At 68.7% G+C, this 46,459-nt stretch carries 39 protein-coding genes and 2 tRNA genes; 18 read left to right on the forward strand and 23 right to left on the reverse strand.

Annotation, left to right across the window (positions count from 1 at the left end; genetic code table 11):
• The first annotated feature begins 73 nt into the window (after positions 1–73).
• Entirely contained in the window at positions 74–1,582 is a 1,509-nt protein-coding gene (locus tag IAE41_RS10300) for a hypothetical protein (protein ID WP_200733052.1), read from the forward strand.
• A 44-nt stretch (positions 1,583–1,626) separates the two neighbouring features.
• Here the strand turns inward: IAE41_RS10300 and IAE41_RS10305 are convergent, their stop codons facing one another.
• The 5 genes from IAE41_RS10305 to efp all read right to left on the reverse strand — a co-directional run bounded on the left by IAE41_RS10305 (position 1,627) and on the right by efp (position 5,795).
• Positions 1,627–2,331: a phytoene/squalene synthase family protein gene (locus tag IAE41_RS10305; protein WP_079222531.1), complete on the reverse strand. Its 705-nt coding sequence runs from the start codon at positions 2,329–2,331 to the stop codon at positions 1,627–1,629.
• A gap of 11 nt (positions 2,332–2,342) precedes the next feature.
• The gene (locus IAE41_RS10310) at positions 2,343–3,038 is read right to left on the reverse strand and encodes a phosphoglycolate phosphatase (RefSeq protein ID WP_200733053.1); all 696 of its coding nucleotides are present in this window, start codon (positions 3,036–3,038) and stop codon (positions 2,343–2,345) included.
• Positions 3,035–3,751 (reverse strand): bifunctional 2-polyprenyl-6-hydroxyphenol methylase/3-demethylubiquinol 3-O-methyltransferase UbiG, encoded by a 717-nt coding sequence (gene ubiG / locus IAE41_RS10315; RefSeq protein WP_088026601.1) that lies wholly within the window; start codon positions 3,749–3,751, stop codon positions 3,035–3,037. Before ubiG ends, IAE41_RS10310 begins: the two co-directional genes overlap by 4 nt.
• A 25-nt stretch (positions 3,752–3,776) precedes the next feature.
• On the reverse strand, positions 3,777–5,120 hold the full coding sequence (locus tag IAE41_RS10320) for a TRZ/ATZ family hydrolase (protein WP_200733054.1): 1,344 nt from the start codon (positions 5,118–5,120) through the stop codon (positions 3,777–3,779).
• Positions 5,121–5,228: 108 nt separating this feature from the next.
• Positions 5,229–5,795, reverse strand: a complete 567-nt coding sequence (gene efp, locus IAE41_RS10325) for an elongation factor P (RefSeq protein WP_079222535.1) — start codon at positions 5,793–5,795, stop codon at positions 5,229–5,231.
• Positions 5,796–5,891: 96 nt separating this feature from the next.
• Here efp and epmB point away from each other — a divergent pair, with 96 nt between their 5' ends.
• The gene (gene epmB, locus IAE41_RS10330) at positions 5,892–6,932 is read left to right on the forward strand and encodes an EF-P beta-lysylation protein EpmB (RefSeq protein ID WP_200733055.1); all 1,041 of its coding nucleotides are present in this window, start codon (positions 5,892–5,894) and stop codon (positions 6,930–6,932) included.
• A 388-nt stretch (positions 6,933–7,320) separates the two neighbouring features.
• Here epmB and IAE41_RS10335 read toward each other — a convergent pair whose 3' ends face one another.
• Together IAE41_RS10335 and IAE41_RS10340 are read right to left on the reverse strand one after the other, a co-directional pair.
• Positions 7,321–9,447: an EAL domain-containing protein gene (locus tag IAE41_RS10335; RefSeq protein WP_108758193.1), complete on the reverse strand. Its 2,127-nt coding sequence runs from the start codon at positions 9,445–9,447 to the stop codon at positions 7,321–7,323.
• A gap of 285 nt (positions 9,448–9,732) precedes the next feature.
• Positions 9,733–10,503: an RNA methyltransferase gene (locus IAE41_RS10340; RefSeq protein ID WP_108760614.1), complete on the reverse strand. Its 771-nt coding sequence runs from the start codon at positions 10,501–10,503 to the stop codon at positions 9,733–9,735.
• Between the two features lie 120 nt (positions 10,504–10,623).
• Between IAE41_RS10340 and IAE41_RS10345 the strand changes: the two genes are divergently transcribed.
• Positions 10,624–11,451 (forward strand): inositol monophosphatase family protein, encoded by an 828-nt coding sequence (locus IAE41_RS10345; RefSeq protein WP_079222538.1) that lies wholly within the window; start codon positions 10,624–10,626, stop codon positions 11,449–11,451.
• A 105-nt stretch (positions 11,452–11,556) separates the two neighbouring features.
• Here the strand turns inward: IAE41_RS10345 and IAE41_RS10350 are convergent, their stop codons facing one another.
• A complete protein-coding gene (locus IAE41_RS10350) occupies positions 11,557–11,934 on the reverse strand; it encodes a hypothetical protein (protein WP_200733056.1) in 378 nt (125 codons plus the stop codon).
• A 129-nt stretch (positions 11,935–12,063) separates the two neighbouring features.
• Positions 12,064–12,930, reverse strand: a complete 867-nt coding sequence (gene htpX / locus IAE41_RS10355; RefSeq protein ID WP_200733057.1) for a protease HtpX — start codon at positions 12,928–12,930, stop codon at positions 12,064–12,066.
• A 93-nt stretch (positions 12,931–13,023) separates the two neighbouring features.
• On the opposite strand from htpX, the gene gluQRS reads away from it, so the two are divergent.
• From gluQRS to phaR, 3 genes are all read left to right on the forward strand, one after another.
• Entirely contained in the window at positions 13,024–13,944 is a 921-nt protein-coding gene (gluQRS, locus tag IAE41_RS10360) for a tRNA glutamyl-Q(34) synthetase GluQRS (protein ID WP_200733076.1), read from the forward strand.
• A 17-nt stretch (positions 13,945–13,961) separates the two neighbouring features.
• Positions 13,962–14,702: an acetoacetyl-CoA reductase gene (phbB, locus tag IAE41_RS10365; RefSeq protein ID WP_079222542.1), complete on the forward strand. Its 741-nt coding sequence runs from the start codon at positions 13,962–13,964 to the stop codon at positions 14,700–14,702.
• A gap of 184 nt (positions 14,703–14,886) precedes the next feature.
• On the forward strand, positions 14,887–15,420 hold the full coding sequence (gene phaR / locus IAE41_RS10370) for a polyhydroxyalkanoate synthesis repressor PhaR (RefSeq protein ID WP_079222543.1): 534 nt from the start codon (positions 14,887–14,889) through the stop codon (positions 15,418–15,420).
• A gap of 165 nt (positions 15,421–15,585) precedes the next feature.
• Here phaR and IAE41_RS10375 read toward each other — a convergent pair whose 3' ends face one another.
• The 6 genes from IAE41_RS10375 to IAE41_RS10400 all read right to left on the reverse strand — a co-directional run bounded on the left by IAE41_RS10375 (position 15,586) and on the right by IAE41_RS10400 (position 23,078).
• Positions 15,586–16,530 carry a TraB/GumN family protein gene (locus IAE41_RS10375; protein ID WP_200733058.1) on the reverse strand — a complete coding sequence of 315 codons (945 nt, stop codon included), beginning with the start codon at positions 16,528–16,530 and terminating at the stop codon, positions 15,586–15,588.
• 2 nt (positions 16,531–16,532) lie between these two features.
• The gene (locus IAE41_RS10380; protein ID WP_200733059.1) at positions 16,533–17,462 is read right to left on the reverse strand and encodes a DUF1684 domain-containing protein; all 930 of its coding nucleotides are present in this window, start codon (positions 17,460–17,462) and stop codon (positions 16,533–16,535) included.
• 25 nt (positions 17,463–17,487) lie between these two features.
• On the reverse strand, positions 17,488–19,395 hold the full coding sequence (gene mutL / locus IAE41_RS10385) for a DNA mismatch repair endonuclease MutL (protein WP_079222546.1): 1,908 nt from the start codon (positions 19,393–19,395) through the stop codon (positions 17,488–17,490).
• A 69-nt stretch (positions 19,396–19,464) separates the two neighbouring features.
• A complete protein-coding gene (locus IAE41_RS10390; protein WP_200733060.1) occupies positions 19,465–21,033 on the reverse strand; it encodes an N-acetylmuramoyl-L-alanine amidase in 1,569 nt (522 codons plus the stop codon).
• A gap of 81 nt (positions 21,034–21,114) precedes the next feature.
• Entirely contained in the window at positions 21,115–21,597 is a 483-nt protein-coding gene (gene tsaE, locus IAE41_RS10395) for a tRNA (adenosine(37)-N6)-threonylcarbamoyltransferase complex ATPase subunit type 1 TsaE (protein WP_108747055.1), read from the reverse strand.
• Positions 21,594–23,078, reverse strand: coding sequence for an NAD(P)H-hydrate dehydratase (locus tag IAE41_RS10400; protein WP_200733061.1), 1,485 nt, complete (start codon positions 23,076–23,078; stop codon positions 21,594–21,596). The genes tsaE and IAE41_RS10400 overlap by 4 nt, the downstream gene beginning before the upstream one ends.
• 23 nt (positions 23,079–23,101) lie before the next feature.
• On the opposite strand from IAE41_RS10400, the gene queG reads away from it, so the two are divergent.
• Together queG and xseA are read left to right on the forward strand one after the other, a co-directional pair.
• Positions 23,102–24,172, forward strand: coding sequence for a tRNA epoxyqueuosine(34) reductase QueG (gene queG / locus IAE41_RS10405; RefSeq protein WP_200733062.1), 1,071 nt, complete (start codon positions 23,102–23,104; stop codon positions 24,170–24,172).
• Between the two features lie 45 nt (positions 24,173–24,217).
• Positions 24,218–25,549, forward strand: coding sequence for an exodeoxyribonuclease VII large subunit (gene xseA, locus IAE41_RS10410; RefSeq protein WP_200733063.1), 1,332 nt, complete (start codon positions 24,218–24,220; stop codon positions 25,547–25,549).
• 353 nt (positions 25,550–25,902) lie between these two features.
• Here the strand turns inward: xseA and IAE41_RS10415 are convergent, their stop codons facing one another.
• A complete protein-coding gene (locus IAE41_RS10415) occupies positions 25,903–26,799 on the reverse strand; it encodes a M48 family metallopeptidase (RefSeq protein WP_200733064.1) in 897 nt (298 codons plus the stop codon).
• 89 nt (positions 26,800–26,888) lie between these two features.
• Complete coding sequence (locus IAE41_RS10420; protein ID WP_200733065.1) at positions 26,889–28,760, reverse strand: formylglycine-generating enzyme family protein; 1,872 nt, start codon at positions 28,758–28,760, stop codon at positions 26,889–26,891.
• An 84-nt stretch (positions 28,761–28,844) separates the two neighbouring features.
• On the opposite strand from IAE41_RS10420, the gene rnd reads away from it, so the two are divergent.
• A complete protein-coding gene (rnd, locus tag IAE41_RS10425) occupies positions 28,845–29,924 on the forward strand; it encodes a ribonuclease D (protein WP_200733066.1) in 1,080 nt (359 codons plus the stop codon).
• A 209-nt stretch (positions 29,925–30,133) separates the two neighbouring features.
• Here the strand turns inward: rnd and IAE41_RS10430 are convergent, their stop codons facing one another.
• From IAE41_RS10430 to IAE41_RS10445, 4 genes are all read right to left on the reverse strand, one after another.
• Entirely contained in the window at positions 30,134–31,267 is a 1,134-nt protein-coding gene (locus IAE41_RS10430) for a hypothetical protein (protein WP_200733067.1), read from the reverse strand.
• A 127-nt stretch (positions 31,268–31,394) separates the two neighbouring features.
• Positions 31,395–33,722: a TonB-dependent receptor gene (locus tag IAE41_RS10435; RefSeq protein ID WP_108747059.1), complete on the reverse strand. Its 2,328-nt coding sequence runs from the start codon at positions 33,720–33,722 to the stop codon at positions 31,395–31,397.
• Between the two features lie 190 nt (positions 33,723–33,912).
• The gene (locus tag IAE41_RS10440; RefSeq protein WP_200733068.1) at positions 33,913–36,471 is read right to left on the reverse strand and encodes a Cache 3/Cache 2 fusion domain-containing protein; all 2,559 of its coding nucleotides are present in this window, start codon (positions 36,469–36,471) and stop codon (positions 33,913–33,915) included.
• A 121-nt stretch (positions 36,472–36,592) separates the two neighbouring features.
• A complete protein-coding gene (locus IAE41_RS10445; protein WP_200733069.1) occupies positions 36,593–36,898 on the reverse strand; it encodes a Rho-binding antiterminator in 306 nt (101 codons plus the stop codon).
• Positions 36,899–36,995: 97 nt separating this feature from the next.
• Here IAE41_RS10445 and IAE41_RS10450 point away from each other — a divergent pair.
• Positions 36,996–37,071, forward strand: a tRNA-Ala gene (locus tag IAE41_RS10450).
• A gap of 108 nt (positions 37,072–37,179) precedes the next feature.
• Positions 37,180–37,971: a hypothetical protein gene (locus IAE41_RS10455; protein WP_200733070.1), complete on the forward strand. Its 792-nt coding sequence runs from the start codon at positions 37,180–37,182 to the stop codon at positions 37,969–37,971.
• A gap of 129 nt (positions 37,972–38,100) precedes the next feature.
• Here the strand turns inward: IAE41_RS10455 and IAE41_RS10460 are convergent, their stop codons facing one another.
• Positions 38,101–38,277 (reverse strand): hypothetical protein, encoded by a 177-nt coding sequence (locus IAE41_RS10460; RefSeq protein WP_174208691.1) that lies wholly within the window; start codon positions 38,275–38,277, stop codon positions 38,101–38,103.
• 110 nt (positions 38,278–38,387) lie between these two features.
• On the reverse strand, positions 38,388–39,149 hold the full coding sequence (locus IAE41_RS10465) for a hypothetical protein (RefSeq protein WP_200733071.1): 762 nt from the start codon (positions 39,147–39,149) through the stop codon (positions 38,388–38,390).
• A 126-nt stretch (positions 39,150–39,275) separates the two neighbouring features.
• Here IAE41_RS10465 and IAE41_RS10470 point away from each other — a divergent pair, with 126 nt between their 5' ends.
• The 7 genes from IAE41_RS10470 (at position 39,276) to dxs (ending at position 46,409) form a co-directional block, all read left to right on the forward strand.
• Entirely contained in the window at positions 39,276–39,737 is a 462-nt protein-coding gene (locus IAE41_RS10470) for a hypothetical protein (protein WP_200733072.1), read from the forward strand.
• Positions 39,738–40,258: 521 nt separating this feature from the next.
• Positions 40,259–40,334, forward strand: a tRNA-Phe gene (locus IAE41_RS10475).
• Between the two features lie 131 nt (positions 40,335–40,465).
• Entirely contained in the window at positions 40,466–41,023 is a 558-nt protein-coding gene (locus tag IAE41_RS10480; protein WP_200733073.1) for a lipocalin family protein, read from the forward strand.
• Between the two features lie 165 nt (positions 41,024–41,188).
• Positions 41,189–41,665: an LEA type 2 family protein gene (locus tag IAE41_RS10485; RefSeq protein WP_108747063.1), complete on the forward strand. Its 477-nt coding sequence runs from the start codon at positions 41,189–41,191 to the stop codon at positions 41,663–41,665.
• A gap of 61 nt (positions 41,666–41,726) precedes the next feature.
• A complete protein-coding gene (locus IAE41_RS10490; protein ID WP_200733074.1) occupies positions 41,727–43,517 on the forward strand; it encodes an acyl-CoA dehydrogenase C-terminal domain-containing protein in 1,791 nt (596 codons plus the stop codon).
• Positions 43,518–43,730: 213 nt separating this feature from the next.
• Complete coding sequence (locus IAE41_RS10495; RefSeq protein WP_079222565.1) at positions 43,731–44,396, forward strand: HNH endonuclease; 666 nt, start codon at positions 43,731–43,733, stop codon at positions 44,394–44,396.
• 105 nt (positions 44,397–44,501) lie between these two features.
• Positions 44,502–46,409: a 1-deoxy-D-xylulose-5-phosphate synthase gene (gene dxs, locus IAE41_RS10500; RefSeq protein ID WP_200733075.1), complete on the forward strand. Its 1,908-nt coding sequence runs from the start codon at positions 44,502–44,504 to the stop codon at positions 46,407–46,409.
• Positions 46,410–46,459 lie beyond the last annotated feature (50 nt).

A 46,459-nucleotide genomic window follows, 5' to 3' on the forward strand; every position in this document is an offset into this window, starting at 1 on the left:
CCGCCCCCCCCCCCCCCCCCCCCCGGCCCCCCCGGCCCCCCCCCGGGCGGACAAGGAAACGGAGGAATGTTGCATGCCCGCTCCGGGTGATATCCATGTCGTCCACAACGAACGCCTGCAGGCGTTCGTCGCCTACCAGCTGACCCACCAGGACGCGCGCGACGGCAGCCTGGCCGTGCTGACCCTGGACTGGACCGGCGCCACGCTGCCCGACCCGGCCGCGGTGGCGGCCATGCAGCCGGCGCGCTTCAACTACCTGCAACAGGACAACGCGCTGCACCACCTCGGGGTGGGCAAGCAGGTGCCGCGCGACTTCCAGCGCGTAGGCTGGCGCGCGCCCCTGGTCGACGCCGCGCCGAACCGGTTCGGCAGCTGGCCCGATGGATCGGAAATCGAACGCCAGCGCCACTGGGATGCACTGGATGCAGCCGCCACGCAGGCTTTCAAGCGCGCCGCCACCGCCGAGGACCGCACGGTACTGCTGGAACACGGCGACCACCCGGTGCGCCGCTGTGCCACCCGCCTCGATGGCGCGGCCATGAACCTGGCCCCGTCATTGCACCTGTTCGATGCCCTGCCCCTGCTCACCCGGCTGGACATCGGCGCGCCGGTGCCCGGCCTGCTGCCGTGGCTGCGCACGCGGCCGCTGATCCACACGCTGGATATCAGCCACACGCAGGACACCACGCTGGACCTGCGCGGCACCGGCCTGGTCCAGGCCAGCATCGATGCCACCGGCCTGCACCACCTGCACCTCAACCACGGCCTGTCCCGGCTGACCCTGCACGGCACGATCACGCCCGGCCTGGTCATCGAAGGCGAGGATGATGGCCGCTGGCTGACGCTCATCACTGCCGATGCCACGCTGCGCTGGTCCGGCCTGGCGGCGCTGGGTGCGCTGCAGCTGCGCGACGTGCGCGAACTTGATGGTGGGCGCATCACCGAACGCTTCCCGCAGCTGCGTGCGCTGCATGTCACCGGCGCGCCCGCCGTGCTGCACGGCCTGCAGCGGCTGGGCGAACTGCAGCAGCTGCATACCCTCAGTGCCAGCGACGTGTTCCCGCCGGAGGATGCGGTGTTTCCTGCACCCGGCTGCTGGCCGCGGCTGTGCCGGCTGTGGCTGGCCAGCGTGCCCGCTGCACTGGGCGCGGCGATCAGGAAGGCCTACAAGCGCGAGGTCGCCGGTGGCCTGGACCTCGCTGTCACCCAGCTGCGCACGCCGGACTGGCTGGCTGCCAACCTCGACAATCCGTTCCGTGATTGGGACGGCAGCGCGCAGGTCAGCAGCGCGCAGGCGAAGGCGGCGGCCACGCTGTATCGCAAGGCCTGCAGCGAGGCGCTGAAGCTGGCCTCGGAAAGCGGCGACGCAGCGGCCGTGACGGAGGCGCTGGCGCAGGTGGGACGCACCTACACCGAAGGCTTCAACGCGCTGGATCGTCGCAGCGGCTTCATCGAAACCGAGGAACGCGAGCAGATCTACACCGCCTGGCTGGGCATCGTCGATGCGGTGGAAGCACGCAGCGGAATCGCGCTCGACCGCGAGGCATTGCGCGCGGCGATGAACGAGGTCAGGACGTTCTGAGGGCATCCGCCGGGCATGGCCCGGCGAGCGCAGCGGCAGCGGCATCAACCGCGTGCGGCCCACCACACGCGCAGCAGCGTGCGCACCGGGGTCGCTTCAATCGGCTTGCCGGCCGCCTGTGCGGCCACGCGGGCGCGGGCCAGGCTGGCCCAGACGCGGCGCGCGCGCGGACCGGGTACGCGGGTGCCCCAGCCCTTCAACAGAGCCTGTGCCCACCGCTGCGCGGCGGTGCTGGCGTCCTGGTCCAGCAGGCTGCGCGGCACACCGGCCACGCCGGCATCCTGCAGGCGCTGGGCCAGGGTCTGCAGCTGCACTGCACGGCCGGCGCCCTTGCGCGGCGTGTCGTTGAACAGCACCGCTTCCACGGCGGCAACCGCTTCGGCGTAGTTGGCCAGCGCGCGCTCGGCGCTGGCGGCATCGAGGGCAACCGTGCGCGCCTCGACCAGGTCCGGCAGCGTCCCGGCCAGCTGCGCCCACGGCGCACGCACCGGCTCCAGCAGGCGGCCCAGCGGATGGCGCGAACGCTGTCCTGCCCAGCTGCGCAGCTCCTCGCCCCACCACGCCAGCTTGGCGTCGGCCGGCAGCGGGTCGCCGCTGGTGTTGAGCATGTCGTCGAACTCCTGCAGCAGCGCAAACCACGCCACCGCGAGCTCGCGTTGCGATTCGGCCACGAACGGGGCGGCCACCGACCATTCCGGCCAACGGCTGCGCCACTTGTCGAGGAAACTGTCCAGCGCGGTACTGCTCACTACGTCATTCCTTACGGCTGTGCCGGGGCTGCCGGCCGGGTCGGCCAGAGACTGGCCAGTTGCAGAAGTTCGGCGTTTTCCACCAGCACGTCGGCCTGCCAGGCCAGCGGATCGTCGCTGTGCAGGCGGTAGCCCCACAGCGCCGCCACCGAGGGCATGGCCGCCGCGCGCGCGGCGATGATGTCGCGCTCGTCGTCGCCCACGTACACGCAGTCTTCGGCGGCGATGCCGATCGCCTGCGCGGCATGCAGCAGCGGCAGCGGATGCGGCTTGCGCTCGGCCAGGCTGTCACCGCCCACCAGCACCGCGCAGCGCTGCTGCCAGCCCTGTTGCGGCAGGATCAGGCGCGCCAGGTATTCCGGCTTGTTGGTGACGATGCCCCACACGGTACCTGCGGCGTCCAGCGCGGCGAGCATGCCGGCCACGCCGTCGAACAGCACCGCGTGCTGGCCGATCAGCGCTTCATAGCGCTGCAGAAACTCGGGAATCAGGGCATCGCGCTCGGCCGCGTCCAGATCCGGGAAGGCGGCGGTCAACATCGCACGCGAGCCCTTGGACACCACCGGGCGCAGCTGCGCCGGGTCGATCGGCGCACGCCCGCGCCCGGCCAGCATCGCATTGCAGGTGGCGACGAAATCCGGCGCACTGTCCAGCAGCGTGCCGTCCAGGTCGAACAGCACCGCCCGCGGGAAGCTGGCCGTGGTCATGCAGGCTTGACCGCGTAGGCCAGGTAGTTGATGTCGGTGCGGCTGCTCAGGCGGGCATGGTTGCGCCACGGCTCATAGGCCATGCCGCTCACATCCACCAGCTGCACATCGGCCTCGCGCAGCCAGCGTGCCAGCTCGGCCGGCTTGATGAATTCCTGGTAGTGGTGGGTGCCCTTGGGCAGCAGCCGTGCCACGTACTCGGCGCCGACAATCGCCACTGCGAACGCGGCAGCGGTGCGGTTGATGGTCGACAGGAACAGGTGGCCACCGGGCTTCAGCAGGCGCTTGCAGGCCTCGATGATCGCGCCCGGATCGGGCACGTGCTCGAGCATTTCCATGCAGGTGACCACGTCGAAGCTGCCCGGCTGTTCGGCGGCCAGGTCCTCGGCGGCCTGCACCCGGTAATCGACCTTGGCGCCGCTTTCCAGCGCATGCAGGCGCGCCACCTTGACCAGCTCCGGGGCGAGGTCAATCGCGGTGACGTCGGCGCCGGCCTGGGCCAGTGCTTCGCTCAACAGGCCACCACCGCAGCCGATGTCGAGCACGCGCGCACCGCGCAACTGCACGCGGTCAGCCACGTACTTCAGGCGTACGGGGTTCAGCGCATGCAGCGGCTTCTGCGGGCCGTCAGCGTCCCACCAGCGGTTGGCCAGTGCGGCGAACTTGTCCAGCTCGGCCTGATCGAAATTGGAGGAAGCGTGGGGGGCAGTCATGAGAAAGTCCTTGCAGCGCCGGGGTTCAGGCGCGGATATGACGGATGCGCTCGCGCCACTGGCGCGCGTTGGCGATGATGCCCGGCAAGTCCATGCCGACCAGCTCGCGCTGCACCAGCTTGGGCTTGCCGGCAATCCAGACATCGCTGACCTGCTGGCGGCCGGTGGCGTATACCAGCTGCGACAGCACGTTGTGCAGCGGCTGGGTTTCCAGCGCGGACAGGTCGACGCAGACCAGGTCGGCCTGCTTGCCGACTTCGATCGAGCCGATGCGTTCGCCGAAGCCCAGCGCGCGGGCACCGCCCAGGGTGGAGGCGCGCAGCGTGGTGGCCGCATCCAGCGCGGTGGCATCGTCGGCCACGGCCTTGGCCAGGATCGCCGCCGTGCGGTTCTCGCTGAACATGTCCAGGTCGTTGTTGCTGGCGCAGCCGTCGGTGCCGATGGCCAGGTTCACGCCGGCGCGCTGCAGGGCGCAGGCCGGGCAGAAGCCGGAGGCGAGCTTCAGGTTCGATTCCGGGCAATGCACCACGCTGACGCCACGCTCGGCGCAGAGGTGGATTTCGGCGTCGGTCAGCTGGGTCATGTGCACCGCGATCAGGCGGTCGTTGACCAGGCCGAGGCGATCCAGCCGCGCCAGCGGGCGCTGGCCGTGCAGCTTGATCGAATCGTTGATCTCCTGCGCGGTCTCGTGGGTGTGCAGGTGCACCTGCATGTCGAGCTGGTCGGACAGCATCCGCACCCGCTCGAAATTGGCATCGTTGACCGTGTACGGCGCATGCGGCGCGAACGCGGTGCCGATCAGCGGATCGGTGCGCCACTGATCGTGCAGTTCACCGGCCTTGGCGAAGTACTCGTCGTCGGTCTTGGCCCAGGCGGTGGGGAAATCGATGATGACCGCGCCGACCAGCGCGCGGAAACCGTGCTTCTTGTAGACCGCGGCCTGCACGTCGCCGAAGAAGTAGTTCTCGTTGGCGCAGGTGGTGCCGCCGCGCAGCATCTCGGCGATGGCCAGGATGGTGCCGTCGGCGACGAATTCAGGGCCGATCACCGCCGCTTCCACCGGCCAGATGTGCTGCTGCAGCCAGGTCATCAGCGGCAGGTCGTCGGCGACGCCGCGCAGCAGGGTCATCGGGTTGTGCGTGTGCGCGTTGACCAGGCCGGGCATCAGCGCCGCGTCGGGGCGGCTGACCACCTGTGTGGCGCGGAAACGCGCGCGGGCCTCGGCTCGCGGCAGGATGGCGACGATTTCGCTGCCACGCACGGCGACAGCATGGTCTTCCAGCACCACCGCATGCGGCTCGATCGGAACGACATAACCGGCTTCGATGAGCAGGTCGCAGGCTTCGGGGAGGTGCGGGCTATCGCTCATGCGGGCTCACTGGCTATTGGAGAAGGGCCTGGCGGGAGGCGGTAGCGCCGGGCCGTGCCCGGAAAGCCGAGCATGGCTCGGCTCTACAGGTAATCCGGCTGCGCCGGATTACTTGACGCGCGCGGAGTATTCGCCCGAGCGGGTATCAACCTTGACGATTTCATCCTGGTTGACGAACAGCGGCACGCGGACCACGGCGCCGGTTTCCAGGGTGGCCGGCTTGCCGCCGCCGCCCGAGGTGTCGCCACGGACGCCCGGATCGGTCTCGGTGATCTTCAGTTCGACGAAGTTCGGCGGCTGCACGAAGATCGGCGAACCGTTGAACAGGGTGACGATGCAGGACTCTTCGCCCTTCAGCCACTTCTCGGCGCCGCCCATGCCGGCCTTGTCGGCCTGGACCTGCTCGAAGGTTTCCGGGTCCATGAAGTGCCAGTACTCGCCGTCGCTGTACATGTAATCCATGTTGGTATCGACAACGTCGGCCACTTCCACGTCATCGGTGGCCTTCATGGTCATTTCCACGGTGCGGCCCGAGCGGATGAAGCGATAGCGCACGCGGGTGAAAGCCTGGCCCTTGCCCGGCTTGATGAACTCGGTCTCGGAGATGACGGCCGGTTCATTGTTGACCAGGATCTTCATCCCGTTCTTGACATCGTTCATGCCCGCAGTGGCCATGCTCAAGCTCCTCAAATGGCGAAACCGCCGCGCGTGCGGCGAGCCGGTAGAATGGAAAACCCACCGGAACCCCGGTGGGCAACTGTTTATGCCCCCATGATAACCGCAGGCCCCCTCTCCATGCAGCTTTCCGCCTTCCCCCGGCCCCAGTCGCCAGGCGCGCCCGCGCGCTGGCAGCAGCTCTGGCGCCAGGCGCTGCGCGACCCGCACGCCCTGCTGGCCCGGCTGCAGCTGGACCCGGCGGCGCTGGGGGTCTCGGAGGCGGCCATGGCCCAGTTCGCCCTGCGCGTGCCGGAAGGCTTCGTGGCGCGCATGCGCCCCGGCGATGCGGCCGACCCACTGCTGCGCCAGGTGCTGCCGATCGACGAGGAAATGCGTCCGGCGCCCGGGTTCAGCTTCGACGCGGTGGGCGATGGCGCGGCGAAGAAGGCCACCGGGGTCATCCAGAAGTACCGTGGCCGGGCCCTGCTGGTGGCCACCGGCAGCTGCGCGATCAACTGCCGCTACTGCTTCCGCCGCCACTTCGACTACGGCGCGGAAAACGCCGCCAAGGGTGGCTGGCAGGAGGCCGTGGCGGCCATTGCGGCCGATCCGGACATCGACGAGGTGATCCTGTCCGGCGGCGATCCGCTGTCGCTGGCCACGCACAAGCTGGCCGAGCTGACCGACGCCCTGCGCCAGATACCGCACATCCGCCGCCTGCGCATCCACACCCGCCTGCCGATCGTGCTGCCCGAGCGCGTGGACGAGGAGCTGCTGGCCTGGCTGGGCAGCCTGCCGTGGCCGCTGGCCATCGTGGTGCATGCCAACCATGCCAACGAATTCGATGCCAGCGTGGATGCCGCGATGGCACGCCTGCGCGACCTTGGCGCACAGCTGCTGAACCAGGCTGTGCTGCTGCGCGGGGTCAACGACAGCGTGCAGGCGCTGCAGGACCTGAGCGAGCGCAGCTTCGCCGCAGGCGTGCTGCCGTATTACCTGCACCAGCTGGACAAGGTCGAGGGCGTGGCCCACTTCGAAGTGGACGACACCCAGGCCAAGGCCCTGATCGCCGGCCTGACCGCGCGCCTGTCCGGCTATCTGATCCCGAAGCTGGTGCGCGAGCTGCCCGGCGACCCCAGCAAGCGCCCGGTGTAAGCGCACGACCGGGCGGTAGATCCACGCCATGCGTGGATGGGCTTCCTGGCCGAAGCAGCCACGCATGGCGTGGCTCTACTGCTCGCAGCCGCGCAGGGCCGGTAGATCCACGCCATGCGTGGATGGGCTTCCAGGCCGAAGCAGCCACGCATGGCGTGGCTCTACTGCTCGCAGCCACGCCGGGCCGGTAGATCCACGCCATGCGTGGATGGGCTTCCTGGCCGAAGCAGCCACGCATGGCGTGGCTCTACTGCTCGCAGCCGCGCAGGGCCGGTAGATCCACGCCATGCGTGGATGGGCTTCCTGGCCGAAGCAGCCACGCATGGCGTGGCTCTACTGCTCGCAGCCGCGCAGGGCCGGTAGATCCACGCCATGCGTGGATGGGGTGTCAGAGGCCCGAATCGATCATCCGCACCACTTCGGTGGCGGTGACCGGGTGGCTCAGCCAGTAGCCCTGGCCCAGGTCGCAGCCGCGCTGGGCCAGCAGTTCGAACTGCGCTTCCTGCTCGATGCCCTCGGCCACCACGGTGATGCCCAGTGCATGGGCCATGGCGATGATCGCCGTGGTCAGCGCCAGGTCGTCCGGGTCGCGCTGCATGTCGGCCACGAAGCTCTTGTCGATCTTCACGCCGTCCACCGGCACCTGGCGCAGGTGGCTGAGGCCGGAGAAGCCGGTGCCGAAGTCATCCAGCCAGACCTTCACGCCGGTGCGGTGCAGCTTGTCCAGCAGCTGCGCGGCCAGCATCTCGTCACCGATCACCGCGGTTTCGGTCAATTCCAGGTGCAGGCGCGAGGACGGCAGCCCCGATTCGTGCAGGCACTGCGCCACCAGCGCCGGCAGTTCGCCGCCACGCAGCTGGCGCGGCGACACGTTCACGGACACGAACAGTTCGTCGCCGGCTGCGCCACGCGGCCACTGCGAGGCCTCCATGCAGGCCGCACGCAGCACCTTCGGGCCGATCACCTCGATCAGGCCACTCTGCTCGGCCACTTCGATGAACACCGACGGCGGGATCGTGCCCAGGGTCGGGTGCTGCCAGCGCAGCAGCACTTCCACGCCCACCAGGCGGCGGTCGCGCATGCGGAAGATCGGCTGGTAGGCCAGGCGCAGCTCGCCGCGCTCCCAGGCACCGCGCAGCTCCTGCTCCATGTGCACGCGGCGCTCGACCGCGTGGTCCATCGCCCGGCTGTAGTAGCGGTAGCAGTTCTTGCCGGCCATCTTCGCCTGGTACATGGCGATGTCGCCGTTCTTCAGCAGCGTGGTGGCGTCGGCGGCATCGTCCGGGTACAGCGTCACGCCGATCGAGGTGCCCAGGAACAGCTCCCTGCCCTGCACCACCAGCGGCTTGCCCAGCTCGCGCACCAGCACTTCGGCCAGCAGCCGGGCATTGGCAGCCACGTCGCCATCGCCGACCAGGATGACGAACTCGTCGCCACCGAAACGCGCCAGCAGCGCGTCGTCGCCGCCCGCCTCGGCCACGGCATGGCCGATGCGCTGGGCGAACTGCAGCAGCGCCTCGTCGCCCGCCTCGTGGCCCAGCGTGTCGTTGACCCGCTTGAAATCATCGATGTCGGCAAACAGCAGGCCCAGCCGGTGCTTGGATGCCCGCGCGGCCATCAGCCGGTGGTCCAGCGCCTCACGGAACGCGAGGCGGTTGGTCAGCCCGGTCAGCGCATCGGTGTAGGCCATGTGCCGCACTTCGCGGTCGTGGCGGGCAATCGCATCGCGCATGCGGGCAAACCCGCGCACCAGCTCGCCGACCTCGTCGTCACGGGTGTTTTCCCGCAGCGGTGCCTGGTAGTCACCGGCCTCGATACGGCGTGCGGCGGCGGCCAAGTCCCGGATCGGCGCCACCAGGGTGCGTTGCACGTACAGGATGACAACCACCCCGATCACCACCAGCAGGCCCAGCATCAGCAGCAGCCAGCCCAGGTGGCGGCTGCCGACCTGCTGCAGGCGCTCGCCGAGGGTGGCGTTGGCGGCCAGCTCGCGCTCCCGCACTTCATCCAGCGCCATGCCCACGCGGACGCCGCCGATGCGCTGCTTGCCGACCATGATCGGCATGGTGTTGTCGAGCACGGTGGCCGACTGCTGTACCACCAGGCCCTGCGCGGCGGTCGCCGCCGCGGCCAGCGGGTCGGTCATCGGCTTGCCGAAGCCGGGCACGCCGACCGAGCCGTCATGCACCAGCCGGCCCTTGCCGTCGAACACCAGCACATAGCGGATGACCGGCTGCCGCGAGGTCGAGCGCACCAGCGCGCCCACCTGGCCCAGATCGTTGTAATAGAGCGGGTTGGCCAGCGAATCGGACAGCTCGCGCGCCAACGCCTCGCCGCGGCTGCGCACGCTGCGGTCGAACAGTTCATGGATGACGCCGCCGCTGAGGCTCTTCACCTCGCTCTGCATCGTCGCCTGGCGGCCCAGCAACACCGCCAGGATCGCCACCACCACCAGCATCGCCCCGCCCATCGCGAGCAGGAAACGGGCCTGCATCCCCGAGCCGAGCCACTTCATGCCACTTCCATCCGTACGTGTCCCGACTGCACTGCCCATTCCAATCCACTCCACCGCGCATGCGCGGCCGCCGGACGCTGCAGCAGCGCCCGGCCCCTCATTGTTTCTGTGACCTTGTCGATCCGATACCACGCCCGAAGCATCTCCGCCGCGGCCGTGGCCGCGCGGACAGGCCGCCATGGAACCAGGCTCAGCAATCCCCACTGCGTTGCCTTGCATGAAGCCGACACAAGCATCATCCCCCCAGGGTATCCAGACAGACTACCCGAAAAAATGAGAACGTCGTCAGCCTTCCTTGCCGTGGTTCCCGGCCAGCCGCGCCATGCGCTGGGCATCGGCCAGGATGCCGCGCAGCAGGCGCACTTCCTGTTCACTCGGCTCGCTGCGCAGGAACAGGCGGCGCAGCTTGCGCATGGCCGATTCGGGCGCACGGCCCTTGTGGAAATCGATCTCGTCCAGGGTGTCGCCAAGCTGGGCGAAGAAGCTCTCCATCTGCTCATGGCTGGCCACCGGTTCACGGGAACCAGCCTCGGCCTCCACCGCCGGCTGCGCGCCCAGCAGCTGCATGCGCGTTTCATAGGCCAGCACCTGCACGGCGGCCGCCAGGTTGAGCGAGCTGAACGCCGGGTCGGACGGGATATGCACCGCCGCATGGCACAGCTGCAGCTCTTCGTTGGTCAGGCCGGTGCGCTCACGGCCGAACACCAGGGCCACTTCGGCGCCCTCGCCGGCCTTGGCCACGGCCCGGGCGGCGGCGTCGGACGGCAGGTACTCCTCCAGCTGGACCCGGCGTGCACGCGCGGTGCAGCCCAGCACCAGGGTGCAGTCGGCGACGGCTTCGGCCAGGGTGGCCACCACCGGGGCGTCGCCGAGCACGTCTTCGGCACCGGCCGAGCGGCGGAAGGCCTCCTCGTCCAGCGGCTTCTCGGGGGCGACCAGGACCATGCGGGCCAGGCCCATGGTCTTCAGGGCACGGGCGGCAGCGCCCATGTTGCCGGGGTGCTGGGTCCCGACCAGGACGAATCGGAGGCGGGTGGCGGCGGAAAACTGGGACATGAACAGGGAAATGTCGAGCTGGACGAAGACCAATGGTAAACTGTGCGGCCGGCCACTGCGCCGGACCCGCTCTTTTCCCCCGCCAGCCCTACCTCTTCTGCCTTTCCGGGAGCCCACGCCATGCAGAAACCCGCCGTCACCGTCATGGTCAAGGCCGCCCGCCTCGCCGGCAACGTCCTGTTGCGCAACATCAACAAGCTCGAGGCGCTCAATGTGGTGCAGAAGGGCCGGATGGATTACGCCAGCGAAGTCGATGCCGACGCTGAAAAGGTGATCGTCAAGGAACTCAAGCGCGCCTACCCCGAGTACGGCGTGTTCGGCGAAGAAGGCGGCGTGCAGGGTGGCCACCGCAACATGTGGGTCATCGACCCGCTGGACGGCACCAGCAACTACCTGCGCGGCGTGCCGCACTACTGCGTGTCGATCGCCCTGGTCGAGAACGGCGAGCCGACCGATGCGGTCATCTTCGATCCGCTGCGCAATGAACTGTTCACCGCCAGCCGTGGCGCCGGTGCCGTGCTCAACGACCGCCGCATCCGCGTGGCCGACCGCAAGGACCTGGGCGGCACCATGATCCACACCGGCTTCGCCCCGCGTGAGCGCGCCCGTGCCAGCGCCCAGCTGAAGGCCGTCGACGCCCTGCTGGTGCAGGCCGAGGACATCCGCCGCAGCGGTTCGGCCGCCCTGGACCTGGCCTACGTGGCCTGTGGCCGCGCCGACGCCTACTTCGAAGCCGGCGTGAAGGCCTGGGACATCGCCGCTGGCGTGCTGCTGGTCCGCGAAGCCGGCGGCAAGGTCTGCGACTTCAAGGGCGCGACCCTGGCCCGCATGGACAACCGTGGCCCGGACACCCAGCAGGTCGTCGCCGGCAACCTGAAGGTGGCCGAGTCGCTGCAGAAGGTGCTGGTCAACACCGGCTACGCGGCCGAGTTCGACGCGAAGTTCTAAGCGTCCAGGCAGCGCGGTTCACTGAAACGGCACCTGCGAGGGTGCCGTTTCTGTTTGTGCCGCACACGCTTCGTAGAGTCGAGCCATGCTCGACTGCTTCTGCGTTCAGGGATCGATATCGCGGAAGCCCTGCTCGTCGAGCACCGCCTGCACCTTGCCGGAGCGCTCGTCGATGATGCGCAACCCCGCGGGGGGTGCATCGCTGCTGCCGGTCAGCACGTAGGCCGCGCAATGCGCCAGCAGATAGCGGTGCTGCCAGGGAACGTTGTTCCAGGTCTCCATGGTCATCACGTTGCCGCCGCGCTTGCCCGCGTGGCGCAGGCTGATGACGCCGTACCGCTCGCTGTCCCTGATCAATTCGGGGCAGAACGAATGCATGGAGGGCGGAAACGGGGGAGACGGGCCATCCGGCCCCTTGTCACGCGCAACGGCCGATGCGCTTGCCACCAACAGCAACGGAAGCCAAACCCTGGCGTATCGCATGGATCTCTGTCCTTGAGCATTGCCGATATGCGGCGCTGGGACGTTAGCACGGGCGCATTGCCAGCGCCGCAGACAAAAAAACGCCCGGCACCAGGCCGGGCGTTCGTGTTTCCAGATTCAGCCCGACGCTTACGCGGCAGTCGAAGCGCGCAGCGCGGCGATGCGCTCTTCCAGCGGCGGGTGGCTCATGAACAGCTTCTTCGCCGTCGAACCGGCAATGCCGAAGGCCGCGATCTGGGTCGGCAGCGTGCTCTGGCCGTGGTTGAGCTGCAGGCGCTCCAGCGCGGCAATCATCTTCTGGCGGCCGGCCAGCGAGGCACCGCCGGCGTCGGCGCGGAACTCGCGGTGGCGCGAGAACCACATCGAGATCATCGTGGCGAACAGGCCGAACACCATCTCCAGCACGAACACGATGATGAAGTAGGCGAAGCCACGGCCGCCGCCTTCGCGGTTGCCCGACAGCGCGCTGTCGATGACGCCGCCGACCACGCGGGCCAGCACGATCACGAAGGTATTCAGCACGCCCTGCAGCAGCGCCATGGTGATCATGTCACCGTTGGCGACGTGGGCGATCTCGTGGCCCAGCACCGCTTCGGCCTCGTCTTCGCTCATGTTGTGCAGCAGGCCGGTGGACACCGCCACCAGCGCGTTGTTGCGGTTGGCACCGGTGGCGAACGCGTTGATTTCCGGACCGTCATACACGGCCACTTCGGGCATGCCGATGCCGGCCGCCTTGGCCTGGCGCTCGACGGTGGCCAGCAGCCAGCGCTCGGTCGGGTTGCGCGGTTCGGTGATGACCACCGCGCCGGTGGAACGCTTGGCCATCCACTTGGACAGCAGCAGCGAGATGAAGGAACCACCAAAGCCGAAGATGCCGGCCATGACCAGCAGGCCGCTCATCGAACGGGAGTCCACGCCCAGGATGGACATCACGATGCCGGCGAGGATCAGCACCGCAAGGTTGGTGGCCAGGAAGAGGGCAATGCGGGTAAACATGGGAGATTCCGGCTCGGAAGGGGTCGATATCTGCCAATTTGCGGTGCAGTCAGCTTGAATTCAAGCGCCAACCTGACCGACGATTCAGCCAGCATGACCTCGCCTATTCCCTGCGGCCGCTTTGCGCCCTCGCCCACCGGCCTGCTCCACCCCGGTTCCCTGCTCGCCGCCCTCGGCAGCTGGCTGCTTGCGCGCCATCACGGCGGCCTGTGGCGGCTGCGCATCGAGGATGTCGACCCACCCCGCACCGTCGCGGGCGCGGCGCAGTCACAATTGCAGGCGCTGGCCGCCTTCGGCCTGGATCACGACGGCGACGTGCTCTGGCAGAGCGAACGGGGCGATGCCTACCAGGCCGCGCTGGACGTGCTGCTGGCCAGCGGCCTGGCCTTCGTCTGCCACTGCAGCCGCAGCGAAGTGGCCGCCAGCGGCGGCATCCACCATCGCTGCGTGGCGCGGCAACCGCGACCGGACCCCGCCGTCCGCTTCCGCGTGCCACCGGGCAGCGTGGTGCAGTTCGAGGATGGCCTGCGCGGCCTGCAGACCCAGGATGTGCACGCTGACGTCGGCGATTTCGTGCTGCGCCGCGCCGATGGCTGCTGGGCCTACCAGCTGGCCGTGGTGGTGGACGACGCCGCGCAAGGCGTCACCGAAGTGGTGCGCGGCGCCGACCTGCTCGATTCCACCGCGCGGCAGATCCTGCTGCAGCAGTCGCTGGGGCTGGCAGTGCCGCGCTACTGGCACCTGCCCCTGCTGCTGGATGCGCCCGGCCACAAGCTGTCCAAATCGCTGGCCGCGCTGCCGGTGGACAGCGCGCGGCCGGTACCGGTGCTGCGCCAGCTGTGGCAGCTGCTGGGCCAGGCGCCGGCTGCGCTGGAGGGCATCGACGAAGTGCACCCCCTGCTGGCCGCCGCGCGCCGGGCCTTCGACCCCCAGCGGCTGCCACGCAGCGACATCCTGCTGCCACCGGGCGCACTTTCCGCGCCGATGTTGCAGAATCCCCTTTCCCCCACCTGAAACCCGGACAGCATTCCATGACTTCTCGCGTCGCACTGGTCACCGGCGGAACCGGCGGCATCGGCACCGCCATCTGCCAACGCCTGGCCGACCAGGGCCACCGGGTCGCCACCAATTACCGCGACGAGGCCAAGGCCCGCGCCTGGCAGCAGGCCATGACCGAACGCGGCTACAACGTGTCGATCTTCCCCGGCGATGTGTCCGACCCGGACAGCGCCGAAGCGCTGATCCGCGCGGTTGAAGCCGAGCTGGGCCCGGTCGAGATCCTGGTCAACAACGCCGGCATCACCCGCGACACCACCTTCCACCGCATGCGCGCGGACCAGTGGCACGACGTGATCAACACCAACCTCAATTCGGTGTTCAACGTCACCCGCCCGGTCATTGAAGGCATGCGCCGCCGCGGCTGGGGCCGGGTCATCCAGATCAGCTCGATCAACGGCCTGAAGGGCCAGTACGGCCAGGCCAACTACGCCGCGGCCAAGGCCGGCATGCACGGTTTCACCATCTCCCTGGCGCGCGAGAACGCCGGCTTCGGCATCACCGTCAACACGATCTCGCCGGGCTACGTGGCCACCGACATGGTGATGGCGGTGCCGGAGGAAGTGCGCGCCAAGATCATCGCCGACATCCCCACCGGGCGCCTGGGCAAGCCGGAGGAAATCGCCTACGGCGTGTCCTTCCTGGTGGCTGACGAGGCCGCCTGGATCACCGGCAGCAACCTGGACATCAACGGCGGCCACCACATGGGCTGGTAAGGCCGCGCAGGCACCGGCAGCGGGCACGCGAAGGCCCCCTGCCGTTGGTCATGCTGCGCAGCACGCAAACCCTTGCTGCGCAACATGATCGGGCGTGAAACCCAAGCCCGGCGGGGGCTGCGGCGGTTGCCAAGGCTTGTGCACTGCGCCATGCTGCACGTCTACAGTGACGAGTGACCGCTTCATGGCTGCGACCCGCATCATCAAGAAGTATCCGAACCGCCGTCTCTACGACACCGAAATTTCCAGCTACATCACCATAGAGGATGTGCGCCAGCTGATACTTGACGGTGAAGACTTCGAGGTCCGCGACGCCAAGAGCGGCGATGACCTGACCCGTTCGGTCCTGCTGCAGATCATCGCCGACCAGGAACAGGACGGCGAACCGATGCTGTCCACCCAGCTGCTGAGCCAGCTGATCCGCTTCTACGGCGATTCGCTGCAGGGCTTCATGGGCAACTACCTGGAGCGCAGCATGCAGGTCTTCCTCGACCAGCAGCAGCAGTTCCGCCAGCAGATGGGCAACCTGCTGGGCCAGACCCCGTGGGCGATGATGAACCAGCTGACCGAACGCAACCTGGAGCTCTGGCAGGAATTCCAGCGCAACATGGGCACCGGCTTCGGCGGCCCGCGCCCCGGCGGTACGGGCACCGGCACCGGCACCAAGCCGAACGAGCCGGGTACCGGCACCGGCACCGGCGGCAAGACCCGGCGCTGAGGCCACCGCCCAGCCCGAAACGAAGACGGCGCGCCCTGTGGCGCGCCGTTTTGTTTTGGATGCCGGCATCCCAGCGGGTAGAGTCGACCGTTGGTCGACTATCGCGAAGCGCGGGCATTTCCGCCATCCGACCGAAAAGCAGTCGACCAACGGTCGACTCTACCCTCAACGCTTCGGCTTGCACCCCGTGCACACGCGCTCGACCTTGTAGCCCTTGGCCTTCAACTTTTCCACAACGCCGTCGCTGCCCAGCAGGTGCAGGCCGCCGACCACCACCAGCGTGCCGCCCTGGCCATCCTGCAGGTACGGCAGCAGCTTGGGCACCCAGGCATCGTTGCGCGCGGTGTTGATGCGCTGGTAGAGCTGCGGGTACTGCTGGCGCATTTCCACCGCCATCTTGTTCCACAGCAGGCGGTCATCGCCACGGCGCCAGGCGTCGTGCAGCATCAGCGACTGCGCATCGCCCTTCTCGGCCTGGTCAAGCGCTTCGGCCATCATCTGCCGCTGCTCCTGCAGGCTCATGCCATCGAGCAGGTTGATCTGGCTCTGCATGTCCTCCAGCCCGCCGGTCTGCTTGCCCGCCTTCTTTGCCTGCGCCATGAAATAGCGGTCCAGGCCGAGGTTCGCATCCAGGCCCATCTTCTGCATCTGGCCGATGGTGATGTTGAGCGCGACGAACCAGCTCTTCATGCCCTGCAGCTGCGCCAGGGGCAGCTTGTTCTGCGTGGCATAGGCCTGCAGTTTCTGCCAGGTGGCGTCATCCAGGTCACGCTTCAGTTCACTGCCATCGCGGCGGATGGCGGTCTGCACCATCTGGGTGGCGGCCTGGGTCGATTCCATCTCCTCCGGCGACACTTCGAACAGCACGCGCTTGGACGCGGTGAAGGCCTTCTCGACATCGGCCGACAAGGGGTAATCGGTGGGCTTGAGCAGGTGGAACGAGCCAAGCAGGTAGACGCGGGCATCGCCCGGACCGGTCACCTTCCACAGCAACGGCACCGGCGGCTTGGCGGCCGGCGCTTCGGCCGGTGCGCCGCGGGCGGCGGCCAGGGGGGCGACCGCGCAGGCCAGCAACAGCACGGCACCGCGCAACAATGATCTGATCGACATGGTCAGCCTTCTCCTTCAGGCAGGTGATACGCCTTCTCACCAGCGTCCACGCGCAGGTCCAGCCGGTTTTCCGGCGGCGCCAACGGGCAGGTCGCATACGGGGTGAAAGCACAGGGCGGGTTGTAGGCGTGGTTGAAATCGATGCGCACGCTGCCATCGGCGGCCGGTGCATCGATGTCCAGGTAGCGCCCGGCCGGGTAACTGCCGTGGCCGCTGGTGCGGTCGGCAAAGACCAGGAACAGGGGCTCGCCCGGCGCGCCGATCGCTTCCAGGCGCCAGCTGCGCCCGTCGCGTTCGAATTCCACCGCGCCGGCATTGGGCATTTCGGTGGTCAGGCCGGTGATGTCCACGATCGGCAGGGTCTTGCCAGCGGGATGGGCGATGAAGCGTGCCTGCACCTGCCAGTCGGCACCGCCTGGCCAGTACTGCAGGCCGGCGAAATCGCGGCGCGCCGCGGCGTCGGCATGCTTCACCCGCAGCGCATCGCGCGGGCCGCGCCGGATGATGCTCAGATGGCCCTTGCCGCCATCGAAGGCGAGCACGGTGGGCGCCGGATCCTTGTCGGTGTTCATGCGCACGCGGCCACGTACCGGCTGGCCGTCCTGGCTGACATCCACGCCGGCTTCGGGGCTGAACCACCACTGGTCGCCCTCGCGCCGCAGCAGGCCCAGCTTGTCCGGGCCCACGCCCAGGCGGATGCCGCTGCTGGCGCCGCTGCCGATGAAGTGCGACTTGTACTGCAGCCAGTGCAGGCCGACCAGCGCCGTCCAGCCGTCGGGCCGGGTCAGGTCTTCATAGCGCTGCACGCGCCATTGCTGCTGCGCGGCCGCGAACGCTGGATCTTCCTTCACCACCGCCACAGGCTCCGGTGACGGGCTGCAGGCGGCCAGCAACAAGGCGACCAGCAGTCCGCCCACTCCCCGATAACGCATGGATGCTCCCTCGATGTTGCGCCGCTCAACGGCCGCGCAGGAACCAGCGGTCGATCTCCGCCAGCGAAAAACGTGCCCAGGTCGGTCGCCCGTGGTTGCACTGGCCCGAGCGCTCGGTGATTTCCATGTCGCGCAGCAGCGCGTTCATTTCCGGCACGGTCAGGCGCCGGTTGGCGCGCACGGCGCCGTGGCAGGCCATGGTCGACAGCAGCTCGTCGCGCGCACTGGCGATGCGCCGGCTCTGGCCATGCTCGCGCAGGTCGGTCAGCACGTCGCGCAGCAGGCCTTCCGGCTCGGCGTTGGCCAGCAGCGCGGGAATGCTGCGCACGTGCAGCGCGCCGGGGCCGGCACGGGTGACCTCGAAACCGAGCGCGGACAGCGTCTCCGCCTCGGCTTCGGCGGTGTCGGCCTCGCGCTCGCCCACAGCCAACGTGATCGGCACCAGCAACGGCTGCGACTGCAGGCCAATGCCATCGTGTGCGTTCTTCAGGCGTTCGTAGCCGATGCGCTCGTGGGCGGCATGCATGTCCACCACGATCAGGCCTTCGGCGTTCTCGGCCAGGATGTAGATGCCATGCAGCTGCGCGATGGCGTAGCCCAACGGCGGCACGCCGGCGTCGGCACTGGTCACCGGCAGGCCGTTCTCGCTCGGCATCGGCGGCAGCGCACTGCTGCGTTCGCCTGCACCGGGCGCGGCATACAGTGCGGCATAGGCGGCGGGCGCATCGGCGACCTGCAGGCCCAGCGGCTGCTGCGGGCGCCAACCGGAGAAACCGCCACCGCCACCACCGCCGCCCGATCCCGGGGCCGCGCCGCGCACCAGGCCAAAGCCCGACGCACCCGCGCTGGACGGCATCGGCGCGCTGCCGGCATCGGCAGGATGGGCCGGACCGGCGCCGATCTCCTGTGCGGAAACGCCGGCACGGGTGTCGGCCAGCGCATCCTTCAAGGTGCGGTAGACGAAGTCGTGCACCAGCCGCGAATCGCGGAAGCGCACTTCGTGCTTGGCAGGGTGCACGTTGACGTCCACCCGGGTCGGGTCCAGTTCCAGGAACAGCACGTAGGCCGGCTGGCGGCCGTGGTAGAGCACGTCGCCGTAAGCCATCTTCACCGCATGGGCGACACTGCGGTCGCGCACTGAACGGCCATTGACGTACAGGTACTGCTGGTCGGCGCTGGCCCGCGAATAATGCGGCTGCGCGATCCAGCCATGCAGGCGCAGGCCGGCACCGGTGTGGTCCACGCGCACGGCCTGGTTGGCGAAGTCCTCGCCAAGGGTCTCGGCCAGGCGCGCATCGGAATACAGGTCACCCGGCTTGTAGCGGCGCGAGGCCTTGCCGTTGTGCGAGACGCGCAGTTCGACATCGGGGCGGGCCAGCGCCAGCGAGCGCAGCCACTCTTCGATGTGGCCCATTTCAGTGCGCTCGGCACGCAGGAACTTGCGCCGCGCCGGCACGTTGTAGAACAGCTCACGCACTTCCACGGTGGTGCCCGGTGCATGCGCACGCGGGGTCACTTCGCCGATCTTGCCGCCTTCGATCTGCAGCGCCGAGCCGTGCTCGTCATGCGCGCGGCGCGAGGCCAGGGTGAAACGGCTGACCGAGGCGATCGACGGCAGTGCTTCGCCGCGGAAGCCAAGGGTGGCCACCGATTCGAGGTCGTCGAGGTCGGCGATCTTGCTGGTGGCGTGCCGCGAGACGGCCAATGGCAGCTGCTCGGGGGCGATGCCACTGCCATTGTCGCGGATGCGGATGAGGCGCACACCGCCCTCCTCCAGATCGATGTCCACGCGGCTGGCGCCGGCATCGATGGCATTCTCGACCAGCTCCTTGACCACCGACGCGGGCCGCTCGACCACTTCGCCGGCAGCGATCTGGTTGATGAGGATTTCCGGCAACGGCCGGATCGGGCGCGGATGGGTAGCAGACGTCATGCAGGGATGATAACGGAGGCACACGTCCGCCGGGCGCGGCCCGGCGCTACCGACCGCTCGATCCGCGGGTTATTTGCTGCCGCCGGCCATGGTGGCGGCGGCGTCGATCTCGGCCTGGGCGCGGGCCGCATACAGCGTGCCCGGCGGCGGCTGCCGGCTGAAGAAGGTGTGCACGCCATCGAGCACCGCGCCAGCGACCTTGCGCTGGTAGGCCGGGTCGATCAGGCGGCGCTCTTCGTCCGGGTTGGAGATGAAGGCGGTTTCCACCAGCATCGCCGGCATGTCCGAAGTGCGCAGCACGGCGAAGTTGGCGCGCTCAAGGTTCGGCTTGTGGTTGTTGCCGATCCGCTTCAGGCCGCCCAGCACGTGGCCGGCCGCGTCTTCAGACGCCTTCATGTAGCCGCTCTGGGCCAGGTCCAGCAGCACATTGGCCAGGGTGCCTTCGGTCTGCTGCAGGCGTACGCCACCGACCAGGTCGGCCGCGTTTTCCTTGTCGGCCAGCCAGCGCGCGCGCTGCGAAGAGGCGCCCTTGGTGGACAGCACGTACACCGACGAACCCGTGGCCGAACGGTTCTCGGCGGCGTCGGCATGGATCGAAATGAAGATGTCGGCCTTGTTCGCGCGCGCCTTCTGCGCACGCATCGGCAGCGGGATGAACACGTCGCTGTCGCGGGTCAGGTAGGCCTTCAGGCCCGGCGTGGCGTTGACCTGGCGGGCCAGTTCACGTGCCACCGCCAGGGTGACGTCCTTCTCGCGCTTGCCGGTCGGGCCGATCGCGCCCGGATCCTGGCCGCCATGACCCGGATCGATGGCCACCACCAGGTGGCGCATGCCTGGCTGCATGCGGATGCGCGAGGCATCGCTGGGCATGGCCGGTCGCGGTGCTTCGGCCGGCGCAGCGGCGGGCGCAGGCGTCGGCGACGGTGCGGCGGCCACCACGGTACGGGTCGGCTGGCCGGCAAGGATCGCGGCCGGCGAAGACGACGAAGACGGCGGTGGCGTGCTGCCGGCACTGATGCCCGCAGCGGCCACCTGGGCCGGGGTGGTGGTCGGGGCCGGTGCCGGCGCAACCGGTGCAGCGGCGGTAGCGCTGGCCTGCTGCTGCACCTGCGCGGTCAACAGCGCGGTGGCACGGGCGGCATCGCCACGCGACTGCGCCGTCTGCGCGGCGGCCGTACTGGCGGTGGACGGGGCGACGGGAGCAGCGGCCGCAGGCGCGGCACGGCTGGCGGCGGTGGCTGGACCATCGCCCGGCCATTCGATCACCAGCCGGGATTCGTTGCCTTCGCGCTGCATCTGCGGGCGGAACGGCGCCACCGATGCGGCCAGGTCGAAGACGACACGGAAAGTGCCCGGAACCGGCTGTCCGGTACGGACAGCGGTGACCACGCCCTGCGCGGCCGGCATCTTCAGGTTGTGCACGGCGCTGGAATCGGGGAAATCGATCACCAGGCGGTTCGGCGAGGACAGCGACAGGGTTTTGTAGCCGCCGCTGCCAACCAGTGAGATTTCCGCACGGGTGCCGGTCGCGCCGGTGTTCAGCTGGACCTGGCGGACCTCACCGGCCCACGCGCAGACGCTCGCCAGACCCAGTCCGACGGCGGCATAGATGGCGATGAGACGGTTCCCCAGGCGCATGGTCAGGATTCAATCACCGCGCTGAACGGAATGCAACACCTTTTTCCTTAATAATCCGTAACCTGCCGGTGTTTGTTCTCGTCAGCCCACAGAAATGGCCTGCAAGTCGCCCCCGTCGGGAAGCCGACCGAGCCATTCACGTCCGGCGTCGCTGGCCCCAGTGAGACGGACGCGTCGGCCCTGCCCCTCGATCTCCAGCGCCACCACCAGGTCGGTGGGTGGCAGGGCGCCGGCGCCGCGCTCGGGCCATTCAACCAGCCACAGCACCGCGCTGCCCTCGTCCAGGCCAAGGAAATCCAGTTCGCCCGCCTGGCCGATGCGGTACAGGTCCAAGTGCCACGCTTCGCCACCGCTGGCCAGCGGGTAGCGCTCGACCAGGGTGTAGGTCGGGCTGCGGATCGCGCCCTGCACGCCCAATGCACGCAGCAGTGCGCGTGCGGTGGTGGATTTGCCGGCGCCGAGATCGCCCCGCAGCTCGACCAGCGCCTGCGGCGGACGGGTGGCGGCCAGCCACTGGCCCAGCAGTTCGGTGGCTTCGCTGTCGGCCAGGAAGAATTCAGTCATTGCGGCAGTTCCGGGTTGGCCAGCCGCCGCAGGGGCGCCAGCAGATCAGTAGGGAGAAGGCCGCGTGCGCCATCGAGGGCGGCGGTATCGCCGGCCAGCGCATGCAGCAGGGCACCGCACGCGGCGGCGTCGAAGGCATCCAGGCCCTGCGCGCGCAGGCTGGCGATGATGCCGGTGAGCAGGTCGCCCATGCCGCCCACGGCCATGCCGGGGTTGCCGGCGGCAATCAGGCGCGGGGTCTGGCCCGGGGCGGCCACGATGCTGCCCGCCCCCTTCAGCACCACCACCGCGTGGTAGCGCTCGGCCAGCGCCTGCGCGCAGCGGTAGCGGTCGGCCTGGATCTCGGCCGTCGTGCATTCAAGCAGCCGCGCGGCCTCGCCCGGGTGCGGGGTCAGGATGGCATCGGGCAGCGCGCGCGGGTCGCGGGCCAGCAGGTTCAGCGCATCGGCATCAATCACCAGCGGCTTGCCACAGGCCAGCACGCGGGCAAACAGGGCGCTGGCCCAGTCGTCCTGGCCCAGCCCGGGGCCGATCGCCACGACACGGGCCTCGTCCAGCAGGTTCGGCAGCACGTCGCCGTCTTCCAGCGCGTGCACCATCGCCTCCGGCAGCCGCGCCAGCAGCGGGCCGACGTGGTCGCCACGGGTGCCGATGCTGAGCAGGCCGGCACCGGCGCGCAGGCCCGCCTCGGCGGCCAGGGCGATGGCACCGCCACTGCCGTGGTTGCCCCCCACGCACAGCACGTGGCCGGATTCACCCTTGTGGGTATTGGCACGGCGCGGCGGCAGCAGGCGCGGCAGGCGATCGGCCGCCCAGCGCTGCGCACTGGCGCTCACCTCTTCCCAGGCCGCGTCATCCAGCTCCAGTGGCGCAAGCCGGCGCTGGCCAACATGGTCCAGCGCGCCACCGGTGAACAGGCCCCGGTGGTTGGCGATGAACTGCAGGGTCACCTGCGCGCGTACCGCCACGCCGGGCACCTGGCCGCGATCGGCGTCCACGCCACTGGGCACATCCAGCGCAAACACCGGCGCATCCTGGGCGTTGATCGCCTCGATCAGCGCGCGGGCATCACCTTCCGGTGCGCGGTCCAGCCCCAGCCCGAACAACGCATCCACCAGCAGGTCGCACGCCGGAAGCGCGCCGTCCACGGTTTCCACCTGGCCACCTGCGTCGGTGAACGCTGCGGCCGCCTGCCGGGCCAGCGCCGTGGCCGGCGGCTTCCCGGCCAGCGCGAACAGGCGCACGTGCCGGCCTGACTGCAGGGCATGCGTCGCCAGCACGTAGCCATCGCCCCCGTTGTTGCCACTGCCCGCCACCACGCACAACTGGCGGGCACCGGGCCATTGCTGCAGCAGGCACTGCCACGCGGCCAGACCGGCCTGGGACATCAGGCCCCAGCCGTCGTCGCCGGCCAGCGCGGACGCGCGTGCATCCAGCGTGCGTGCAGCGGCGGTATCGAAGAGAAGGGAGAGATCGGGCATGCCGGGATTTTATACTGGTGCGCATGTTCCCCGTCCCCGCCCCCCTCGATCCGGCCCAGGCCGTCTCGCGCATCCGTGAACTGGCCCGCGCGCACGGCTTCCAGCGCTGTGGCATCGCCGGCATCGAGCTGGGCGAGGATGAGGCGCACCTGGCCGACTGGCTGGGCAAGGGCCTGTACGGCACGATGGACTGGATGGCCCGCCACGGCACCCTGCGCGCACGCCCGGCCGAGCTGCTGCCCGGCACCGTGCGGGTGATATCGGTGGGCATGGATTACAGCCACAAGGACGACACCGAAGCCTGGGCCACCCTCGCCGACCCGGGCCGCGCCTACGTCGCGCGTTATGCACTGGGCCGCGATTACCACAAGCTGATGCGCAACCGCCTGCAGAAGCTGGCCACGCAGATCAACGATGAAGTGGCGCCGCTGGGCTACCGCGTATTCGTCGATTCGGCACCGGTGCTGGAACGCGCGCTGGCGCGCAATGCCGGGCTGGGCTGGATCGGCAAGCACACCTGCCTGATCGACCGCCACGGCGGCTCCTGGTTCTTCATCGGCGAGATCTACATCGACATCCCGCTGCCGATCGATGCACCAGCCACCGCCCACTGCGGCACCTGCACGCGCTGCATCGACATCTGCCCCACCCAGGCCATCATCGGCCCGCAGCGGCTGGATGCACGGCGCTGCATTTCCTACCTCACCATCGAACATGACGGTGCCATTCCCGAAGACATGCGGCCCCTGATCGGCAACCGCATCTACGGCTGCGACGACTGCCAGCTGGTCTGCCCCTGGAACAAGTTCGCCAAGCGCACCGACGAGGCGGATTTCCGTGCGCGCAACAACCTCGATACCGCGCGCCTGGACGAGTTGTTCGCCTGGGACGAGGCCGAATTCCTGCGCCGCACCGAAGGCAGCCCGATCCGCCGCAGCGGCCATGAACGCTGGCTGCGCAACATCGCGGTGGCCCTGGGCAATGCACCGGCCTCGGCCGAGGCGCTGGCCGCCCTGCATACCCGCGTCGACGATCCTTCGCCGCTGGTGCGCGAGCACGTGCAATGGGCGCTGGCCCAGCACGGCGCGCGCTGACGTGCGATCCTGAGCGCCCTGCTCCGCCCGCCATCCGCCGTACCCATGCAGCCACGCAACAACGACGTCCTCACGCCCAGCCAGCTCAACACCCTGGCCCGCGACCTGCTGGAAGGCAGCTTCCCGGCGATCTGGGTCGAAGCCGAGCTGGGCAGCGTGGCCCGCCCGGCGTCCGGGCACCTGTACTTCACCCTGAAGGACGCACGCGCGCAGCTGCGCGCTGCCATGTTCCGGATGAAGGCGCAGTACCTGAAGTTCGTGCCGCGCGAAGGCATGCGCGTGCTGGTGCGCGGCAAGGTGACCCTGTACGACGCCCGTGGCGAGTACCAGATGGTGCTGGACCACATGGAGGAAGCCGGCGAAGGTGCGCTGCGCCGCGCCTTCGAGGAACTGAAGGCACGCCTGGAGGCCGAGGGCCTGTTCGACCCGGCACGCAAGCGGCCGATGCCGGCGCACGTGCAGCGCCTGGCGGTGATCACCTCGCCCACCGGCGCCGCCGTGCGCGACGTGCTGAGCGTACTGGCCCGCCGTTTCCCGCTGCTGGAAGTGGACCTGCTGCCGACCCTGGTCCAGGGCAGCACGGCTGCCGCGCAGATCACCCGCCTGCTGCAGGCCGCCGATGCCAGTGGTCGTTACGACGTGATCCTGCTGACCCGCGGCGGTGGCTCGCTGGAGGATCTGTGGGCCTTCAACGACGAGGCACTGGCCCGCGCGATCGCCGCCAGCGGTACGCCGGTGGTGTCGGCGGTGGGTCACGAAACCGACTTCAGCCTGAGTGATTTCGCCGCCGACCTGCGCGCACCGACGCCGTCGGTGGCCGCCGAACTGCTGGTGCCCGACCAGCGCGAACTGGCGCTGCGCCTGCGCCGCACCGCCGCGCGCATGGTGCAGCTGCAGCGGCACACGATGCAGCAGGCGATGCAGCGCGCCGACCGCGCCCTGCTGCGCCTGAACGCACAGAGCCCGCAGGCGCGTCTGGACCTGCTGCGTCGCCGCCAGCTCGACCTGGGCCGGCGCCTGCATGCAGCATTCAACCAGCAGCAGGAGCGCCGTGCGGCGCGCCTGCGCCACGCAGCAGCAATCCTGCGCGGTCACCATCCGCAGCGCCAGCTGGACGAGATGCAGCGGCGCCTGGCCGCCCTGCGCGGTCGCCCGCAGGCGGCGCTGCAGCGCTTGCTGCAACGGGACGCATTGCGGCTGCGTGGGCTGGCGCGTTCGCTGGAGGCGGTGAGCCCGCTGGCGACGGTGGCGCGTGGCTACAGCATCCTGACGCGCCGTGATGACGGCACGCTGGTGCGTCAGGTCGGGCAGGTACAGCCGGGGGATGCCCTGCAGGCGCGCGTCGGTGACGGCGTGATCGACGTGCTGGTCAAGTAAGGGGTTGTTCGGCAGGGCTTGCAGCCCTGCACCTGCTGCAAATCAACAGCAACGTCAAAAGCCTAAGCGGCATTCCGTGGGATGGCGGGGCGGCGGCTGTTGGTGGGTGCCGACCGTTGGTCGGCACATTTGTTGGATATCGAATGAATTCATCCACGCATGGCGTGGATCTACTGGCAACTGCGGCTGGTGGTGGGGGGGGGGCCCCCCCCGGGGCCCCCCCCCCCCCCCCACCAAAGCAGAACGCCGTTCCAACAGCTCGCAGGAAACTGTCGAAGGCGGGGTGCCGGCTCTTGACGTTGACGTTGATTGAGCAGGTGCAGGGCTGCAAGCCCTGCAAAACAAACACCACCCTACTTCGCCTGCTCGCAGAACTTCTGCCGGTACTCCAGTGCCTTCGGCATCAGCGCCTGCAGGTTCTGGATCCGGGTACCCGGGTTGGGATGGGTCGAGGAAAACTCCGGCGGCGACTGCCCGCCACTGGCCTGCCCCATCCGCTCCCACAACGGCACCGCCTCGCGCGGATCGAAGCACGCCGCCGCCGCCAGCATCAGCCCCACCTCATCGGCCTGGGTCTCGTGGCTGCGCGCATACGGCAGCAGATAGCCATAGCCCATCGCCGACATCATCATCTGTTGCTGCTGCGCATCCATGCCGCTGGCCGCGCCCGCCATCTGCCCGATCTGCGTCAGCTTCTGCTGCGCCATGCGCTGCGCACCATGGCGCAGCAACGCATGGGCGATCTCATGGCCCATCACCACCGCCATCGCATCGGTGGTGCGCGCCACCGGCACCAGGCCGGTGTACACCGCCATCTTGCCGCCCGGCAGGCAGAACGCGTTGGCCTGGTCGGACTGGATAACGTTGACCTCCCAGTCGAAATCACGCGAGAAATGCCCCGGCTGCACGCCGTGCTCCTGCGCCAGCGCGGTCTCCACCACGTCCACCTTGGCGATCAGGCGCTGCGCGATGGCGCGGATGTCGCGCGAAATCTGCGCGTTCGGATCCAGCGGCCGCTCCTGCGACAGGATCTCCTGGTACGCCTGCAGGCCCAGTGCTTTTTCCTGGCTCGCATCCAGGGTGCTGTCGATCAGCACCTTCTCGCCGGTGTAGGGGTCGACCGAGCGGTTGGAAAACCAGTAGAACGTCGCATAGCCGGCCGCCAGCACCAGCACCCACCAGCGGATGTTGCCGAACAGGCCGCGCCGGGGGCCCTGTTGCGGCGAGCGGGAAAAGGGATCGTTGCGCATCGACAGGCCTTCCAGCAGACCCCGCCGGCCGGCGGGCACGGCGCAATCTTAGTGCGCCGCCGCCCAGGGCGGGTGAAGCCGCTGCGGGATCAGATGCCGCGCACCAGGCGGAAGCCGATGCGCGCGCTGGTGGTGTCCGAATCCTGCGACTGGCGCCAGGCGGCGCGGGTCTGTTCCGGTGCGTTGGCCCAGTTGCCGCCACGGATGACCCGCGAGCGGCAGCCCGGGTTGAACCACGCCGCGCCATCGGACGGGGCGCGCCGGTAGCTGGCATGCCAGCAGTCGGCCACCCACTCGCTGAGGTTGCCGGACAGGTCATGCAGGCCGAAGGCATTGGCCTGGAAGGTGGCCACCGGTGCCGGGCCCCACCAGCCATCGCCGTAGCCGACGAAGGCGTTCTGCCAGTGCCGGCCCGAGGGCGAGACATCGCGGCTGCCGGTGTAGTTGCCATTGCCTTCCGGCGGCAGGCCGGCATCGCCCCAGGGGTAGCGGCCACTGTTGCCGCCCCGCATCGCGTACTCGAACTCGGCTTCGCTGGGCAGGCGGTAGGAACGGCCGGTCTGCTCGGACAGCCACGTAGCGTAGTTCTCGGCGTCGCGCACGCTCACGTGCATCACCGGCGAATTGCCCATTGCCCGGCTGCCGTCGTAATCCGAGCGCCAGTCCACGCCGCTGCGGCGGATGAAGTTGCCGCTGCGCTCGTCGTAGACCACCGAATGGCCGCGCCGGGTCGCGCGCGGGCGGGCGCTGGTCGCCTTCACATAGCGCTCGAAGTCGCTCACGGTCACTTCGGTGATGGCCATCGCAAAGCCGCGCTCGAAGCGCACGTAGTGCGAGGGCCGCTCGGCGTCGGTGGCACCGGGCTCGGTATCACCGGCGCCCATCTGGAAGCCGCCATGCGGCACCACGATCATCTGCGGGCCACGGCCGCCGTCACGCAGTGCATCGCTGAACACCTGGCCGGGGCGGAAGCTGCCGTAATGGGTGGCCAGGTCGATGCGCTCGCGCAGCTGCGCCACCACCGGGTCACCCGGCAGGGCGATGCGCAGCGCTTCGGCCAGTTTCTCCCGCGCCGGCTTCAGGCCCTGCGGCGTGGTCAGGTCGCGCAGTCCTCCGTCGCGCAGCTGCACCAGCGCCGAGGCGCGGATCTGTTCGATGCGCTCGAAGGCATCGGCGATGGTCGGCGAGGAATCGCGCACCTTGCTGGCCTCGGCCAGCCAGGCACCGGCACTGGCGAAGTCGCGCGCACGCGCGGCGTCCTCGGCACGACGGATCAACCCACTCTCCGCCGCCGCGAGGCCCTGCCGCGCACGCCGGTTGTCCTTGTCCAGGGCCAGCGCTTCCCGGAAATTGGGAATGGCGCCGTCGCCGTCCTCGCCGATGCGGTCGGCACGCAGGTCATCCTCACCGGCACGGTTGTAGGCCACCACGCGCTGCGCGGTCTCCACCCGGCCCTGCAGCGCGCGCACCTTGTCGTCCTTCGGCGCCAGGGTCAGCAGCACCAGCGCCTGCCGGCTGGCTTCGGCCAGTGCCTCGCGCTGCTTCAGCGGCCGCGCCAGCAGCGCGTCGGCCTGCTGCAGCAGGCGTTGCCGGGCCCGCTGCAGGCCGTCGCGGGCCTGGCGATCGTCCGGATCTTCCTCCTGCACCGCCAGCCACAGCGGGATGGCTGCGTCGGCATCCTCGTACAGGTGGTCGCGGGCGAAGGCCTGCCCGGCAGCACGGCGCAGCTGCGCCTGGCTGCGCTGCTGCCGGTCCACCCGGGGCGGCGTCCACTGCTGGATGTCCTCGGCCGCATCGTCATCGGCGATGGTGACGGTGCCCTGCCCCGGCGCGTCCGCGGGCTGGGCCTGCGCCGGACGCTCCTCATCGGCCCCGCTGGCGGGCACCGGGGGCGGCGGCGTGCAGCCGGCCAGGGCAACGGCCAGGGCGGTGCACAGCGCGGACGACAGCGGAAAACGCAAGCGGGGGCTCCTTCAACACGGATGCGGACCGACGTTAGGCTATTCTCCCCTGCCTGAGCAAACCCGAGTAGTAGGCCCTGACACGTGGCAACCTGGATCACCACCCCCGCCGAGCTGGACACGTACCGCCAGCAGCGCCCGAGCCGCATCGGCCTGGACACCGAATTCATCCGTGAACGCACCTTCTGGCCGCAGCTTGCGCTGGTGCAGATGGCCGTCGGCGATGACATCCTGCTGATCGACCCGCTGATTCCCGGCATGCCCGAAGCCCTGGCCCCGTGGCTGGCCGACGAATCCATCACCAAGGTGATGCACAGCGCCAGCGAAGACCTGGTGGCGTTCAAGTGGACCTGCGGCGTGCTGCCGCGGCCGCTGTTCGACACCCAGATCGGTGCAGCGCTGGCCGGCATCGGTGCCGGCATGGGCTACCAGAAGCTGGTGCAGGAAATCACCGGCGTCGCCCTGGCCAAGGGTGAAACCCGCTCGGATTGGATGCGCCGGCCGCTGTCCGATTCGCAACTGCAATACGCCGCCGACGACGTCGAGCACCTCTTCGCGCTGCATGACGCCATCGACGGCAAGCTGCAGGCGCTGGGCCGCCAGCAGTGGCTGCATGATGATGGCGAGCGCCTGCTGGCCAGCGTGGCCAACGATGAAGAGCGCTGGCCGCACCTGGGCATGCGCGCGGCGCAGTTCCTCGATGCCGCGGCCCAGCGCCGCCTGCTGCGCCTGCTGCGCTGGCGCGATATGCAGGCACGCAGCAGCGACCGCCCGCGCAGCTGGATCCTGGACAACGAGCTGGCCGCCACCCTGGCGCGCACGCCGCCGGCCGACGAGGCGGCGCTGGGCAAGCTGTTCGAGCAGTTCCCGAAGGCACCGCGCAAGCTGGCCGGTGCGGTCTGGCAGGCCCTGTCCACGGCGCTGGACGACGAAGCCGATGCACCGCTGGCAATGCAGGCCAGCGATACCAACAAGCAGCTGCTGAAGAAGCTGCAGGACGCGGTGGCCGAGCGCAGCCGCGAGCTGGGCCTGGCCGACGGCGTGCTGGCCTCGCGCAAGCACCTGGAAAGCTACCTGGAGCGTCGCCAATGGCCCGCCGCACTGGCTGGCTGGCGCCAGCAGGAGCTGGAAGCGCGCCTGCAGGCACTGCTGCCGGCACGTTGATGGCGCGGCGCCGGGTGGGGCCGGCTGCACCGCCCAGAGCAGTCGACTGACAGTCGACTCTACCGGGCTGCGGCGATCCTCACCGGAGGTCGGCTGGGTAGAGTCGACCGTTGGTCGACTACCGCGCGCAGCGCGGGTGTTCGGCTGCACCGCCCAGAGCAGTCGACTGACAGTCGACTCTACCTGGGCCCTGCCGTCCGCACTGTCGCTCAGACGTAACCGCGCTCCTTCAACCGGGCCCAGCGCTCCGGCCCGATCGCCCGGCGCAGCCCGGGCAGCGGGTCGATGCTTCCCGTGTTGTCAGCCACGGCCACCACGAAATCATCGGTGGCTGCGAGCAGCGCGCGGCGTTCGGGTGCGTCCAGCCAGGCCGCCACGTTCTTCAGCACGCGCTTGGCCGACGCATCGCTGCCGCGCATTTCCATGTACTGCGAATGCCGCCTGCAGGCCTCGACCAGCGCCACGTCGTCGAACCAGCACTCGTGCGCATCGCCCTGCACGCCACGCATCTCATCCGGCGCCCACAGGTAGTAGGCCACGTCCTCGCCACGCGCCAGCACCGCCTCGCGGTAGGGCTGCCGGCCCCACACCAGGAACGGCGGCCAGGCCGCAGTGAAGTCACTTTCGGTGAAGCACAGCAGCAGGCAGTACAGCGGCTCATCGCGCGGGATGCGCGGCAGCTGGGCCGCAATCGCCTCGATCAGCAGGCGCTCGACGTCAGCGGTGACCGTGGCCAGCGTCTCGCCCGGGCGTGGCCGCTGGTAGATCCGCTCCTGCTGGCCGATGGGGCGGCGATACCGGTCCATGTATTCAAGCACGATGCAATCCAGCTGGCCGCCATCGGTGTAGCTGAAAAGATGCTGCCGCCAATCGACACGCTCGCCCCTGCGCCGGCTGCAGGTCACTGTCCGCAGCAGCTGGTCACCGTCCCAATCGTAGGTAGAGTCGATGCTGCTGCTGTCATCCAACCGCTTCAGGCTCTGCAGGCGTCCGTTGCTCTCGCGGAACTCCGAAACGCCACTGATATAGCCGCCGCTACTGAAGTCGATGTAATAGCGGCAGTCGCCCTGGTACAGCCACACCCACGTGCGGCCGGATGAGCCGCGCTCGAGCACAATGCGCCCGTCTGCATCCAACCCGTGGCGCACATGCCTGCGCGCGTCTGCCTTGGCATCTGGTACCCAGCGTGACGGTCGCGCACCGACAATCTCGCTGATGTACGGCTCGTCGTACCCCATCGAGTCGGTTGCCCAGCGCCAGCTGACCACCTGAGCCTCACACGCCGACTGCAATGCGAGTGCAACGGCGGGGTCTTCGTAAGCGTGATACAGCGACTTCAGCATGGTCGATGTCCATTCAACACGGCGGGCGAACATACCACGTTGCTCCGCGCTGGCTCAGCACGCACACCGCGGAAACGACAACGCCCCGCAGTGCGGGGCGTTGCCGGTGGCTGCATGACGCCAGCGCTTACCAGTTCATGTTCAGCGAGACACCCACGGTGCGCGGCTCGTTGTAGACCGCGGCCATGTAGTTCTCGATCACGCCCTTGAGGTTCTTCTCGTTGGTGATGTTGCGCGCGAACAGCGCCACTTCGTAGGCACCGTAGTTGCCGGAGTAGCCCAGCTTCAGGCCGCCTTCGAAATCACCCTTGGAGTTGAATTCCTTGCTGTCGTACAGGACGAAGCTGGTGTAACCCTGCTTGTTCCAGTCGGTGGACACGAACATCGTGCCGGCATCGCTGACCGGGAAGTCGTAACGGGCAGCGAAGTTCACGTTGTACTTCGGCGCGTTCGGCAGCGGATTGCCGTCGATCTGGGCGAAGGTGTTCGCACCGACCTTGATGGTCGGGTCATTCACGGTGCACACCACCGCGCCGTTCAGCGCGCAGACCTGCGCATACACGCGCTTGTCCTGCACTTCGCTGTGCAGCAGGCTGACGCCGGCGCTCAGGGTCAGGTTCGGGATCGGGCGCAGTTCCATGTCGGCTTCAAAGCCGTACGCCTTGGCCTTGTCTGCGTTGAACAGCACGCCATTGCCGTCCGAATCGTTGCCGTTGAGCTGGATGTCGTTGACGGTGTAGGTGAACGCGGTGGCGTTCAGGCGCAGGCGGTTGTCCCACAGGCTGCTCTTCACGCCCGCTTCCCACGACAGGATCGTTTCCGAATCGGCGGTGGTGAAGTCGGCGTTGAACACCGCCGAACGGCCCTGGATGGTCGGGCCGCGGAAGCCACGGGCGACCTTCGCGTAGACGCTCACGTTCGGGTTGAACTGGTACATCGCGCTCAGGTCCCAGCTCGGGGTGGTATCGGACATCTTCACGTCCGTACGGCCCTTGTAGGTGACCACGCCGGCAGCGGTGTCAGCGGTCTTCAGCAGGCGGGTGTGCTTCTCGTCCTTGGTCTGCCGCAGGCCGGCGGTGATGCTGAACTTGTCGGTGAAGGCGTAGCTGATCTGGCCGAAACCGGCCCACGAGGTGTTCTTGTTGCGCAGGCGCACCCAGTTGTTCGGGTTGCGGGCCGCGCCCTGCAGGAACCACGCGCGCTGGTAGAAATCGGTGGTATCGCTGCCGTTGAAGTAGAACGCGCCGGCCTGCCACTGCAGGGCGTTGTCGTCATGGCTGGCCAGGCGGAATTCCTGGGTCCACTGGTCAAGGTCGCGGATCTGGCCCATCGACTGGCCGTAGCCGTTCGGCACGCCATTGACCGGGAAGTTCACCGCCGCGCCACCGTCGGTGTCACCACGGCTGTAGCCGGAGGTGGTTTCGTAAGCGGTGATCGAGGTGAAGTCGACCGCGCCGAAGTCATAGCGCGCCTTCACCGAGCCGCCGTAGGTCTTGTAGGCCTGCGGGTTGTTGTCGGCTTCGTCGTAGGCGACCTTGTCGCGCGGCACGTCGGTCTGGTTCGAGCCCTTGGTCAGCGCGTTGCGCAGGAACAGGGTCGAGGTGCCTTCGTAATCGCGGGCGTGGGCCGAGGCCAGGATCGAGAACTGGTCGCTCGGGGTCAGCAGCAGCTGCGCGCGCACGTTGCGGTCATCGAAGCCGCCCATGGCGTTCTTCTTCGGGCTGACCGTGCCATCGGCGCTGGGGCCGGTGTAGGTGTTGTCGACGTAGTCGTCGCGGTGCTGGTACAGGGCCGACACGCGGAACGCAGCGACATCGTTGATCGGGCCACCGAAGCCGCCGTCGATCGAGACGCTGTTGTAGCTGGCATAGCTGGCGCTGACGCGGCCGCTGTAGTCTTCGCTCGGCTTGATCGTGTCGAACTTGACGATGCCGGCGGTGGTGTTGCGGCCGAACAGCGAGCCCTGCGGGCCGCGCAGCACTTCCACCTGGTCCACGTCATAGACCGGGTTGGACTTCAGCACCACGTGCTCCAGCACCACATCGTCCTGGATGATCGACACCGGCTGCGAGGCACCCAGGTAGAAGTCGATGTTGCCCAGGCCGCGGATGTAGAAGCGCGGGAAGATGCGGCCGGTGGTGGTTTCCGCATACAGGCTCGGCACGCGGCCGGACAGCGCCAGCAGGGTGTCGTCGCCGCCGGCGGTGAAGTCGCGCATGCGCTCGCCCTGCACCACGCCCACCGATACCGGCACTTCCTGCAGGTTCTGCTCACGGTGTTCGGCGGTCACGGTGATGGTGTCCAGACCGGTCGGGGTCGGCGCGCTGTCCTGCGCGGCGGCACCGAAGCTGCCGACCAGGGCCAGGCCGGCACAGGCCAGGGCCAGCGGGTGGCGACGGAAAGAAACAAAGGACGACATGCCCGACGAACGGCGGGAATCGGTATGGGAAGGCATCGAGAGCTCTTGAGGAGGCATCCGTGCGGCCTGCGCGAGCCGGGCGGTAGAAAGGGGAGACACTGCGCAAGCGTTCATTATCGCCCGAATTGTTACGATTTCGTTGCGCACCCCGTCGCAGTCAGGTTCCCGCCCACTGCGGCAAAGTGGGGGCGGCAGCGAACACCACCGCCCCCGGGCCCTGCTCCCCTTACACGCCTGCAGCCAACGGAGAACGTGCCAGCACGAAGCGACCGGCCGCCTCCTGCAGGGCATGCGCCTGGCTGCTCATCGCCCGTGCCGACGCCGACGCTTCCTCCACCAGCGCGGCGTTCTGCTGGGTCACGCCGTCCATCTGCACGATGCTCTGGTTGACCAGCTCGATACCGGCGGCCTGTTCCTGGCAGGCATGGGCGATCTCGCCCACCAGTCCCCCCAGCTCGGTCACCGACGCCACCACGTCCTGGATGGTCCGCCCGGCATCACCGGCCAGCACGTTGCCTTCGGCCACCCGGGCGACCGAATCCTCGATCAGCCCCTTGATCTCCGCAGCGGCCAGCGTGGAGCGCTGCGCCAGCGCCCGCACCTCGCTGGCGACCACCGCAAAGCCGCGCCCTTCCTCACCGGCCCGCGCCGCTTCAACCGCCGCGTTCAACGCCAGGATGTTGGTCTGGAAGGCGATGCCATCGATCACCGCGATGATCTCGGCGATGCGCCGCGATGCCGCGTCGATCAGGCCCATCGTCGCCTGCATCTCCGCCATTGCAACGCCACCGCGCCCGGCCACCTGTGCCGCCTCGCTCGCCAGCTGGTCGGCGCGGCGCGCATGGTCGGCGTTCTGGCGCACGGCCGAGGTCATCTCCTCGATCGACGCCGCCGACTCTTCCAGGTTGGCCGCCTGCTGTTCGGTGCGACGCGACAGATCGTCGTTGCCGGCGGCGATCTCCGCTGCAGCCAGGCTCACCGCGCCGGCCGCCTGCTGGATGCGGCCGACGATGCCGGTCAGCGCGCCCACGGTGGCATTGGCGTCCTCGCGCATGCGTGCGAACACCCCCTGCGACTGGCCGTCGATGCGATGGCGCAGGTCACCTTCGGCCAGGTTGCGCAGCAACCCCGAAAGCGCCATCAGGTTTTCATCGGCCGTGCCCATCACACTGTTCAGGCCCTGCACCATCTGCCGGAAATCGTTGGCAAAAGCCTGCGCATCACCGCGCACGCTGAAATCACCGGCGGCAGCGGCCGCCACCAGGCGCTTGATCTCGCCGTTGATGCCCTGCAGTTTCGAGCGCACGCCATTGAGCGCCTGGGTGATGGCCACCTGTTCGCCCGGCAGCACGTCCATCGTCTGCTGCAGGTCGCCCTCGGCATAGCGCTCGACCAGCGCAACCATGCGCTGCTGGGTCTGCAGGTGTGCGGCCACCAGCGCGTTGGTGCCGGCCACCATGGCGCGGAATTCACCTTCGAAGGCCTGTTCGTCGATGCGGTGGCTGACCACGCCGGCCGCGTGGTGTTCGCCCATGGCCGCCTGCGCCTGCAGGATCTCGCGCAGCTTGGAGCGCATCTGCTGCAGCGAACCCAGCACGCGGCCGACCTCGTCGTCACGGCGCACCTCGATCTCGCGGTCCAGGCGCCCGCTTGCCACGTCACGCGCGACCTGCGCAGCGGCGGCCAGCGGGCGTCCCAGCAACCGGCGTACCACCAGCACGATCAGGGTCACCACCGTGGCCAGTGCCAGCGCCGAGATCAGCGCGATGCGCAGCATCAGGCCGTTGAGCACATCATCCAGCACCGACTGCGGCTCGAGGCCGAGTACCAGCCACTGCCACGGGCCGTAGCGCTGTGCCGAGGCGAACCACGCCTGCTCGCCGCCACCCGCGGCTGGCCGCAGGTGCAGGCGTGCCTGCGTGCTGCTGCCATCCAGCAGCGCCTGCAGCGCCGGCAGGTCCTGCGCCGCCACCCGCTCATGCAGCAGCCCGCCCTCGCCGTCGGTTGCGGCCACCACGCGGCCGCGCTCCTTGCCGGCGCGGGTATCGAGCACGATGAAGCGCCCCTCGCGGCCCAGCGTGGCCTCGCGCAGGCGCGCCTTCAGCGCGGCCAGGCCCTGCGAATAGTCCTGGCCGACGAAGGCGATGCCGGCCACGCTGCCATCGGCGGCGCGGATCGGCATGTAGTGGGTCATGTAATCGGTGCCGAACAGGTGCGCCGGGCCGGTGTAGCCCTGCCCGCCCAGCACCCGCGCATATGCAGGATTGGCGTGGTCAAGCACGGTGCCCAGCACGCGCTCGCCCTGCGCGTTGCGCAGCGACGTAGCCACGCGCACGAAATCATCGCCATCGCGCACGAACACCGTGGCCACGCCACCGGTGGCGTCGGCGAAGCGATCGACTTCGGTCGACGCCGGGCCGATGGCCTGGCTGCCCAGGCGCAGCGTCGGCGCACTGCGGCCGGCCACATCGATCGTCGCGGCGCCATCGGCCTGCGCCTCACCCTGCGGCAGCATCGCGCGGAAGGTACCGGCGATGCGCTCGGTGCTTTCGCTCAGGCTGCGGTCGTACAACTGCACCGAATCGCGCATCAGCACGGTGGCGGTGTCCAGGCCAGCGCTCACGCGCTGCTGGTAACTGTCAGCGGTGTCGCGGTAGATCAGGACCGCCAGGGCGGCGAAGGCGACGGTGGTGATCGCGGCCATCAACAGGGCAAGCCGCGAGGCGATGGTCAACGCGCGGCGCGGCGGCGAGGCAGAGAAACGGGAGGCAGCAGGGGTCATCATGGAAAAACGGATCCGTGGAAGGGAGTGCTCGAAAGCGCATCCCCATTAACGGCACCGTTCTGGTCCTCTTTACGCCCGCCGCCTAGCCGGATCTGGTTATTGACAGCGCCAAGCCATTGATTCAGAAACCTTGTTCAGCTTCGCCACTGGCGCCGGCGGGCCCCGGGCCCAGCACCGTGCGTGCGCCGGCAGCGCCGTCAGCGCCCACCGTGGCCACTGCATGCAGCTGGTCCAGGCGGACGCGGCGCTCGCCGTCGGGCGCATCCAGCAGCAGGAACTCTTCCTTGTCCGCAGTGCTCTCGGTGGTCCGCGCCCGCGCCACGAAACGGCTGCCGTCGCGCAGTTCGACCTGCAGCAGGGCGCGGTGCAGGCAGGCGATTTCCAGCACATCGTGCAGGTCGCACTCCAGCGGTTGGTAGTCGGTCATGTGGGGTTCCTCGGCGGTGATGGTGCTCAGCCTGCCATGGGTCCCGGGCCGCCGCTTGGCAAGCCCGGGGGGCGGCGCTACACTGGATCCCAGCCGTGGGGCCATAGCTCAGCTGGGAGAGCGCGTCGTTCGCAATGACGAGGTCAGGAGTTCGATCCTCCTTGGCTCCACCACTATTCAGTGCGGCAACGCACGCAGAAGGCCGGAAGTCCTGAAGTAACAGGGTTTCCGGCCTTTTTTGTTGCACGGTTGGCAACGGAATCGGCCACGAGGACACGCGGGTGATCGGGAAAAACGCACGGACGCTGATTGCTGCGATTGTCCTTCTGGCCATCGGGGCCTATGCCATCTGGTCGGGCGACGGCCGCGACCACAACACCGCCGCCGGTGGGCGCGCGCCCGCTGCGAACCCCTCCTCCCTGGAAGCGCCCGCCGCGCCAGGCCTGCACGCTCCCGGCCCTGCGCCCGCCGCCCCGCCGCGCCCGCAGGCATTCGCGTTCGGCGATCTCAAGGCACGGGCGCAGTCAGGGGACGCGGTTTCCCAGCGTGAACTGGCTGAACTCTACGAGCGCTGCTTCGCGGTCAACATCGCACCAGAAAACTACCTGCCGGGCTACGAAGTCATGGCCCGCCACACCCGGTACCCGGAGGAGACGGCAGAAATGATGCGCACTGCCCGTTCCACCGCGGCGTTGTGCGCGAAGGTCGACGGCGGCCAGATCATCCCGCTCCAGGCCATCCGCGCCTGGCTTGAGTCTGCAGCCACCCGCGGTGACCTCGCCGCCCAGGTCCGGCTGCTCTTGCTCAACGGTGAGAAACCGGACGCGGCCGCCTACACGCGCCTGATGGACGATGTTGCCAGATCGAAAGACCCGGCCGCCGTGTTCCGGCTTGGCGAACTGGTGGCGTACCCCGCACACAGCAGCGCCACGGGCCGGTACGCGGACCTCTCTTCCGATTCGATTTCGGGCCATGCGTGGAGCATCGTCGGCTGCCGCATGGGATATGACTGCAGCAGCAGCTCACCGCTGATGGCGTCCGTCTGCCTGTCGGGTGGCGGATGCGCCGGGTAGAACTACGAAGCGTACGTTCGTTCGAGCCTCATCTCCGCGCGCGACGCACGCTTTCTCGACCTGCGCATCCGCGAAGTGTCGGCACTGCTGGCGCAGCCATAGGCCGGGCGCCAGCGGCCAGCGGCGCTCTCAGGCCGGGTCCTGGCTTCCATCCTTGCGCTGCGGCCGGCGCGAATGCGCGTCATGCACCTGCTGGTCGTCCTGGCCCGGTCGCTGCTTTGCCACCTCATCCTGCCGGCGATCCTGGCGGCTTTCCTGGGCACCCTCGCGGGCCTGCTGCTGGTTGGGGTTCTGCTTGTCGTTCATGGGGGCGCTCCGGCCGGCAACAGGCCGGCCTGGTCAACGCACGCTAGACGCGCGCCAGTGATGCGCGGGTCAGGCCGCCGCGAGCGCTGCGTGCAGGGGCGGCATGCAATTCAGGCCTGCACGCATTCACGCACGGCGAACGGATGCCCGCAGGCGCTGCAGGTGGAATGACCGAACGCCAGCGCCAGCAACTGCTCGGCACGCTGGTCGCCATCATCGCGCACCTGGTGCATCAGCCATTGCTCGGCCACGCCCACCGGTTCGCCCGGCAACAGTGCCGTCGTCGCCGACGGCGCGCCGAACACCGGATCCTCATGGCAGACGTACGGCGCTTCCGCATCCAGCGTGCAGTACAGATCCGCCGAACAGGCTACGCACTCGCCTACGATCTCGCCCTCGGCAAGCCGGTCCAGGTGCTGCGACCAGGCCTTCTCGCCACTCAGGCCCAGCCAGGCCTGGCGCAACCAGCCACGTTCACCGTGAGCATCGTCGGACAGCGGCACCGCATCCTTGCCGGTGCCTCGCAGGCGCTTGTGCACCTTGCTGCGCAACGCATGGATGACATCGCCATGCGGCACCAGCCCAGGGTCGCCCACGTCCGAGCAGGCAACGATCGCGCCGGCCAGCAGCAGCGCATCATCTCCGTCGCTGCGCCCGGTCTGCCGCGCGATCGACAACAGCACCGGCAGCGCCGCGTGGCTGGCCGAATAGACCGTGCCCTGGTGGCACAGGTGCGACCAGATGTCGTTCCAGTCCTGCTGGTGCTGCGGGTCCATCATCGATGCCAGCAGTGCGCCCGCTTCGGACGCGTCGCCATAGGCACCCTGCAGCGTTGCCCAGTCGATGGCATGAACGTCGGCGGTTTTTGGCATGTCCTTCCCTGGTCGATGCAACAGGCGTCCAGCATGACCCATCGGCGGGCGGGATGGACAGTGCGCTTGTGGCTGCAACGCTCGCGCGGCCAGAATCGGCACATCACCGACGCACAAGGAAGCGCCATGTACCGCCCCACCCTGCTGGCCGCACTGCTGGCCCTGCTGCTGCTCACGACCGGCTGTGCCCACCACCTGGCCGCTGCGCCGCCGATGCCCGGCTACATCGGCAACTACGAAGCCGTGCGCGCCGCACAGGACGATCCAGCACGCGGTATTTCCGGCATCTTCGTCATGACCGTGCAGGCCATTGGCAACGACGATGGCCGCATCTACCTCAACAGCGAACGCGACTACCGGCACCCGCTGAACATCACCCTCAACATGGACTCGGCCCTGCGGCCGGGGCTGGAAAGCGCGCTGGGCCTGAAGCTGGACCACCTGCAGAACCGCCGCCTGCTGGTGCGCGGCACCGCGCGCCAGGTCCGCATCGACTTCATCGACGGCAACGGCCAGCCCAGCGGCAAGTACTACTACCAGACGCAGATCAGCGTCAGCGACCCACGGCAGGTACGTTTCGCGCCGTGAGTCGCATTGGCCTGTACCGGTAGCGCCGGGCCATGCCAGGCGAAATGCCAACGGCGCCGCGCTGCGCGCTCACGGGGCGCGGCCCCGCGCTACCCTGACTTGGCGACCAACATCGTCCGGTAGCGCCGGGCCATGCCCGGCGAAATGCCAACGACGCCGCGCTGCGCGCTCGCGGGGCGCGGCCCAGCGCTACCCGTACCTGACGACCAACATCGTCTGGTAGCGCCGGGCCATGCCCGGCGAAATACCAACGCCGCCGCGCCGCGCTGCGCGCATCTGGCGACCAACATCGTCCGGTAGCGCCGGGCCATGCCCGGCGAAATGCCAACGGCGCCGCGCTGCGCGCTCGCGGGGCGCGGCCCAGCGCTACCCGCTGCGGCCGCCTGCTGGGCACCGAGGATCAAGCACTTGCGCGTGCGCAGACGGCAATGTGAAGGTTTTTTGCCAAAACGCTTGCCGAACGCAGTCGACCTCCGTAATATGCGCGTCCTTGGCAGCGACCTCGCTGCAACGAAACAAGTGGCCGAGTAGCTCAGTTGGTAGAGCAGGGGATTGAAAATCCCCGTGTCGGCGGTTCGATTCCGTCCTCGGCCACCAGTTGGAAGACCTGCAGAAATGCAGGTCTTTTTTTTTGCCGCTTCGCGCGACCGATGGAACCTGAACGATGGTTTTCACGCCCGGTCCAGCGTCCAGTCGCCTACTCTCGACGTCTCGACCGGAGACATCCCATGCGACTGCGCCACGCGCTGCTGCCCTGCCTGCTGATCGCCGCCGCCCACGCCGGCGCCGCCAACGTGCAGTCGGTCGAGGCGCTGGATATCGATCGCTATGCCGGCCAGTGGCATGAGATCGCACATCTCCCCGTCTCCTTCCAGAAAAAGTGCGTCGGCGACATCACGGCGACGTACAGCCTGCGCCGCGACGGCCGTATCAGCGTCAGCAACGCCTGCCGCGTGCAGAGCGGAGAGCGCATCGCCGCCGATGGCGTGGCACGCCCGGTGGAAGGCCGGCCCGGCCAGCTGCAGGTGCGCTTCGCCCCCGACTGGCTGAGCTGGGTGCCGCTGGTCTGGGCCGACTACTGGGTGATCGCACTGGACCCGGACTACCAGTGGGCCGTGGTCGGCGAACCCGACCGCCGATACCTGTGGATCCTCTCGCGCCTGCCCGACATGGACCGCGCCCTGTTCGAGCAGCTCAAGGCCAAAGCCGAAGCGATGGGGTACGACCTGGCGCCCCTGCGGGTGATGGCCCCGCTGCGCGATCCCGCGCCCGCGCCGGCCGACTGAACCCCAACCCTTCCAGCATCCCGGGCGCGCCCCTGGCAGCGTCCCGCGCACGCCTGCCGGTCATGCTCACGCGCTACCCTCTGCGACGGGTCGCCATGGGCGATCCATTCCACCATACGCCGTAGTATGCTTATCCCACGCACCCCCTACAAAGGACCTGCGCCCATGCTCCACCGTTTCCGTTTCGCCTTGATTGTCCTGTGCACCCTGGCCCTGGCTGCTTGCAGCGATGGCATCGTCAAGCGTGTTTCGGAACCGGCGGCCAGCCTGCAGCAGCTCACCGTGCGCGCCGACGGCAACTGGACCGTCGCCCTGCGCCTGCAGAACTACAGCTCGATGCCCATGACCTTCGACGATGTGTCGCTGACCCTGACCGTCGGCGACACCGAAGCAGGCACCCTGCAGGCCAAGCCGGCCATCTCCATCGGCGGCACCTCGGCCGACGTCATCAACCTCGACCTGGTGCCCAGCTCCGGCGCGCGCCTGGTGGTGGCCGACGCCCTGGCCGGCAACCGCACCCTGGCCTATGGGCTGAAGGGCACGGTGGCCGCCACGCCGCAGGAAAAGAAGCAGCGCAGCTTCGACATCAGCGGCCGCAGCACCCTCAACCAGGCCCCCGGCCTGCCCGGCGTGCTGCGCTGAGATCCCCCTTTCGCCGCGGCATCGCCTGCCGCGCCCTTTTGTCCTGATCGAGACGTCACCGATGAGCAGCTACACCGCCCCGCTTTCCGACCTCCGTTTCGCCCTGCACGACGTGCTCAAGGTGGAACCGCTGTTCGCCCGCCTGGGCTTCACCGACGCCACCGCCGACGTGGTCGATGCCGTGCTGGAAGAAGCCGGCCGCTTCAGTGCCAGCGTGCTGGCCCCGCTCAACAGCGTGGGCGACGAAATCGGCTGCGTGCTCGACCAGGCCACCGGTGAAGTGACCACCCCGCCCGGCTTCAAGCAGGCGTACGACCAGTTCGTCGATGGCGGCTGGACCGGCCTGACCGCCGCACCGGAACTGGGTGGCCAGGGCCTGCCGCACACCCTGGGCGTGCCGCTGAACGAAATGATCAACGCGGCCAACCTGGCCTGGGGCAACTTCCCCCTGCTCTCCCACGGCGCCATCGAGGCCCTGAAGCAGCACGGCGAGGCGTGGCAGCACGACGCCTTCCTCAAGCCGCTGATCGAAGGCCGCTGGACCGGCACCATGTGCCTGACCGAACCACATTGCGGCACCGACCTGGGCCTGCTGAAGACCAAGGCCGAGCCGAACGCCGACGGCAGCTACGCGATCACCGGCACTAAGATCTTCATCACCGCCGGCGAGCACGACCTGACTGAAAACATCGTGCACCTGGTGCTGGCCAAGCTGCCCGACGCCCCGCCGGGCGCCAAGGGCATCTCGCTGTTCGTCACCCCCAAGTTCAAGGTCGACCGCGACGGCAACGTCGGCGAGCGCAATGCACTGCGCTGCGGCTCGATCGAGCACAAGATGGGCATCAAGGGTTCGGTCACCTGCGTGATGAACTTCGACGGTGCGCAGGGCTACCTGGTCGGCCAGCCGCACAAGGGCCTGCAGGCGATGTTCACCATGATGAACACCGCACGCCTGGGCGTCGGCCTGCAGGGCATCGGCCTGTCCGAGCGTGCCTACCAGAACGCGCTGAAGTACAGCCGCGAGCGCCTGCAGTCGCGCGCCCTGAGCGGCGCCAAGTTCCCGGAAAAGGCCGCCGACCCGATCCTGGTCCACCCAGACGTGCGCCGCATGCTGCTGACCATCAAGTCGCTGGTCGAAGGCAGCCGCCTGCTGGCTCTGCACGCGGCCACCCTCATCGACGTGGCACACAGCGCCGGCGACGCCGCCGAGCGTGAGCGCGCCGACACCCTGGTCAGCTTCCTCACCCCGATCTCCAAGGCCTGCCAGACCGAATGGGGCATCGAGAACACCTACAACGCCCTGCAGTGCTTCGGTGGCCACGGCTACATCCGCGAGCACGGCATGGAGCAGCTGGCGCGCGATGCACGCATCACCACGCTGTATGAAGGCACCACCGGCATCCAGGCGCTGGACCTGATCGGCCGCAAGACCGCCTCCAGCCAGGGCGCCGGCCTGAAGCTGATGCTGGCCGAGATCGAAGCTTTCGCCAAGGAACACGAAGGCAACGAGGCGCTGGCCGAGTTCATCGGCCCGCTGCAGGCCAAGGCAGCCGAGTGGGGCAAGCTGACGATGGACGTGCTCAAGCGCGCCGCCGCCAACCCTGACGAACTGGGCGCGGCCAGCTACGACTACCTGTTCTACTCGGGTTACGTGGTGCTGGCCCACTGGTGGGCCCGCAGCGTCGCTGCCGCCGACGCCAGCGCACACGGCGCCGCCTTCGCCCAGGGCAAGCGCGAAACCGCCCGCTTCTACTTCGCCCGCGTCCTGCCGCGCACCCTCGCCCACGCCGCCGCCATGCAGGCCGGCGCCGCCCCGCTGATGGCCATGGACGACGAGCGCTTCGGCGCCTGAGCCGACGGCGTCTACGCCCCAGTAGATCCACGCCACGCGTGGATAAGGGGCCCAGACCCCGCCATGTATCTGGAGGAGAGCCCCCCTTTGTTAAGGGGGGCGCGCCAACGGCGCGGGGGATAGGAAGAATGCGCGGACCCGAATCCTGCGATTTGCGTATCGCCCACAGGCGATACACAAATCGCAATGATTCGGGTATAAGCTGTTCTCCCGATGGAGACAGACACTACACGCTTGGGTCTGATCGAAGCCGGAGCCTCGATTTCTGCTCCGGGCGCCGCGTCATCGCCCAATGCCAGCCCGCTGCATCGCCCCGGCACCGTCCGCCTGCTCTCGCTTGACGCCCACGGACGCGTCCTGGATTGGATCACCTGGCAGGACGCAGCCTGTCTCTACGCCCGCAACGCGGTCTCCTGGACCCTGGGCGACCCCTGCCTGCATATCCACGGCGGCACCAACCGCCTCAGCGGCCTGCAGAGCGGCATGGACCTGCACCCGATCATCGCTGCCCGCGGCCATGCCCGCTCGCGCGCACCGGACCCCACGCCGAACCTGACCAACCCGGCGCTGTTCGCCCGCGACGCCCACCTCTGCCTGTACTGCGGCCAGCAGTTCAACCGCCCCACCCTCACCCGCGACCACGTCATGCCCCTGTCCAAGGGCGGCCTGGATTGCTGGGAAAACGTGGTCACCGCCTGCTTCCAGTGCAACTCGCGCAAGAGCAACCGCACCCCGCAGCAGGCCAACATGCCCCTGCTGGCCATCCCCTACCGGCCCAGCTGGATCGAGCACCTGATCCTCTCCAACCGCAACATCCTGGCCGACCAGATGGCCTTCCTGAAGGCGCAGTTGCCCAAGCGATCCAAGCTCAGCACCTGAACACCGGCACCGGCAACCCTCACCGTCCTGTCACGGGCGGCGGCGTTTGCTTGCCCCACCCCCGATTGAGGGCGAAAATGGGCGTTCAGAATAAGTGCGAACACGATGATCGACTCTGCCCGCTATCCCCGCCTCGCGCGCATCCAGACGCCCGATGACCTGCGTACGTTCGACGAATCCGAAATGCGCGCGGTCGCCGATGAACTGCGCGCCTACCTGATCGAGTCGGTGGGCAAGAGCGGCGGTCACTTCGCCGCCGGCCTGGGCGTGATCGAACTCACCGTGGCCCTGCACTACCTCTACCAGACCCCGCACGACCAGCTGGTCTGGGACGTCGGCCACCAGACGTACCCGCACAAGATCCTCACCGGCCGCCGCGACGAGATCCACACCGTCAAGCAGAAGGACGGCGTTGCGCCGTTCCCCAAGCGCGAGGAAAGCGAATACGACACCTTCGGCGTCGGCCATTCCTCCACCTCGATCTCGGCTGCGCTGGGCATGGCCATCGCGCGCCAGTCGCAGGGTGATGAACGCAAGGTCGTGGCCGTCATCGGCGACGGCGCGATGACCGCCGGCATGGCCTTCGAAGCGCTGATGCACGCCGGCGGCATGGACCCGGAACCGAACCTGCTGGTCATCCTCAACGACAACAACATGTCGATCTCCGAGGCGGTCGGCGGGCTGACCAAGATGCTCGGCCGCGCCACCGGCAGCCGCACGCTCAACGCGCTGCGCGAGGGCGGCAAGAAGATCCTCGGCGACAAGAAGAACAATCCTGCCCGCTTCGTCAAGCGCTGGGAAGAACACTGGAAGGGCATGTTCGTGCCGTCCACCATGTTCGAGGAAATGGGCTTCCACTACACCGGCCCGATCGACGGCCACGACATGCCCGCCCTGCTGTCCACGCTGAAGACGCTGCGCACCTCCAAGGGCCCGAAGCTGCTGCACGTGATGACCACCAAGGGCAAGGGCTACGAGCCGGCCGAAGGCGACCAGATCGGTTACCACGCGGTGGGCCCGTTCGATCCGGACAAGGGCCTGGTGGCCAAGACCGGCGCCAAGAAGCCGACCTATACCGACGTCTTCAGCGATTGGCTGTGCGATGCCGCCGCTGCCGAACCGCGCCTGTGCGGCATCACCCCGGCGATGCGCGAAGGCTCCGGCCTGGTGCGTTTCAGCAAGGAATACCCGCAGCGCTACTTCGACGTGGCCATCGCCGAGCAGCACGCGGTGACCCTGGCCGCCGGCATGGCCACCCAGGGCGGCAAGCCGGTGGTGGCGATCTACTCCACCTTCCTGCAGCGCGCGTACGACCAGCTGGTGCATGACGTGGCCATCCAGGACCTGGACGTGCTGTTTGCGATCGACCGCGCCGGCGTGGTCGGCCCGGACGGCGCGACCCACGCCGGCAACCTGGACCTGAGCTTCCTGCGCTGCGTGCCGAACATGGTGGTGATGGCACCGTCCAACGAAGCCGAATGCCGGCAGATGCTGAGCACCGGCCTGCAGCACCCCGGGCCGGCCGCCGTGCGCTACCCGCGCGGCACCGGCACCGGCGTGGATGCCGGCAACGAACTGTCCACCTTGCCGATCGGCAAGGGCGAGCTGCGCGTGCAGGGCAACCGCATCGCCCTGCTGGCCTTTGGCAGCACCGTCAGCGCCGCCGAACAGGTCGGCCGCGAGCTGGGCCTGAGCGTGGTCAACATGCGCTTCATCAAGCCGCTGGACCGCGAGCTGGTGCTGGCCATGGCCAACAGCCACGACGGCCTGGTGACCATCGAGGACAACGTCGTGGCTGGCGGTGCCGGCTCGGCCGTGGCCGAGCTGCTGAACGCCGAAGACGTGCTGCGCCCGATCCTGCACCTGGGCCTGCCGGACGCCTTCCAGCACCACGCCAGCCGCGAAGACCTGCTGGCGGAAGCCGGCATCGACGCCGCCGGCATCCGCGCGGCAGTGCTCAAGCGTTGGCCGAAGCTGGAAAGCGGTACGCCGCCGCTGAGCGCCGCAAGCTGAGTAGATCCACGCCATGCGTGGATGGGCTCATCTGTGCGGACCAACGGTCC

This window comes from Stenotrophomonas sp. S39 (assembly GCF_016624665.1).
GTDB lineage: Bacteria > Pseudomonadota > Gammaproteobacteria > Xanthomonadales > Xanthomonadaceae > Stenotrophomonas.

Excerpts from the sequence above, each read along its gene's own strand:
- IAE41_RS10435 (WP_108747059.1), bottom strand. The coding sequence starts at position 33,722 with ATGCCTTCCCATACCGATTCCCGCCGTTCGTCGGGCATGTCGTCCTTT.
- IAE41_RS10390 (WP_200733060.1), bottom strand. The coding sequence starts at position 21,033 with ATGCGCCTGGGGAACCGTCTCATCGCCATCTATGCCGCCGTCGGACTG.
- IAE41_RS10430 (WP_200733067.1), bottom strand. The coding sequence starts at position 31,267 with ATGCTGAAGTCGCTGTATCACGCTTACGAAGACCCCGCCGTTGCACTC.
- IAE41_RS10400 (WP_200733061.1), bottom strand. The coding sequence starts at position 23,078 with ATGCCCGATCTCTCCCTTCTCTTCGATACCGCCGCTGCACGCACGCTG.
- IAE41_RS10490 (WP_200733074.1), top strand. The coding sequence starts at position 41,727 with ATGAGCAGCTACACCGCCCCGCTTTCCGACCTCCGTTTCGCCCTGCAC.
- IAE41_RS10440 (WP_200733068.1), bottom strand. The coding sequence starts at position 36,471 with ATGATGACCCCTGCTGCCTCCCGTTTCTCTGCCTCGCCGCCGCGCCGC.
- IAE41_RS10350 (WP_200733056.1), bottom strand. The coding sequence starts at position 11,934 with ATGCGATACGCCAGGGTTTGGCTTCCGTTGCTGTTGGTGGCAAGCGCA.
- IAE41_RS10375 (WP_200733058.1), bottom strand. The coding sequence starts at position 16,530 with ATGTCGATCAGATCATTGTTGCGCGGTGCCGTGCTGTTGCTGGCCTGC.
- IAE41_RS10310 (WP_200733053.1), bottom strand. The coding sequence starts at position 3,038 with ATGACCACGGCCAGCTTCCCGCGGGCGGTGCTGTTCGACCTGGACGGC.
- IAE41_RS10380 (WP_200733059.1), bottom strand. The coding sequence starts at position 17,462 with ATGCGTTATCGGGGAGTGGGCGGACTGCTGGTCGCCTTGTTGCTGGCC.
- gluQRS (WP_200733076.1), top strand. The coding sequence starts at position 13,024 with ATGACCTCGCCTATTCCCTGCGGCCGCTTTGCGCCCTCGCCCACCGGC.
- tsaE (WP_108747055.1), bottom strand. The coding sequence starts at position 21,597 with ATGACTGAATTCTTCCTGGCCGACAGCGAAGCCACCGAACTGCTGGGC.
- IAE41_RS10480 (WP_200733073.1), top strand. The coding sequence starts at position 40,466 with ATGCGACTGCGCCACGCGCTGCTGCCCTGCCTGCTGATCGCCGCCGCC.
- queG (WP_200733062.1), top strand. The coding sequence starts at position 23,102 with ATGTTCCCCGTCCCCGCCCCCCTCGATCCGGCCCAGGCCGTCTCGCGC.
- IAE41_RS10460 (WP_174208691.1), bottom strand. The coding sequence starts at position 38,277 with ATGAACGACAAGCAGAACCCCAACCAGCAGCAGGCCCGCGAGGGTGCC.
- xseA (WP_200733063.1), top strand. The coding sequence starts at position 24,218 with ATGCAGCCACGCAACAACGACGTCCTCACGCCCAGCCAGCTCAACACC.
- IAE41_RS10485 (WP_108747063.1), top strand. The coding sequence starts at position 41,189 with ATGCTCCACCGTTTCCGTTTCGCCTTGATTGTCCTGTGCACCCTGGCC.
- epmB (WP_200733055.1), top strand. The coding sequence starts at position 5,892 with ATGATAACCGCAGGCCCCCTCTCCATGCAGCTTTCCGCCTTCCCCCGG.
- mutL (WP_079222546.1), bottom strand. The coding sequence starts at position 19,395 with ATGACGTCTGCTACCCATCCGCGCCCGATCCGGCCGTTGCCGGAAATC.
- IAE41_RS10300 (WP_200733052.1), top strand. The coding sequence starts at position 74 with ATGCCCGCTCCGGGTGATATCCATGTCGTCCACAACGAACGCCTGCAG.
- IAE41_RS10465 (WP_200733071.1), bottom strand. The coding sequence starts at position 39,149 with ATGCCAAAAACCGCCGACGTTCATGCCATCGACTGGGCAACGCTGCAG.
- dxs (WP_200733075.1), top strand. The coding sequence starts at position 44,502 with ATGATCGACTCTGCCCGCTATCCCCGCCTCGCGCGCATCCAGACGCCC.
- IAE41_RS10495 (WP_079222565.1), top strand. The coding sequence starts at position 43,731 with ATGGAGACAGACACTACACGCTTGGGTCTGATCGAAGCCGGAGCCTCG.
- IAE41_RS10415 (WP_200733064.1), bottom strand. The coding sequence starts at position 26,799 with ATGCGCAACGATCCCTTTTCCCGCTCGCCGCAACAGGGCCCCCGGCGC.
- htpX (WP_200733057.1), bottom strand. The coding sequence starts at position 12,930 with ATGTTTACCCGCATTGCCCTCTTCCTGGCCACCAACCTTGCGGTGCTG.
- phaR (WP_079222543.1), top strand. The coding sequence starts at position 14,887 with ATGGCTGCGACCCGCATCATCAAGAAGTATCCGAACCGCCGTCTCTAC.
- IAE41_RS10345 (WP_079222538.1), top strand. The coding sequence starts at position 10,624 with ATGCAGAAACCCGCCGTCACCGTCATGGTCAAGGCCGCCCGCCTCGCC.
- IAE41_RS10335 (WP_108758193.1), bottom strand. The coding sequence starts at position 9,447 with ATGAAGTGGCTCGGCTCGGGGATGCAGGCCCGTTTCCTGCTCGCGATG.
- phbB (WP_079222542.1), top strand. The coding sequence starts at position 13,962 with ATGACTTCTCGCGTCGCACTGGTCACCGGCGGAACCGGCGGCATCGGC.
- IAE41_RS10340 (WP_108760614.1), bottom strand. The coding sequence starts at position 10,503 with ATGTCCCAGTTTTCCGCCGCCACCCGCCTCCGATTCGTCCTGGTCGGG.
- IAE41_RS10445 (WP_200733069.1), bottom strand. The coding sequence starts at position 36,898 with ATGACCGACTACCAACCGCTGGAGTGCGACCTGCACGATGTGCTGGAA.
- efp (WP_079222535.1), bottom strand. The coding sequence starts at position 5,795 with ATGGCCACTGCGGGCATGAACGATGTCAAGAACGGGATGAAGATCCTG.
- IAE41_RS10470 (WP_200733072.1), top strand. The coding sequence starts at position 39,276 with ATGTACCGCCCCACCCTGCTGGCCGCACTGCTGGCCCTGCTGCTGCTC.
- ubiG (WP_088026601.1), bottom strand. The coding sequence starts at position 3,751 with ATGACTGCCCCCCACGCTTCCTCCAATTTCGATCAGGCCGAGCTGGAC.
- IAE41_RS10320 (WP_200733054.1), bottom strand. The coding sequence starts at position 5,120 with ATGAGCGATAGCCCGCACCTCCCCGAAGCCTGCGACCTGCTCATCGAA.